General features: G+C 70.1%; 57 protein-coding genes (2 of these 57 only partly in view). 23 read left to right on the top strand and 34 right to left on the bottom strand.

The genetic code is table 11. The features are described 5' to 3' along the window. Positions 1–428 carry the start of a tetratricopeptide repeat protein gene (locus ACZ48X_RS11515; protein ID WP_379761938.1) on the bottom strand. Its footprint begins 442 nt before the window's first position, so only the first 428 of its 870 coding nucleotides appear in the window; it begins with the start codon at positions 426–428; its stop codon lies beyond the left edge, outside the window. A 234-nt stretch (positions 429–662) separates the two neighbouring features. Beyond that, positions 663–1,679, bottom strand: coding sequence for a DUF5784 family protein (locus ACZ48X_RS11510; protein ID WP_336349582.1), 1,017 nt, complete (start codon positions 1,677–1,679; stop codon positions 663–665). 209 nt (positions 1,680–1,888) lie between these two features. Between ACZ48X_RS11510 and ACZ48X_RS11505 the strand changes: the two genes are divergently transcribed. Then, positions 1,889–2,062 (top strand): DUF5786 family protein, encoded by a 174-nt coding sequence (locus ACZ48X_RS11505; RefSeq protein ID WP_336349583.1) that lies wholly within the window; start codon positions 1,889–1,891, stop codon positions 2,060–2,062. Between the two features lie 90 nt (positions 2,063–2,152). On the opposite strand, the gene ACZ48X_RS11500 is transcribed toward ACZ48X_RS11505, so the two are convergent. From ACZ48X_RS11500 to ACZ48X_RS11485, 4 genes are all read right to left on the bottom strand, one after another. Beyond that, entirely contained in the window at positions 2,153–2,962 is an 810-nt protein-coding gene (locus ACZ48X_RS11500; RefSeq protein WP_418934293.1) for a DUF7530 family protein, read from the bottom strand. Then, positions 2,959–3,891 (bottom strand): NAD(P)H-binding protein, encoded by a 933-nt coding sequence (locus ACZ48X_RS11495; protein WP_336349584.1) that lies wholly within the window; start codon positions 3,889–3,891, stop codon positions 2,959–2,961. Before ACZ48X_RS11495 ends, ACZ48X_RS11500 begins: the two co-directional genes overlap by 4 nt. Before the next feature lie 75 nt (positions 3,892–3,966). After that, complete coding sequence (locus ACZ48X_RS11490; protein WP_336349585.1) at positions 3,967–4,908, bottom strand: YkgJ family cysteine cluster protein; 942 nt, start codon at positions 4,906–4,908, stop codon at positions 3,967–3,969. Between the two features lie 83 nt (positions 4,909–4,991). Beyond that, on the bottom strand, positions 4,992–5,591 hold the full coding sequence (locus ACZ48X_RS11485; RefSeq protein WP_336349586.1) for a DUF5789 family protein: 600 nt from the start codon (positions 5,589–5,591) through the stop codon (positions 4,992–4,994). Between the two features lie 119 nt (positions 5,592–5,710). On the opposite strand from ACZ48X_RS11485, the gene ACZ48X_RS11480 reads away from it, so the two are divergent. Both ACZ48X_RS11480 and ACZ48X_RS11475 read left to right on the top strand, forming a co-directional pair. Next, positions 5,711–6,640 carry an NAD-dependent epimerase/dehydratase family protein gene (locus ACZ48X_RS11480; protein ID WP_379761943.1) on the top strand — a complete coding sequence of 310 codons (930 nt, stop codon included), beginning with the start codon at positions 5,711–5,713 and terminating at the stop codon, positions 6,638–6,640. Positions 6,641–6,709: 69 nt separating this feature from the next. Further along, positions 6,710–6,904, top strand: coding sequence for a DUF7561 family protein (locus ACZ48X_RS11475; protein WP_336349587.1), 195 nt, complete (start codon positions 6,710–6,712; stop codon positions 6,902–6,904). Between the two features lie 18 nt (positions 6,905–6,922). Here the strand turns inward: ACZ48X_RS11475 and ACZ48X_RS11470 are convergent, their stop codons facing one another. Then, positions 6,923–7,291: a hypothetical protein gene (locus ACZ48X_RS11470; RefSeq protein ID WP_336349588.1), complete on the bottom strand. Its 369-nt coding sequence runs from the start codon at positions 7,289–7,291 to the stop codon at positions 6,923–6,925. Between the two features lie 45 nt (positions 7,292–7,336). Continuing rightward, positions 7,337–8,089 (bottom strand): hypothetical protein, encoded by a 753-nt coding sequence (locus tag ACZ48X_RS11465; protein ID WP_336349589.1) that lies wholly within the window; start codon positions 8,087–8,089, stop codon positions 7,337–7,339. A gap of 379 nt (positions 8,090–8,468) precedes the next feature. Here ACZ48X_RS11465 and ACZ48X_RS11460 point away from each other — a divergent pair, with 379 nt between their 5' ends. The 4 genes from ACZ48X_RS11460 (at position 8,469) to ACZ48X_RS11445 (ending at position 12,480) form a co-directional block, all read left to right on the top strand. Next, the gene (locus ACZ48X_RS11460) at positions 8,469–9,443 is read left to right on the top strand and encodes an ABC transporter ATP-binding protein (RefSeq protein ID WP_336349590.1); all 975 of its coding nucleotides are present in this window, start codon (positions 8,469–8,471) and stop codon (positions 9,441–9,443) included. Then, complete coding sequence (locus tag ACZ48X_RS11455; protein WP_336349591.1) at positions 9,440–10,225, top strand: ABC transporter permease subunit; 786 nt, start codon at positions 9,440–9,442, stop codon at positions 10,223–10,225. The genes ACZ48X_RS11460 and ACZ48X_RS11455 overlap by 4 nt, the downstream gene beginning before the upstream one ends. Positions 10,226–10,279: 54 nt before the next feature. Continuing rightward, positions 10,280–10,585: a hypothetical protein gene (locus tag ACZ48X_RS11450; protein WP_336349592.1), complete on the top strand. Its 306-nt coding sequence runs from the start codon at positions 10,280–10,282 to the stop codon at positions 10,583–10,585. 92 nt (positions 10,586–10,677) lie between these two features. Continuing rightward, positions 10,678–12,480 (top strand): ATP-dependent DNA helicase, encoded by a 1,803-nt coding sequence (locus ACZ48X_RS11445; RefSeq protein ID WP_336349593.1) that lies wholly within the window; start codon positions 10,678–10,680, stop codon positions 12,478–12,480. 235 nt (positions 12,481–12,715) lie between these two features. On the opposite strand, the gene ACZ48X_RS11440 is transcribed toward ACZ48X_RS11445, so the two are convergent. From ACZ48X_RS11440 to ACZ48X_RS11425, 4 genes are all read right to left on the bottom strand, one after another. Then, positions 12,716–13,012 (bottom strand): hypothetical protein, encoded by a 297-nt coding sequence (locus ACZ48X_RS11440; RefSeq protein WP_336349594.1) that lies wholly within the window; start codon positions 13,010–13,012, stop codon positions 12,716–12,718. Positions 13,013–13,192: 180 nt separating this feature from the next. Next, on the bottom strand, positions 13,193–14,353 hold the full coding sequence (locus tag ACZ48X_RS11435) for a class I SAM-dependent methyltransferase (protein ID WP_336349595.1): 1,161 nt from the start codon (positions 14,351–14,353) through the stop codon (positions 13,193–13,195). Further along, positions 14,350–15,567: a 60S ribosomal export protein NMD3 gene (locus ACZ48X_RS11430; protein WP_336349596.1), complete on the bottom strand. Its 1,218-nt coding sequence runs from the start codon at positions 15,565–15,567 to the stop codon at positions 14,350–14,352. Before ACZ48X_RS11430 ends, ACZ48X_RS11435 begins: the two co-directional genes overlap by 4 nt. A gap of 102 nt (positions 15,568–15,669) precedes the next feature. After that, positions 15,670–15,885 (bottom strand): hypothetical protein, encoded by a 216-nt coding sequence (locus ACZ48X_RS11425; protein WP_336349597.1) that lies wholly within the window; start codon positions 15,883–15,885, stop codon positions 15,670–15,672. A 311-nt stretch (positions 15,886–16,196) separates the two neighbouring features. On the opposite strand from ACZ48X_RS11425, the gene ACZ48X_RS11420 reads away from it, so the two are divergent. Continuing rightward, complete coding sequence (locus ACZ48X_RS11420; protein WP_379762024.1) at positions 16,197–18,521, top strand: ATP-dependent DNA helicase; 2,325 nt, start codon at positions 16,197–16,199, stop codon at positions 18,519–18,521. Positions 18,522–18,548: 27 nt separating this feature from the next. On the opposite strand, the gene ACZ48X_RS11415 is transcribed toward ACZ48X_RS11420, so the two are convergent. The 4 genes from ACZ48X_RS11415 to ACZ48X_RS11400 all read right to left on the bottom strand — a co-directional run bounded on the left by ACZ48X_RS11415 (position 18,549) and on the right by ACZ48X_RS11400 (position 23,975). Next, the gene (locus ACZ48X_RS11415; RefSeq protein WP_336349599.1) at positions 18,549–19,637 is read right to left on the bottom strand and encodes an ABC transporter ATP-binding protein; all 1,089 of its coding nucleotides are present in this window, start codon (positions 19,635–19,637) and stop codon (positions 18,549–18,551) included. A gap of 67 nt (positions 19,638–19,704) precedes the next feature. Beyond that, the gene (locus tag ACZ48X_RS11410) at positions 19,705–21,582 is read right to left on the bottom strand and encodes an ABC transporter permease (protein WP_336349600.1); all 1,878 of its coding nucleotides are present in this window, start codon (positions 21,580–21,582) and stop codon (positions 19,705–19,707) included. A gap of 118 nt (positions 21,583–21,700) precedes the next feature. Then, positions 21,701–22,876, bottom strand: coding sequence for a thiamine ABC transporter substrate-binding protein (locus tag ACZ48X_RS11405; RefSeq protein ID WP_336349601.1), 1,176 nt, complete (start codon positions 22,874–22,876; stop codon positions 21,701–21,703). A gap of 175 nt (positions 22,877–23,051) precedes the next feature. Continuing rightward, a complete protein-coding gene (locus ACZ48X_RS11400; RefSeq protein WP_379761951.1) occupies positions 23,052–23,975 on the bottom strand; it encodes a sulfurtransferase in 924 nt (307 codons plus the stop codon). Positions 23,976–24,266: 291 nt separating this feature from the next. On the opposite strand from ACZ48X_RS11400, the gene ACZ48X_RS11395 reads away from it, so the two are divergent. Next, positions 24,267–25,127, top strand: coding sequence for a sulfurtransferase (locus ACZ48X_RS11395; protein ID WP_336349602.1), 861 nt, complete (start codon positions 24,267–24,269; stop codon positions 25,125–25,127). Positions 25,128–25,232: 105 nt separating this feature from the next. On the opposite strand, the gene ACZ48X_RS11390 is transcribed toward ACZ48X_RS11395, so the two are convergent. Then, a complete protein-coding gene (locus ACZ48X_RS11390) occupies positions 25,233–25,946 on the bottom strand; it encodes a hypothetical protein (RefSeq protein WP_336349603.1) in 714 nt (237 codons plus the stop codon). Between the two features lie 273 nt (positions 25,947–26,219). Here ACZ48X_RS11390 and ACZ48X_RS11385 point away from each other — a divergent pair, with 273 nt between their 5' ends. After that, entirely contained in the window at positions 26,220–27,671 is a 1,452-nt protein-coding gene (locus tag ACZ48X_RS11385; RefSeq protein ID WP_336349604.1) for an aldehyde dehydrogenase family protein, read from the top strand. Between the two features lie 45 nt (positions 27,672–27,716). On the opposite strand, the gene ACZ48X_RS11380 is transcribed toward ACZ48X_RS11385, so the two are convergent. Further along, positions 27,717–28,199, bottom strand: coding sequence for a hypothetical protein (locus ACZ48X_RS11380; protein ID WP_336349605.1), 483 nt, complete (start codon positions 28,197–28,199; stop codon positions 27,717–27,719). 139 nt (positions 28,200–28,338) lie between these two features. On the opposite strand from ACZ48X_RS11380, the gene ACZ48X_RS11375 reads away from it, so the two are divergent. The 5 genes from ACZ48X_RS11375 (at position 28,339) to ACZ48X_RS11355 (ending at position 33,913) form a co-directional block, all read left to right on the top strand. After that, entirely contained in the window at positions 28,339–29,775 is a 1,437-nt protein-coding gene (locus tag ACZ48X_RS11375; protein ID WP_336349606.1) for an O-acetylhomoserine aminocarboxypropyltransferase/cysteine synthase family protein, read from the top strand. Continuing rightward, complete coding sequence (gene metX / locus ACZ48X_RS11370; protein WP_336349607.1) at positions 29,772–31,079, top strand: homoserine O-acetyltransferase MetX; 1,308 nt, start codon at positions 29,772–29,774, stop codon at positions 31,077–31,079. Before ACZ48X_RS11375 ends, metX begins: the two co-directional genes overlap by 4 nt. Positions 31,080–31,238: 159 nt before the next feature. Continuing rightward, the gene (locus tag ACZ48X_RS11365; RefSeq protein ID WP_336349608.1) at positions 31,239–32,276 is read left to right on the top strand and encodes a calcium/sodium antiporter; all 1,038 of its coding nucleotides are present in this window, start codon (positions 31,239–31,241) and stop codon (positions 32,274–32,276) included. Positions 32,277–32,350: 74 nt separating this feature from the next. Then, positions 32,351–32,758 carry a hypothetical protein gene (locus ACZ48X_RS11360; RefSeq protein ID WP_336349609.1) on the top strand — a complete coding sequence of 136 codons (408 nt, stop codon included), beginning with the start codon at positions 32,351–32,353 and terminating at the stop codon, positions 32,756–32,758. A gap of 87 nt (positions 32,759–32,845) precedes the next feature. After that, on the top strand, positions 32,846–33,913 hold the full coding sequence (locus ACZ48X_RS11355; protein ID WP_336349610.1) for a WD40/YVTN/BNR-like repeat-containing protein: 1,068 nt from the start codon (positions 32,846–32,848) through the stop codon (positions 33,911–33,913). A gap of 30 nt (positions 33,914–33,943) precedes the next feature. Here ACZ48X_RS11355 and serB read toward each other — a convergent pair whose 3' ends face one another. Beyond that, a complete protein-coding gene (serB, locus tag ACZ48X_RS11350) occupies positions 33,944–34,579 on the bottom strand; it encodes a phosphoserine phosphatase SerB (RefSeq protein ID WP_336349611.1) in 636 nt (211 codons plus the stop codon). A gap of 134 nt (positions 34,580–34,713) precedes the next feature. On the opposite strand from serB, the gene ACZ48X_RS11345 reads away from it, so the two are divergent. Together ACZ48X_RS11345 and ACZ48X_RS11340 are read left to right on the top strand one after the other, a co-directional pair. After that, complete coding sequence (locus tag ACZ48X_RS11345) at positions 34,714–35,115, top strand: DUF7522 family protein (protein WP_336349612.1); 402 nt, start codon at positions 34,714–34,716, stop codon at positions 35,113–35,115. A gap of 94 nt (positions 35,116–35,209) precedes the next feature. Beyond that, positions 35,210–35,422: a YgaP family membrane protein gene (locus ACZ48X_RS11340; RefSeq protein ID WP_336349613.1), complete on the top strand. Its 213-nt coding sequence runs from the start codon at positions 35,210–35,212 to the stop codon at positions 35,420–35,422. A 3-nt stretch (positions 35,423–35,425) separates the two neighbouring features. Here the strand turns inward: ACZ48X_RS11340 and ACZ48X_RS11335 are convergent, their stop codons facing one another. Together ACZ48X_RS11335 and ACZ48X_RS11330 are read right to left on the bottom strand one after the other, a co-directional pair. Next, complete coding sequence (locus ACZ48X_RS11335) at positions 35,426–36,079, bottom strand: DUF7504 family protein (RefSeq protein ID WP_336349614.1); 654 nt, start codon at positions 36,077–36,079, stop codon at positions 35,426–35,428. A 24-nt stretch (positions 36,080–36,103) separates the two neighbouring features. Further along, complete coding sequence (locus ACZ48X_RS11330) at positions 36,104–36,556, bottom strand: hypothetical protein (protein ID WP_336349615.1); 453 nt, start codon at positions 36,554–36,556, stop codon at positions 36,104–36,106. Between the two features lie 156 nt (positions 36,557–36,712). Here ACZ48X_RS11330 and serA point away from each other — a divergent pair, with 156 nt between their 5' ends. Then, positions 36,713–38,302: a phosphoglycerate dehydrogenase gene (serA, locus tag ACZ48X_RS11325; protein WP_336349616.1), complete on the top strand. Its 1,590-nt coding sequence runs from the start codon at positions 36,713–36,715 to the stop codon at positions 38,300–38,302. A gap of 66 nt (positions 38,303–38,368) precedes the next feature. Here serA and ACZ48X_RS11320 read toward each other — a convergent pair whose 3' ends face one another. Then, positions 38,369–38,740 (bottom strand): hypothetical protein, encoded by a 372-nt coding sequence (locus ACZ48X_RS11320; RefSeq protein WP_336349617.1) that lies wholly within the window; start codon positions 38,738–38,740, stop codon positions 38,369–38,371. A 568-nt stretch (positions 38,741–39,308) separates the two neighbouring features. Beyond that, positions 39,309–40,571 (bottom strand): threonine synthase, encoded by a 1,263-nt coding sequence (gene thrC, locus ACZ48X_RS11315; RefSeq protein WP_336349618.1) that lies wholly within the window; start codon positions 40,569–40,571, stop codon positions 39,309–39,311. 166 nt (positions 40,572–40,737) lie between these two features. Between thrC and ACZ48X_RS11310 the strand changes: the two genes are divergently transcribed. Beyond that, the gene (locus ACZ48X_RS11310) at positions 40,738–41,976 is read left to right on the top strand and encodes an outer membrane protein assembly factor BamB family protein (protein ID WP_336349619.1); all 1,239 of its coding nucleotides are present in this window, start codon (positions 40,738–40,740) and stop codon (positions 41,974–41,976) included. A 167-nt stretch (positions 41,977–42,143) separates the two neighbouring features. On the opposite strand, the gene ACZ48X_RS11305 is transcribed toward ACZ48X_RS11310, so the two are convergent. Both ACZ48X_RS11305 and ACZ48X_RS11300 read right to left on the bottom strand, forming a co-directional pair. After that, positions 42,144–42,518, bottom strand: a complete 375-nt coding sequence (locus ACZ48X_RS11305) for a helix-turn-helix domain-containing protein (protein WP_336349620.1) — start codon at positions 42,516–42,518, stop codon at positions 42,144–42,146. A 134-nt stretch (positions 42,519–42,652) separates the two neighbouring features. Continuing rightward, the gene (locus ACZ48X_RS11300) at positions 42,653–42,907 is read right to left on the bottom strand and encodes a hypothetical protein (protein ID WP_336349621.1); all 255 of its coding nucleotides are present in this window, start codon (positions 42,905–42,907) and stop codon (positions 42,653–42,655) included. Between the two features lie 157 nt (positions 42,908–43,064). Between ACZ48X_RS11300 and ACZ48X_RS11295 the strand changes: the two genes are divergently transcribed. The 3 genes from ACZ48X_RS11295 (at position 43,065) to ACZ48X_RS11285 (ending at position 44,289) form a co-directional block, all read left to right on the top strand. Continuing rightward, positions 43,065–43,529, top strand: coding sequence for a histidine kinase (locus tag ACZ48X_RS11295; RefSeq protein WP_336349622.1), 465 nt, complete (start codon positions 43,065–43,067; stop codon positions 43,527–43,529). Between the two features lie 87 nt (positions 43,530–43,616). Next, complete coding sequence (locus ACZ48X_RS11290) at positions 43,617–44,087, top strand: hypothetical protein (protein ID WP_336349623.1); 471 nt, start codon at positions 43,617–43,619, stop codon at positions 44,085–44,087. Between the two features lie 46 nt (positions 44,088–44,133). Beyond that, the gene (locus ACZ48X_RS11285; RefSeq protein WP_336349624.1) at positions 44,134–44,289 is read left to right on the top strand and encodes a hypothetical protein; all 156 of its coding nucleotides are present in this window, start codon (positions 44,134–44,136) and stop codon (positions 44,287–44,289) included. Positions 44,290–44,506: 217 nt separating this feature from the next. Here ACZ48X_RS11285 and ACZ48X_RS11280 read toward each other — a convergent pair whose 3' ends face one another. The 9 genes from ACZ48X_RS11280 to ACZ48X_RS11240 form a co-directional block, all read right to left on the bottom strand. Continuing rightward, a complete protein-coding gene (locus ACZ48X_RS11280) occupies positions 44,507–45,688 on the bottom strand; it encodes a Gfo/Idh/MocA family protein (RefSeq protein WP_336349625.1) in 1,182 nt (393 codons plus the stop codon). 2 nt (positions 45,689–45,690) lie between these two features. Then, the gene (locus tag ACZ48X_RS11275) at positions 45,691–46,665 is read right to left on the bottom strand and encodes a sugar phosphate isomerase/epimerase family protein (RefSeq protein WP_336349626.1); all 975 of its coding nucleotides are present in this window, start codon (positions 46,663–46,665) and stop codon (positions 45,691–45,693) included. Between the two features lie 64 nt (positions 46,666–46,729). Next, positions 46,730–47,833, bottom strand: coding sequence for a Gfo/Idh/MocA family protein (locus tag ACZ48X_RS11270; RefSeq protein ID WP_336349627.1), 1,104 nt, complete (start codon positions 47,831–47,833; stop codon positions 46,730–46,732). A 170-nt stretch (positions 47,834–48,003) separates the two neighbouring features. Beyond that, the gene (locus tag ACZ48X_RS11265; RefSeq protein WP_336349628.1) at positions 48,004–48,204 is read right to left on the bottom strand and encodes a hypothetical protein; all 201 of its coding nucleotides are present in this window, start codon (positions 48,202–48,204) and stop codon (positions 48,004–48,006) included. A gap of 2 nt (positions 48,205–48,206) precedes the next feature. Next, entirely contained in the window at positions 48,207–49,385 is a 1,179-nt protein-coding gene (locus tag ACZ48X_RS11260) for an ABC transporter ATP-binding protein (RefSeq protein WP_336349629.1), read from the bottom strand. Between the two features lie 2 nt (positions 49,386–49,387). After that, a complete protein-coding gene (locus ACZ48X_RS11255) occupies positions 49,388–50,401 on the bottom strand; it encodes a carbohydrate ABC transporter permease (protein ID WP_336349630.1) in 1,014 nt (337 codons plus the stop codon). Further along, a complete protein-coding gene (locus ACZ48X_RS11250; protein WP_379762025.1) occupies positions 50,398–51,330 on the bottom strand; it encodes a carbohydrate ABC transporter permease in 933 nt (310 codons plus the stop codon). The genes ACZ48X_RS11255 and ACZ48X_RS11250 overlap by 4 nt, the downstream gene beginning before the upstream one ends. Before the next feature lie 91 nt (positions 51,331–51,421). Further along, entirely contained in the window at positions 51,422–52,870 is a 1,449-nt protein-coding gene (locus ACZ48X_RS11245) for an extracellular solute-binding protein (protein WP_379762027.1), read from the bottom strand. A 266-nt stretch (positions 52,871–53,136) separates the two neighbouring features. Beyond that, positions 53,137–54,213 carry a TrmB family transcriptional regulator gene (locus tag ACZ48X_RS11240; RefSeq protein ID WP_336349633.1) on the bottom strand — a complete coding sequence of 359 codons (1,077 nt, stop codon included), beginning with the start codon at positions 54,211–54,213 and terminating at the stop codon, positions 53,137–53,139. A 131-nt stretch (positions 54,214–54,344) separates the two neighbouring features. Here ACZ48X_RS11240 and ACZ48X_RS11235 point away from each other — a divergent pair, with 131 nt between their 5' ends. Beyond that, positions 54,345–54,915 carry the 5' portion of a DUF8054 domain-containing protein gene (locus tag ACZ48X_RS11235; protein WP_336349634.1) on the top strand. The gene runs 296 nt beyond the window's last position, so the window shows 571 of its 867 coding nt (coding positions 1–571); its start codon is at positions 54,345–54,347; its stop codon lies beyond the right edge, outside the window.

Raw genomic sequence — 54,915 nt, 5'->3', positions numbered from 1 at the left:
AGGTTCGTCTCCGCGCTCGCCGCGTGCTCTGATTCGTCGTCGATACTGAGCGCCTCCCGGTACGCGCCGATGGCCTTGTCCCACTCCTCGAGTTCGGCGTGGGCCGCGCCCTTGTTCACCCAGCCCTCCTGCGCGAGCGCGTCGTCGTCCGTGAACTGTGCGACGCGCTGGAAGGTGTCGACGGCCTGCTCGTAGCGGTTGATGGCGACGTAGTTCAGGCCGACGTCGAGCAGTTCCTCGGCGTCGACCGCGTCCGCGTTCGTGTTCGCCCGGTCGAGGAGGTCGGTGACGACGCGGCTGTCGACGGGGTCGACCTTCGACGGGTCGACGTCGAGCTCCGGCGGGTCGATGTCGAACTCGGCGTAGGGGTCGTCGAACCCCTGGCCGGAGGAGTACTCGTGCTTGCGGTCGGGGTTCTCCTCGGTCATGGAAGTGGTTTTGGCGACGAGCGCGGGTAAGCCCTTCGCTCGCGCCGTCAACGTCGAACGCGACGCCCTCGTGCGTATCTCCAGTCGAAACGAAGGGGGTTAGGAACCGGTTACCACGCCACGAGGGACCGGGCGTCGTCGACGGCCAGTCGGCTGTCGGTCGCGTGCGATGGCGTCGCCGACGGGCGTGGCCGGTCAGTCCCGTGCGATGGCGTCGCCGACGGGCGTGGCCGGTCAGTCCCGTGCGATGACGTCGACGACACCGTCGAGGTCGAGCGGGACCGAGCCCTTCGTGTAGCCCTCGACGCTCCCGTCGGGGCGGACGCGGTAGACGAGCGCGGGCTTGTGGTGGACGTCCGGGCGTTCCCCGCGGACCGCCGCCCACTGGTCGTCGTGGTAGCTCGAGCAGTCGACGAACAGCGTCACGCCGCCACCGTGCGCTTCGAGCTGGCCGGTGGTCTTCGTCTGCGCGGTCTCGCGGATGGCCGCGACGGGACTGTTCTGCGAGCGGTCCTGGGGCGGGAGCGGCCGGGTCACCTCGACGAGGTTGCTCGTGCCGTCCGGCGATATCGCGCGGTAGTCGAGACTGTAGCCGCCCGCGACGTCGATCTCGGGGACGACGTCGTAGCCGGCTTCGGTGAGGACCCACGCGGCGACGTACTCCGCGACCGCCGAGGCCATCCGCGTCAGGTCGAGGTACTCGCTCGTCCCGAGCTTGCCCGCCATGACGTGGCGGTCGTCGTCGAGGACGCCCGTGTCGAGGACGCGTTCGAGGAACGCGAGCGCGTCGTCCGCGTCGGCGTCCGGGAACCCGCAGGCGTGCTCCGAGAGGAATTTGCGCGTCGTGTGTCGGCCGTCCTTGCTCATGAGGACGGGGAGGAAGAACCACGCGACGTGCGGGTAGTCCGCGGTCCAGGGCGCCTCGACTTCGAGGTCCGCGAGGAGTTCGCGCTGGGCCCAGCGGTGGATCGGGTACGGGACGTCGTCCCAGTCGCGCTTGTCGGTCCGCCAGAGCGCGCTCGGCGTCTCGGTGTTCCCGAGCCAGTACGCTTCGCTGTCGTCGTACAGGAACAGCGCCATGTCGTCGTTGTCCATCTCGAACCGCACGCCAGTCCAGCCGTTCGGTGGCTGGTAGTGGGGCGTGGTCTTCGTCGCACCGAGGTTGTCGTCGAGGTCGGAGAACAACTGCTCGTGGACCTGCTGGTCGGTCCAGCGGCCCTGCGAGTACCGGAATCGAAGGGGGCGTGCCACGTCCCCCGGTACGCCCCCCTGGCACATGAGAGCCACGGCATGCGCGCGCCCCGTGACCGCCGACGGGGCCGGGTCGATGTGGCCTCCCGAGGGTGGTCGAGTCGCCGCGGCCGGCGATCCCGACCCGATACCCTGACGAATCATGGTATGCTGGTACGTACCACCGACAGCTTCAAATGAAGACACCCCTTAGCACGGTGATGGTTACCATGTCGATGGGTGCTTACGACGAGGACGAATACGAACGCCGCGAGGAGAAGTCGACGCACGTCGACGCCGACTTCGACGACGAGCGGACGGTCTACCACGGCGAGGTCGAGTACGACTCGGGCGAATCCACCGAGGAACTCCTCGACCAGTTCAAGGAACTCCAGGAGGAGTAGCCGCGACGCCCAGGGGACGTCGCGGGGGGCGACTCGACGCTGTCACGAGCGATAGCGCTCGCGCTCGGGTCGCACGAGCGACGTGTCGACTCAGGCCGAGACCGTGGCGTCGCGGGCGTCGGCGAGCGTCAGACCGACCGAGAGCGCGGTCGCCGCCGCCACCGCGAGCACGTGCCCGAGCAGCACCACGAGCAGGACCGGTCGGTCGAGGACGAACGGCACGAACACCAGTTGGACGGCGGCGAACGCGAGGTTCAGACCGTCGGCGCGAGCGAACGCGCGACTCCGAGCCGGGTCGAACTCGAACGTGTACGCGCGCCAGACCGCCGCGACCGCCGCCCACCAGCTCGTCCCGATGCGGTAGACGACGTCCCAGAGCACGAGCAGCGTCAGGTACGTCGCGAGCACGGGCGGTTCGTCGCCCAGCAACGCGGTGACGAGCGGGTCGGTCGCGACGCGCGGGTCGTACACGAACAGGTGCGTGACGACCGCGACGAACGCGAGCACGCCCAGGACGACCTCGACGTTCGACCCGAACAGCAAGCGGCGGTAGGACTCCGGCGCGTCGAGCTCGCGGATGCGTCTCGCGTACGTCAACATGAGTGCGCTCCCGATGGCGGCGACCGCGACCGCGGCCGTGCCGACGACGACGCCAGCCCAGAGGCCGTACAGCGCCGCGACGACGAGCACGCCCGCCTCGAACGCGAGCACCTGGATGCCGATGGCGGTCGACGAGTCGATGTCGACGCCAGGGAGCGCCCCGACGATGCTCTCGTACACCCACGCGTCGCCGTACTGCGCGTCGTCGCCGGCGAGCGCGCTCGTCGAGTCGTCGGCGACCGCGGCGTCGTCCTCCGTCGCCTGAAACGAGTCGTCGGCGTCCTCTGCGCGGCGGGTCACTGCAGGCCGGGGCTCCCGCCCTGGAGTGGACTGCCGCCGCTCCCGTTCGCCGACCGGGAGAGCGCGCGGCGGACCGCCGAGTCGAACGGCGTCAGTGCGACGTCGATCTCGTCGGCGAGCCGGTCGTCCTCGACCACGACCGGGTTCTTCAACCCCTCGATGAGGGGATGGGCGACCGATTTCGGGACGTCGCTCACGAGGTCGACCCAGTACGCCGACAGCCGCGGCGTCAAGACCGGCACGGGGATGACGTACAGTCGCTTCCCCATCGCTTCGGCGGTGCGTTCGAGCATCTCGCGGTACGTCAGGACGTCCGGGCCGCCTATCTCGTAGGTCTCACCGGCGGTATGCGGGCGACTGAGGACGCCCGTGAGGTACCCGACGACGTCGCTCACCGCGATGGGCTGACACGGCGTGTTCACCCACCGGGGCGTTATCATCACGGGCAGCCGCCCGACGAGCTGTGTTATCATCTCGAAGCTCACGGAGCCGGCGCCGACGATGATGGCGGCGCGCAGCGTCGTCAGCTCGAACTCGCCCTCGCGGAGCACGCCTTCGACGCTCCGACGGGACGCGAGGTGCTCGCTCAAGTCCTCGCCTTCCTCGCCGAGCCCGCCGAGGTAGATGACGCGGTCGACGCCCGCGGCGTCCGCGGCGTCGACGAAGTTCCGCGCCGCGCGCTCGTCGCGCTCGGCGAAGTCCTCGCCGGAGCGCATCGAGTGCACGAGGTAGTACGCGACGTCGACGTCGTCGAACACACCGTCGAGACTCTCGGGCTCTAAGAGGTCGCCCTCGTGGACCTCGACCTCGTTCCCGGGGTAGTCCTCGCGGTTCCGGACCAGCGCGACGACGTCGTGGTCGCCCGCGATGAGCGCGGGAATCAACTCGCCGCCGACGAACCCCGTCGCACCGGTCACCAGCACGCGCATACTACGAGGTCCGGGCGCCGCCGTCTTAAGAATGCCTCCAACGCGGTCGAAACGAACGGGTTCCGGGGTCGTGATTCACTCCCAGCCGGGCGTCTCGGGCGCGTCCCGGTCTTCCTCGACGCGTTCGCCGAGGCCGGGGTCGGCGTTCGCGGTGGGGTCGTCGCCGGCCGCGTCGCTCCCGGCCGTCGCGTTCGCGGCGCGGGCCTCCCAGTCGTCGATGGCGGCGCCGACCCACGAGTCGGCGTCGAGTGCGCGGTCGCGGTAGCGCTCGTAGGCGTCGTCGTTCCGCGCGAGCATCCCGGGGCTGGCGGCGGCCGCGGTCCCGACGAACTCCGCGCGGTCGTCGGCGGTCGCCTCGCCCGCTGCGATGCGGTAGACGCGGTCCGCGAGCGCGTCCGGGTCGGGGTGCGCGAAGACCTTCCCGCCGAGCGCCTGCGGGCCGAACAGCGGCTCGGCGTCCTCCGGGACCGAGTCCTCGACGAGGCGGTCGCCGGGCGCGCCGAACTCGCGCTCGACGCGCTCGCAGACCGACTCCACCGCCATGAGGAGGTTCCGCCCCGGGTAGGTCGCGCACTCGTCGGGGTAGAGGTCGTCGTCGTGGATGCGACACTGGAGGGTCTCGGGGTCGAGGAACGCGCACGTCGGCAGCCACGACGCTTCGTCCGCGCCGACGGGCGCCACCGGCTTCGGCGGCTTCCGGAGGCCGACGAAGAACGCGGGGCGGCCCGCGATGGCGGCGACGTCGAACCCGTCCACCTCGACGGAACGTCCGGACGCGCCGTCGTCGCCCGCGCCCTCGCCGTCACTCTCTGGGTCGCGCTCCCAGAGCCGCGGCGTGAGCGCGTCCCCGAACCCGGCGTTCACGAAGTCGCGGACCTCGTCGCGAGTGAGCGGCACGAGGTTGTAGACGTCGTCGAGCGGGCGCTCCGGGCCGACGCGCTCGTGGTCGTCCGGCGTCGCCGACAGCGCACGCCAGTCCACGCAGCAGCCCGCGCAGCCTTCGCAGTTCACGCGCATGCCTCCGGGTTCGACCGCCACCGACGAAAGTCTAGCCCGGTGGACACCTGTCGACCCCCGACGGCGTTCCGCGCACCGTCGGCCTACACGCCGAGCCACTCGTCGTCTCGGACGGCATACCCACGCTTCCGGCAGTGTTTGGCCGCCTCTCGACGCACGTCGCGGCTCCCGGGGAGCGCCGCCTTCTCGTGAACCCGGTCGACGATCCAGTCGGCGATGAGGCGGATGCCTTCGTCGTCGTCGTCGGCGTCGATGTCCTCGAGCGCGAGGAACGTCCGCAGGTAGCCCTCGCGTTTGGACTCGGGGAACTCGGGGTCGTCGAGCGTCGCGGCGGCCTCGACGACGCGCTTCATCGCGCCGGCGACCGTCGGTCGCTGCACGCGCTCGCGGACGGCTGTCGGCGAGTCGAACGTCTCCACGTCCGTCTCGGGGACGAGCTGCTTGACGGTGTACGTGTCGTCGGCCGCGCGTACCTCACGGTCGCCGACGGCGGCGACGACGTCCCGCCCGGTCGCGGGGAACGCGACGCCCTCGAGCTCCGTTTCGAGCTCGGCGAGGTCGCGCTCGTCGACCGGTGGCTCGGGTTCGTCCCCGCGCTCCATGGCGGTCTCGACGTCGCGCTCGCGCTGTTGCCTGTCGGCATCGTCCGCCTGTTTCTCGCGCCCTCGCTTGTTGTCTGCCATCCCTTACCATACGTTCGCTCCGGTGATAACGCTGTGCCATAGCGGTCACTTCGACGTCACGTCGTCAGGTCGCGGACCGGCCTCCAAGTTTCATGTACCGGCGCTCGCTTGACGGGGCCATGGGAACGATGCCAGACGCAGTCGCGGTGACGGGTGCACTCGGCGGTGCGGGCCGCTGGGTCGTCGACAGGCTCGCGGCGACGGGCGCGGACGTCCTCGCCATCGACCAGCGACTCCCGGAGGCCGACGGCCCCGAGGACGTGGACTTCCGCGCGGCGGACCTGACAGCTCGGGGCGAGACGTTCGATCTCCTCGACGCGGCGAACCCGGACGCGGTCGTGCACCTGGCCGCGATACCGGACCCGCTGAATCACGCCGGGGGTCGCGTCTTCGAGAACAACGTCCTCAGCACGTACAACGTCCTCGACGTCGCGGGGCGCGTCGGCGCGGACGTCGCGTGGACCTCCAGCGAATCCGCGTACGGCTTCCCGTTCGCCACGGAGATACTCCCTCCGGAGTACCTCCCAATCGACGAGTCCCACCCGATGCGGCCCGAGGACCCCTACGGGACGTCGAAGGTCCACGGGGAGACCATCGCGGACATGGTCGTGCGACGCGACGGCATCTCGGTCACGTCCATCCGCCCATCGTGGATCCAGTATCCCGGCGAGTACGTCGCCCGCGACGTCGCCGACGCGTTCGACCTCGCGGCGCTCGCGGCCGACCCCGTCGGCGCGGTCGGCGGTGGCACCGGGAACTTCTGGTCGTACGTCGACGTCCGCGACGTCGCCGACATGGTCGTCCACGTTCTCGAGACCGACCGCGACGGCCACGAGGCGTACAACTGCCACGCAGAAGACAACTTCCTCGGCGTCCCGACCCGCGACCTCTTCGAGGCGCTGCTGGGCGACGTCCCCGAACCGTGCGATATCGAGGGCGAGCAATCGGCGTTCTCGATGACGAAAGCCGAAGCCGAACTGGACTGGTCGCCGTCGCACACGTGGCGGAGCGCAGCCGACGAATCAGTCGACGGCCCCACCTTCGGCTGACGCGTCCGGCCGAACCGAAGCGGTCTCGTCGGAGAAAGACACTTGCGACGCCAGGCCCGACGTAGAAGCGTGACGACGGACCCCTGCGACGGCTGCGGGAAGCGCGTTCGCGTCGCCGGCGGCATCGGCGACATGTGGACCGCGACCGGGCCCTCCGGCGGGATGACCCTCGAGTTCGACGACGGCAGCGAGGAGTTCCTCTGCTTCGACTGCATCGAAGCGCTCCCCGACGACCCGACGACGAGCGACGTCCCCGGCGATTGAGGCCGGATTCGGGTCGCCTCAGGTGAGGGACGCAACGGCGAGCAGCACGCTCGTGGCGAGACACCCGATGGCCAACCCGACGACGAGCCCGACCTGTACGGGGGTGGACGTCCACGTCGGGACGACGAACACGGCGAAGACGGCGGCCGCGACCAGCACCCACCGGAGTCGGTCGAGCGCTGCTCGTAATCGGTCACTCAGCTGTGTGATACCGATGGTCAACATGAGAATGACGCCGACGGCGACGGGCGGGATGGCGACGTCGCTGACGGCGACGGCCGTTCGATTCAGGCCGAGGACGGTGAGCGCCGCGAGGACGACGGCGGCGACGAGCGTCATGCCAGCGGTTCGTCTCGTCGCTCCGGTCGCGTCGGTCGACTTCGACATCGTGTTCGTCATGGGTTGTGGGTTCGGAAGGTAGTTTCGACCGCGTTAGATGTGGTCGCGGCCGGGGTGGCCGGGGCTGCCACCCTGCGGGACGAGGTCGTCCCAGTCGACGTGCCAGCCGGTGCCGACCTTGGACATGTTGAGCGTCTGCGTCCAGCCGAACGCGCTCTTGTCGAACTCGGTCGCGCCGACGGTGATGGTGTCGACGTCGACGACCCAGGAGATCGCCCACGCGCCTGCAGCGATGACGCCGGCGAGAACGCCGATGACGACGCCACTGGAGAGCGTCGCGCCGACGTACCCGATGAGGGCCGCGGAGACGGCCTGGATGCCGAGGTCGGAGATGTCTCGCGTGAACTCGGCGGTCACGCAGCCCCAGCGGTGCGTGTAGTCGTACGCGCCGCAGTCGCCGTTCGTGCCGCCCCAGGCGTCGGCGCGCTCGATGATCTCCTCCCAGTCGTCGCCGGTGGCGCCGACGGTGCTCTGGACGTCGGCGTGGGTCGTGGTGCCGACGTCGGCGGTGAGCGTGCGGTACTGGGACTCGCTCACTTCGGCCTTCTTCACTGTCCCGCTGTCGCCGACGTGGACGACGTCGGTGAACTGCTTGCCCTTCTTGGAGAGGGCGACGCCGACGTACGTCTCGCCGTCGCGTTCGGAGATGACGGTGATGTCGTCGAGATTGTAGCCGGCGTCGTCGTCCGCGTCCGTTCCTTTTGCGGAACTGACAGTCGGGACGAGGGCTGCGCCGGTTGCTGCGGCACCGTACTTGAGCATCTTCCGTCGACTTTTGTCGACCATGCAGATAGGACGACTTCCGAACAGGTAATATATCTTTATCATTCTATTTGTTTTGGTAATCTCCAACAGGATTTAAAATTACGAATCTGGATGGCTGCACACGTCTTTGCACAGAAACGGGTTTAATCAAGCTAGAGTCCTTTTGCGGATGTCTGGTCTAGTCCTAGAGCTTAGGGATAGCTGTCGAGTGGCTCCTGTCGACGAAGACCACCCGCACCGATTCCTTGCATTCCAAGGGAAACCAATCCAGATATGATAGACTCGAAATAGTGAAGTTCGATAGGTAGTACTGGTATATTGATTGGTCTCGTGGTCGCGGAAGCCGACCGCCGAGACGAAACCGATTTGGGTGCCGTGCGTAATGACTCGATACTGAGAGATGCCCGCCCCTGCTCTCCACGTCGACGGCCTGACGAAGCGATACGGGAACGGCCCGGACGCGACCACTGCCGTCGACGACCTGTCGTTCACGGTCGAACGCGGCGAGGTGTTCGGCCTCCTCGGCCCCAACGGCGCCGGGAAGTCGACCACGCTGGACGTCCTCGTGGGCTACCAGCGACCGACGGACGGACACGTCGACGTGCTCGGACTGGACCCGACGACCGAGCCCGCCGCCGTCCGCGAACGCACCGGCGTCCTCCCGGACGGGTACGGCGTCTATCCCGAACGAAGCGGGCGAGCGCACGTCGAGTACGTCGCGACCGCTCGCGGCGTGGACCTCGATCCGACGACCTGGCTCGAACGCGTGGACCTCGGCGACGCAGCCAGCCGCCCGGCAGGCGAGTACTCCAAGGGCATGCGCCAGCGGCTCGCGTTCGCGATGGCGCTCGTGGGCGACCCGGACCTCCTCGTCCTCGACGAACCGTCGACGGGCCTGGACCCCGAGGGCGTCGCCACGGTCCGCGAACGGATCGAGGCGGCGAGCGACCGCGGGACGACGGTCGTCCTCTCCAGTCACCGGCTCGCACAGGTCGAACGCGTCTGCGACCGCCTCGCGGTCGTCCACGACGGCTCGCTGCTCGCCGTCGACGACCTCGCGTCGCTCCGGAACGCGTACGGACTCGACGCCGACCGGGTGCGTGCCGGCGTCGACACCCGACCAGACGGCGTCCGCGAGCGCGTCAGTGCGGTCGACGGCGTCACCGCCGTCAGCGTCGACGACGACGTCGTCCGCGTCGAGTGCACGGAACGCGCGAAGAAACCGGCGCTCGACGCCATCGAGACGACCGGTGCCACCGTCGTCGACGTCGACGTCGACCGACCCTCGCTCGAGGAACTGTTCCTCCGGATCGCCGACGACGACGCCACTGCGACGGGACACGACGTCGTGGCGCGCACGGGTGAGTCGCGATGACCAGCGTCCTCCGTGGCGCCGTTCACGTCGCCCGCATCGAGGTTCTCGACCGAACGAGCGGCGTGCTCGCTGGACTCGGCGCGGTCGTCCTCTGCGCGTTCCTGGCGCTGCAGACGGTGACGTTGTTCGTCGCACGCGGCGACGTCCTCTTGCCGGCGACGTTCGTCGTTCGACTGGAGACGACGTTCGCGTTCCTGGTACCGCTCGCCGCGACGGTGCTCTCGGCGGCGACGGTCGTCGCGGAACGGGAGACGGGGACGGTCCGACTCCTCCTCTCGGTGCCCTACGAGCGGCGGGCGGTGCTCGCCGGGAAGCTCGCCGGACGAGCCGCGGTCGCGGTCGGCGTCGCCGTCGTCGGCGTCGCCATCGCACTCGCCGGTGCGACCGCCTTCGGCCCGCTTTCGGTCCCAACGGTGGTCGTCTTCGCCGCGCTCACCGTCTGGCTCGCGCTGGCGTTCGTCGCGGTGTCGGTCGCGACGTCCGTGGTCGCGGACTCGACGCGGAGCGCGCTCGGGAACGCACTGGCGTTCGTCGCCGTGTCGACGGTCCTCGGGCCGCTGTGCGTGAACTACCTCGTGTTCCTCGGGGCGACCGAACGGGTCCGACGGTCGATACAGATGCTCTTCCCGACGAGCGCGTACGGAGAACTGCTCTCCGTGACGCTCGCGCCATCCGCGAACGCGGACCCGATGGTGACCGCCGTCGCGTGTGCGTCGGTCGGCTTCTGGCTGGTCGTCCCCGTCGCGTACGCCGTCTCGCGGTTCGACCGAACGGCCATCTGAGGTGACGCTCCACGACCCGTAACGCACTCGACGCTGGCGACCGAACCTGTCGGTATGGTCGCGTCCCGCCGACGGCTCGTGCTCGCGCTCGTGCTCGCAGTCGTCGGCTCGGTCGTCCTCGGCGGCGTCCTCGTGACGGTCTTGGAGCGGTCGGCGGGCGGCCTCGGCGCAGCCGGTGACCCGCTCGTGCTCGCGGCCGTGGTCGGCGTGCTGGGCATCGTCCTCGGGGCGGCGGTCGCGAACGCGCTCGCGGGCCCCGGCGGCCCGACCGGCCCGGACGAGCCGACGGCCGCGGACCAGCGACGCGAGGCGAACGAGTGGAACGACCCGCCGGGCGTCGACGTCGACGACGAGGAGTGAGTCAGGGGCGTGCAGGCGGCGACGACGCGGTCGCCGCGCGTCGCCGGCCAGGGAAGAAGGGCTTTTGCGCGCGGCGTGCTCGATGTACGATAGTGGAGACGGACCGGATCTTCGAGGAGTTCCCCGCGCCGTCGTATCGGGGCGCCCAGGAGCAGGCGCTCCGGGACATCAAGGCGGCGTTCGACGACGGGAACGACGTCGTGCTCGTTCGCGCACCTACGGGGAGCGGGAAGAGCCTGCTCGCCAGAGCCATCGCGGGCTGTGCCGAGAAGGTCGACGAGGTCGCGCCGAGCGAGGCCGCGAGCGCGTACTACACGACGCCGCAGGTGAGTCAACTCGACGACGTCGAGGGCGACGACCTCCTCCAGGACCTCTCGATCATCCGCGGGAAGAACAACTACAACTGCATCCTCCCCGGGGAGACGGAGACGCCCGTCGACCAGGCGCCGTGCGTGCGCGAATCCGGCTACGATTGCTCGATACAGCACCGCTGTCCGTACTTCTCCGATAGGGCTATCGCCTCCAATCGTTCCATCGCGGCGATGACGCTCGCGTACTTCATGCAGACCGCGGGCTCGGAGGTGTTCCGCAAGCGCGACGTGGTCGTCGTCGACGAGGCGCACGGGCTCGCGGAGTGGGCGGAGATGTACGCGACCGTCGAGCTGTCGCCGGAGACCGTCCCGATGTGGGACGACCTGAAGGTGCCCGACGTGGACGGGGACGTCGAGCGCGCGGCGCGGTTCGCGGACAGCCTCCAGGGGACCGCGACCCGGCGGAAGGACGACCTCCTCGTCGAGACGGAACTCACCGCGGAGCAGGCGAAGGAACGCGACCGCCTCCAGGAGCTCATCTCCGAACTCGGGTGGTTCGTGAAGGACTACCGGGACCGCGACTCGGCGACGGAGTGGGTGGTCGACCAGCCCGACGGGGAGGGCTCGCCTGCCAACGTCAAGCCGATGAACCCCGAGAAGTACCTCTCGCACACGGTGTGGGAGCGCGGGAACAAGTTCGCGCTCCTGTCGGCGACGATGCTCGACAAGGACGCGTTCTGTCGCGGCGTCGGCCTCGACCCGTCGCGGGTGACGCTCGTGGACGTCCCGCACACGTTCCCCGTGGAGAACCGGCCGCTGTACGACTTGACGCAGGGGAAGATGACGTTCGAGCACCGCGACGAGACCATCCCGAAGCTCGCGCGCACCATCGTCCAGCTCATGCAGCGCCATCCCGACGAGAAGGGCCTCGTGCACTGCCACAGTTACGCGATACAGGACCGCTTGCGCGAGCACCTCCGGGACCTCGGCGTCGGCGACCGCCTCCGCACGCACGGGAAGGACGACCGCGACGCCGAACTCGACGTCTGGAAGGCCCGTAGCGACCCCGAACTATTCCTGTCCGTGAAGATGGAGGAGGCGCTCGACCTCGAAGGCGACCTCTGTCGCTGGCAGGTCTTGTGCAAGGCCCCGTACCTGAACACGGGCGACTCGCGGGTCGCCCATCGGCTCGAACAGGGCCAGTGGGCGTGGTACTACCGCGCCGCCCTCAGGACGGTCATCCAGGCCTGCGGGCGCGTCGTCCGATCGCCCGACGACAAGGGCCACACGTACGTCGCCGACTCCAGCCTCCTCGACCTCTTCGAGCGCGCCAGGACCGACATGCCGGACTGGTTCGCCGCCCAGGTCGACCGCATGAGCGAGCCGACGCTCCCCGAGCTATCGGCGCGCGAGGCGCTCGCCGGCATGAACGGCGCTCGCGCGAACCCCTCGTCGTCGTTCTCGTCGCAGTCCGGCGGCGGCGACGACGACGGCGACGACGGCGACGACGGCGGCTACTCGCGTGGGCGCCGTCGCTCGCGCAAGCAGGGTTCGGAGATGGCGGACGTCTGGAATCACGACTAACCGCCGGCCGGTCGCGGCGGACGACGACGGCGCGTGCGGTGGTCGCGCCGACCGCTCAGATGAAACTGATGGCGTACGCGACGCCGGAGAGAACCATCATGCCGACCATGAGGACGGCGAACAGCTGTTGTCGGTCCATACGGGCGTGTTCCGCCCGCAGGGATTTGAAGGGTTCGGACGGGTCAGCGCTCGATACGCCTCGTGCGCCCCGTCGACGGGATGGGCGGGACGGCGGTCAGGCGTCGGCGCCGTACCGGTTCGACTGCTCCTCGGGGTCGGGCGTCGTCTGCCGGTAGCGCGTGACGCGGAGGTAGATGTACGCGGCGGCGACGACGATGCCCGCCCACGTCAGGGACGCGGCGAACGCGCTCGTCACCGTCGCGGCGACCTCGCTTGGGGTTCCGCCGAGCGGGTCGACGAACCAGCCGAGGACAACCGCGGCGAGTTCGCCGGCGAGTCGGAAGCCGAAGAGCAGTGCGACGACCGTGGCGGCCTCGCCGAGGACGGCGGACCGATCTCGTTCTGGACGCATCGTACCCTTGGTTTCCCGCTGGCCGATAAAAGGGAGTCGTGGTCGTTCGCGCCGTTCACGACGGTTCAGGCGAGCGTTCGAGAGGCCGTGAGAACGGTTCTAGTCGGCTCACGAGCGGTTTTGAACGACCGAAATGCGGTTCGGTAGCACGTCTAAAGGAAGGGGCCGGCGAGGGCGGGGTCAGTCGACGGTGGCGTCGACGACGACGTGCGCGACGCCCGCGCTATGGGATTTGACGGTCCGGACGTCGTCGATGGTGGCGTCGCGGCCGGCCGCGGCGACGGCGTCGCGGAGCCTGTCGGCGGGGCCGTCCGGGAGTTCAGATTCGTGGACCGCGGCGTGGAGGTGGAGGACGCCGCCGGGTTCGAGCGCGTCGAGCGCGGCGTCGAGGTAGTCGAACGCCTCCTGGTTGCGATCGGCGTCGGTGGAGGCTTCGCCCTGATCAGATTCGTCGTCGCGTTCGCTGACGCCGTAGTACCCCATGACGACGCGGTCGGCGGTCGCGTCGACGTCCCGGCAGTCGCCGAGGATGGCCTGCAGGTTCGCGGTGACGTCGTTGAGTTGCGCGTTCTCGACGAGGTACCGGTACGCTTCGGGGTTGAGCTCGACGGCGGTGACGTCCGCGTCGGCGCGGGCCATCGGGAGCGCGAAGTATCCGATGCCGGCGAACATGTCGAGCACGCGCTCGTCCTCGCTTACGACGTCGCCCATGTGGACGCGTTCGGCCTGGTTCCCCGGGGAGAACATGACCTTCGCGCAGTCGAGCGCGTACCGCGTGCCGTGCTCGACGTGCACGGTCTCGGTGTCGCCCGAGCCCGCGATAACGCGGAGGTCCGGGGTCCGGTGGACGCCCGTGACGCCGCTGCGGACGCAGACCGTGTCGGCGTCGCCGTGGAGTTCGAGGAGGGCGTCGCCGAGTTCCGCGTCGTCGTGGTAGTCGCCGTCGTCGACGAGGACCACCGAGCCGACGACCGCCCACGACCCCGGCGCGGCCGCGACGTCGTCCTCGCTCCAGCCGCGGTCGCGGAGGTAGTCCGCGAGGTCCCGCGAGCGATATTCGGGGTCGGGCTGGCGGACGACGCGCCGCACCTGGGTCTCCTGGGGCGCCTCGGTGACGGGGAGCGCGACGGTGTCGGCGTCGAACGCCCGGACCGCGCGGTCGTCGTCGTAGACGCCTTCGGCGCGCAAGCCGGCGGTCGCGACCTCCGCGCGCGGCTTCACGACGACCGCCGCGAGCGGCGCGTCCCCGTCGGCGCTGGCCGCGTCGAGGGCGCGCGTGGAGTCGTCCCGCTCGCGGTCGTCGCCGTCGGCGTCCCGGTCGCCACTCTCGTCCCCGGTCATTCCTCCGGGAGGACGTGCAGGCCGTTCCGGTGGCGGAGCACGGGGACCTCGGTACCCGCGTCGGCGTCGAGGTAGTCCGGGCGCGGAATCGTCGTGGACTGGTACGTCTCCGGGTCCAGGACTTGCACGGCGTGCTCGTCCTCGTACGCGACGAGCGTCGTCGGCACCCCGTCGTCGATGGTGCCGAGTTTGCGGGCGTCGGGGGCGTCCCCGACCTCGTAGCTGGCCTCGAAGCGCTCGCCGGTCGCGAGCCGAATGCCTTTGAGGTTCCCCTGCACGGAGCGGACGAGGATGGGGCCGTCGTCGTCCTCCGGGTCGATGACGTCCCCCGGCCGGAACTCGGGGAGGCGGACCGCGTACGTGACGCGGTACACCTCGTTCCCGTCCTCGTCCTCCGTGACGAGCGTCTCGTGGTCCTCCCAGTCACCGCCGAACTCCTCGGTGATCTTGCTCGCGACCTTCTTCCCGAGGTTCGTCGTCGAGAGCTTGACGTTCAGGCCGTCGCCGTCGTCCGCCATCTCGGAGACGAACGCGTCCCGCGACCCCGTCGCTTCCATGTCCGCGACGAGTTCGGTCGCGATGGCTTTCGCGCGCTCGACCTCGTCGGTGTCGGGGAGGCGGTCGACGGCGCGGACCTGGACGACGCTCGCGTAGTAGTCGCCCGCGATGCGCCCGCAGCGCTGGCACGTCTGCCGCGCGATGCTCACGGGCACCGTCACGTGCGCTTCGCGGAACTGGCCGCGGACGACGCCGGAGAACGAGCAGTGCATCTTGACGTTGTTCTGGTCGACCTGCTCGGGGTCGACCTGCCACGTGATGTCGTGCGCGTCGACGTGGATGGCGAGCGAGTCGGCGACCTCGTCGATGGCGACGTCCGTGTAGTCCTGCGCGCCGACGTCCACCCAGCGGTTCCCGCGGTGGACGGCGCCGCAGCGCGCGCACACCTCGACGCGGAGGCGGTCGGGCGCGTCGACGAGCTCGAACTGGTCGAAGTAGCAGTCGTCGCACACGCCGACCTCGGACTTCCCGAGCGGGTCGCGCGCCGCGTGCTCGCTCAGTGGTTCGCCGCAGCGCGGGCAGAGCACGGTCGACTCGCTCGAGGCCGCGTCGTCGTGGCCGAGGAGCTCGTCGGCGGGGCCTACGTGGCTGTCGGCGTCGTCGTCCGTGTCGGGTGGGCTGCTGGGGTCGTCGGCGTCGGCGTCCGCGTCGGTCATTACCCGATTCGTACGGCGTTGGGGCCGAAAAGGCTCGCGGTCCGCGCGCGGCGAGCGCGCCGAGGACGCGGTCGGTCGACGCGAGGCGCACCGCGCCGGGCGTCAGAAGTCGGCGAGGCGGATCCACGCGATGACGGCGTGCACGAACCACGCCATCCACGCGCAGAACGCGACGAGGCTCGCGGCGAAGTACGCGGTCGGCGAGCCGACGGCGGCGGCGACGGCGAACGCGGCGACGACGACCGCGAGCGCGAGGACGTTCCGCTCGCGGTGGCGGAGCGCACGCCAGACGGCGTCGGTCGCGGGACGCTCGGTCACGCCAGCGACGACGACGCGACGGCACATAGTTCTGGTCGCTCGCGGGGCGGACTCGCTCGCCCCGACGGTGCCCGCGCCGACCGCGGGTTCAAGTGCGATGCCGGGGCGACGTTCGACAGGCCTTTGCGCCCACGAACCCCATGCCTCTTCCAGTGACAGCGGACGCCGGCGACGACGGAGACGCGACCGAGAACGACGCCGCGAGCGACGCGTCAACCGCGTCGGACGGCGACGACTCCGGAGCCGAGGACGCGCCCGCGTGGGCGGACGTCTTCGGCCATCCGGAACCGTATCCCGAGCAGGAGGACGGCATCGACGCCGCGGTCGACACCGCCCAAGAGGGCGGGTTCACGGTGCTCGAGGGCGCGTGCGGGACGGGGAAGACGATGCTCGCCCTGACGGCGGGCCTGCACCTCGTGCGCGACCCGGATTCGGACTTCGAGCGCGTGATGGTCCTCACGAGCGTCAAGCAACAGCTCCGGCAGTTCGAGGAAGACCTGGAGACGATCAACGCGAACCTCCCGAGCGGGTACGACCCGGTGAGTGCGATGACGCTCGTCGGGAAGGCCGACGTCTGTCCGTACGAGCGCGAGGGCGCGGCCGGGTTCGGCCAGGGGTCGGTGTACGAGCGCTGCGAGACGCTGCGCGAGAAGACCCGCGACCTCACCGGGGAGGGCGGGGAGACGTCGGCGGACTCGCTCGCGGGGCAGGCCCGCAGCCAGCAGGTCGACCTCGCGTCCGGGCCGTCGGCGTCGGCGGGCGCGACCTACCTCGAAAGTGCGGGCACGCCGTCGCCGTACCCGCGCGACATCCCCGAGTACGGCACGGACCGGACGACGGTGGAGTACTGTCCGTTCTACGCGCAGTACCTCGCGGACCTCCCCGAGGACGGCGACGCCGCCGAGGGCATTCCCTTCGACGTGACCGACGCCGGCCTCATGCGGCCCGACGACCTCGTCTCCGCGGGGATGGAGTACGGGACGTGCCCGCACTCGCTGATGGGCGTGCTCCTCAACGAGGTCGAGGTCGTCGTCGGGAACTACTATCACGCGTTCGACCCGACTACGGTCGAGGCGTTCACGGGCGCGCTGCTGGACGAGTCGACGTTCGTCGTCTGCGACGAGGCGCACATGCTCGAACCGCGAGTGCGGGACCTCGTGAGCGACGGCGTCGCCGACCGCACGCTCCGCGATGCGGAAGCCGAACTGACGCGCGTCATCCAGCCGGTCGCGTTCGACGAGGACGGTGCGGGGGACGCCACCCAGCACACGAAGGCGGACGCGGAACTCGTCCGCGGGGAACTCGCGGAGACCGACCTCGACGTCGACGACCTGCGGGCTGTCCGGGACTTCGTTCGGGACCTCCGCGAGGAGCTGTCGCGACGCGTCGAGGCGCATCTCGACCGCGAACACCGCGGGTGGCGTGCGGACCTCGCGGACCTCCCGGACGCCGAGATTCCGCTGCGTGACCCCGAGGTCCCACAGGAGGACGAACTGACGGAGTGGGCGGAGCGCGCCGGGTACGGGCCGAACTTCTGGACGACCGCGGAGTCGGTGGGTGCGACCGCCCAGCGCATCCTGAACGAGCAGGCGGACGAGGAGAAGCAGCGCGCGTGCGCCACCGCCGGGCGCGTCCTGTCGGCGTGGCAGACCCGCGACCACACGCGGTACTTCCGCGAGATAGACCTGGAGCGGACGTGGGACGACGCGGAACCACCCGAGACCTGGCGGCGGGCGTACAACGCGCGCCTCAGCATCCAGAACTGCGTGCCGTCGGACGTGCTCGCCGAGCACCTCGCGGAGTTCGGCGGTGGCGTCCTCATGAGTGCGACGCTCGAACCGCTGGACGTGTTCGCGGAGGTCACGGGCTTGGACGCGCTCGAACGCGAGGGCCGTCCGGTCGAAACCCGGACGTACGGCCTGCACTTCCCCGCGGAGAACCGCGAGAGCTTCGCGGTCGCTGCCCCGAAGTTCACGTACCAGAACCGCGGGCCGACGCCGGAACCGGGTCGCATCGAGCCCGCTGACGGTGGGAACGAGACGCGACGGATGTACGTCGACGCCGTGAGCGAGGTCGCGGGTATCGACGGGAACGCGCTCGTGGGGATGCCGAACTACGCGGAGGCCGCGTGGATGGCGAGCGCCCTCGAGCAAGTCCTCGACAAACCCGTGCTCCTGGACGAGTCGAGTGCGGACGACGCCACGGAGCGCCTGAAGGACGACTTCTTCGCTGGCGAGGGGAAGGTCCTCGTCACGTCCCTGCGCGGCACGTTGACGGAGGGCGTTGACTACGAGGGCGACCGCCTGCAGGCCGCCGTGGTCTGTGGCGTCCCGCTCGTGAACACCGCGAGCCCGCGGACGAAGGCGGTCCAGCGCGCGTACGACGACGCGTTCGGGAACGGGTTCGAGTACGCGCTCACCGTCCCGGCGGTCCGGAAAGCGAGGCAGGCGGTCGGGCGGGTCATCCGCGGCGTCGACGAGGTCGGCGTGCGCGTGCTCGTCGACGAACGCTACGCGCGGGACTCCTGGAACTCGGTCCGCGGGTTCATCCCCGAGGTCGAGCGCGAGGAGTTCCAGCCGGTGAGCCCGGACATGCTCGACCTCGCGATGGACCGCTTCCGGTCGAAACTCGACTGAGTCGTCGACCGGCGCTGGAACGGCTCGTCAGTCGTCGACGGCGACGATGCGGGCGTCCTCGGGGCTGAACCCGAGTTGGACGCTGTCGGTGGTGGGGCGGTCGTCGAGGTGCGCGACGATGCGGGTGCCGTGCCAGTCGGCGTCGACGCGGACGCGTTCGCCGAGGAACGCGGTGTCGGTGACGGCGAGGTCGATGCGGTTCGAGCGCTCGCTGGGGTCGAGTGCGGCGGGGCGGACGGAGACGGTGACGTGGTCGCCGACCGCGAGCGCGCCCGTCGCGCCTACCTCCCCGTCCTCGCCGTCGCCGGCGATGCCACCGGCGACCGCGAACTCGGTGTCGTTCGCGCGGACGCGGACGGTGCCGTCGGCGTCGACGCCGGCGACGGTGCCGTCGAGGAGGTTGTTCTCGCCGACGAACCCCGCGACGAACCGCGTCTCGGGCTCGCGGTACACTTGCTCGGGGGTGCCGACCTGCTCGATGCGGCCGTCGTTGACGACCGCGAGGCGGTCTGAGACGGCGAGCGCTTCCTCCTGGTCGTGCGTGACGTAGACGGTGGTGATGTCGAGTTCGCGCTGCACGCGCTTGACCTGCCGGCGGAGGTGCTCGCGGAGGCGGGCGTCGAGTGCGCTCATCGGTTCGTCGAGCAGGAGGACCTCGGGGCCGGGCGCGAGCGCCCTGGCGAGCGCGACGCGTTGCTGTTGGCCGCCCGAGAGCGACTCGGGGTCGCGGTCCGCGAACCCCGCCATGTCGACGAGTTCGAGGAGTTCCTCGACGCGGTCGCGGTCGGAGCCGCCGCCGGGTGGGTCGGCGAAGTTGAGGCCGTACGCGACGTTCTCGCCGACGGTCATGTGCGGGAACAGCGCGTAGTTCTGGAAGACGACGCCGACGTCGCGGTCCTCCGGCGGGAGGCCGGTGACGTCCCGGTCGGCGAAGCGAACGCTGCCCGCGCTCGGCCGCTCGAACCCGGCGATGGTGCGGAGCGTCGTCGTCTTCCCACAGCCGGAGGGGCCGACGAGCGTGAAGAACTCGCCGTCCGCTATCGAGAGCGAGACGGAATCGAGCGCGGTCGTATCGCCGTACGTCACCGAGACGTCGTCGAGGGTGAGGTCGGTCATCGTTGGCTGCCTCCGGGCGTCGTGGTCCGTGCGGTGGGTCGCGGTCGCGTCGCGCGAGTGCTGTCGGTCATCGGTCGAACCCTCCGAGGTAGCCGCCGAGTCGGTCGACCGCGACGAAGCTCGCCGCGGTGACGACGAGCAGTACGGAGCCCATCGCCATCGCGGGACCGAGGGTGCGGCCGAGGTAGCGTTCGACCGCGACCGGCATCGTCGCGGTGCTGGATTGGGTGGCGAGGATGACGGTGGAGTCGAACTCGCCCATGCTGATGGCGAACGCGAACGCGCCGCCCGCCAGTACCCCGGGCCAGACGAGCGGGAGCTGGACGTCGAGGAGTGCGCGGACGCGGGTCGCGCCGAGCGCTCTGGCGGACTCGACGAGCGCGCGGTCGACCGCCGACAGCTGCGGTTTCACGTTCCGGACGACGAACGGGTAGGCGGCGACGGCGTGTGCGGCGACGACCGCGACGACGCCCGTCACCTGGAGCGTGTACGGCCCGGGGAGGTCGATGCCGAACACGAGCCCGGTGAGGAGGCCGACGCCGAACACGATGCCGGAGACGGCGACGGGGAGCATCGTGAGGGCGTCGACGACGGTCCGCGTGCGCCCGCGGCCGCTGGAGACGACGGCGACGACGACGCCCATCGGGACGGCGACGAGGAGGGTCGCGGTCGCGAACAGGAGCGAGTTCGCGATGGCGTCGAGCGGTTTCGTCTGGAACGCCGCGCCGGTCGCCTGCCGCTGGACGAGGAACGCGTAGTTGTCGAGCGTGAACCCGGCGCCGTCCGTGAACGACTCCGCGAGGAGCGCGACGAGCGGCGCGAGGAAGAGGACGGCGGCGAACGCGCCGTACGCGAGCACGGCGACGCGCTTCGCGTCGAGCGCTCCGAGGTCGGGGAGGAAGCGCTCGCGGTCGACGTCGACGCCCGCGCTCCCGAGGCCGCTCCGGCCGGCCTCGTACCGGAGGTACGCGTACGTGAGCGCGAGCGAGATCGCGGTCTCCATGACGGCGAGGGTCGCGGCCGTCGGCACGTCGAGGTTCTGGGCGGCGTTGTACACCCAGACCTCGACGGTGGCGAGCTGGAGGCCGCCGAGCGCGAGCACGATGGGGAACGTCATGAACGTGAAGACGTACGTGAGGAGCGCGCCAGCCATCACGGCGGGCAGGAGTTGGGGGACGACGACGTCCCGGAACGCGCGTCGACGCGGCGCCCCGAGGCTTCTGGCCGTTTCGACCATCCTGGCGTCGACTGATTCCCACGCGCCGGTGGTGACGCGAGCGACGAGCGGTGCGTTGTAGAACGCGTGCGCCAGGACGACGACGAACAGCGGGTTCGTCTCGAGCAGCGACTGATGGAGGCCGACGACGCCGAGCACGTCGTTCAGGAGGCCGGATTCGCCGAACGCGGCGAAGAATCCGGCGGCGACGAGGATGCCCGGGAGGACGAACGGGAGGATGGTGATCGAGCGCAACGTCTTGCGGCCGCGGAACTCGAACGTCGCGAGGACGTACGCCGCGGGGAGCCCGATGAGGACGCTCGCGACCGTCGAGAGGAACGCTTGCCACGCGGTGAACCCGAACAGGCCGGTTTCGACCGACGGGAGGACGGGCACGGGATACGGAATCGGCCCGAGGGTCGCGACGCGCACGCCGAACCCGCCGAGGAACCCCGCGACTGCGGCGGCATGCTCGCGGAACGCGAACGGCGAGTCGAGGACGCCCGCGAGGTCCCCGACGTAGAAGTCGTCCGTGAACACCTCGCCGAACCGCGCGAGCGATGGCGCACCGTCGACGCCGAACGCCTCCGAGAACACCACGCCCACGGGCACGTACAGGACGAGCAGGAGGACGACCGCGGTTCCGCCGACGCCGACCGCGAGCGCGTGGTCGTCCACGAGCCGGCGGCCGCGAGCGCGGAGCGTGACGTCGGTCGAGGACTGTGACACGGATGCGGAGTGCGGGTGCAGTGATGTTAGGTTCGGCGGTTCGCGCGACCTGGGGCGTGGTCGAGGAACCGACCGCGGAACGCGGCGCCACGTCGACGTGGCGCCGCGAGGGTGTCAGTCAGTTGCTCGCGACGAGTCGCGACCAGTCCTCCACCCACCCGGAGAGGTTCCCCTTCAGTTCGTCGTACCCGAGCGAGACCGGGTTCTCGGGGCGGTACGCGTAGTCGCTGAACTCCGTGGGCAGGTCGACGTGCTCGTCCTCGACCGCGGGGAACTGGACGTTCGAGAGCGCGATCGTCTGCTGGACGTCGCCGCGGAGCACGAAGTCCATGAACGCGTACGCCAGGTCGACCTCGTCGCTCCCCTGGACGACGCCCATCCCCTCGGGGTTCGCGTACCCCTGGTCGTTCGGGAACCCGACCTGGTGCTTGGCCATGTTCTGGCCGTCGCGGTTCGCGTACACCTGGTCCGTGGAGTACGAGACGACCATCGGTCGCTGGTCGTCGAGGTACGCCTTGTAGGAGTCCCACCACGACCCGAGGACCTTCACGTCGTTCTCGAGGAGGTCCTCCCAGTAGTCGAGGTAGCCGTCCGCGCCCTTCTCCGCGATCGTCCAGAGGAGGAACGCCTGCCCGGTGTCCGTCCCTTGGGCGGTCTGTGCGAGGAGCTTCGACTTGTACGGGCTCGTCGTGAGGTCGTCGAGCGTCTCGGGGGCGTCGACGTCGCGTTCGTCGTAGACGAGACTGATGTAGCCCGTGTCGTACGCGAGCGCTCGCCCCTTCGGGTCGCCGAACCCGAGTTCCTCGCGGACGTGACTCGCGCGCTCCATGCGGTCGAGGTCGAGGGTCTGGAAGAGTCGCTTGCTCCCGAGGTTCTCGTCGATGCGGACGAGGTCGTCGACGTTCAGGCCGACGTAGACGTCGGCGTCGACGCTCGCGCCCTGCTTTCGGCGCTGGATGTACTCGTTCAGGCCGTTGCTCGGGACGGTGTACTCGACGGTCGCGTCCGGGTACTCCTCCTCGAAGCGCTCCTTGACGAACTTCCCGGGCGCGTCGTAGCTCTCGCTGGGCGCGTTCAGGAACGACTCGTAGGTCGCGACGCGCACCGTCCCGGAGCGGTCCGGGCTCGCTTCGGTCGTCGTCTCGCTCGTGGTGCTGGTCGCGCCGTCGCCGCTCGTGGTGGCGTCGTCGGTGGGCGGCGTCGTGCTCGTGCTCCCCTCGTCCTGGACGAGGCAGCCGGCGAGCCCGAGCGCGCTCGCGCCACCGGCGGCCTGCAGGAAACGACGTCGTCTCATAACTCGGTGGTTGCACCCTGTGGTCTTAAGGAGCGTGATGTCCGGTCGGAACTGGTATGGAATCGCAATCGCGAGGGCTGCCCGGTTGCGGGGTCACCGAGCAAACGTGCGTCTCTCGTTCGTCCTCCCGAAACCGACGGCCGGTCGGGTGAAGACCGAGAACGGCGTTTCGATCTCAGGAACCGGTCTCGAGCGCGCCGTCGCGCTCGCGCCACTCGGTGAGCGACCCTTCGAAGAAGTCGACGTCCTCGTAGCCGAGTGCGCGGAGGACGACGTACGTGTGACTGATGCGGCGCGCGGTGTTGCAGTAGAGGACGACGCGTTTCTCGGGCGTGATGCCGTTGGATTCCAGGACGTCGCGGAGGGCGGGTTCGGGGAGGAGGCCGCGGGTCTCGTCGTCGACGAGCGCCTTCCAGTCGAGGTTCACGGCGCCGGGGAGGTGGCCGTCCTCGTACTCGTGGTCGTCGCGCGTGTCGACGAAGACGACGCCGTCGGTGCCGTCGGCGCTCGCGTCCGCGTCGCCGGAACCGTTCGCGTTGCGGGCGGCGTCGAGGAGCGCTTGGACGGCGTCGGCGTCGATGAGCGGGCGGTCGTCGGGAACCGTCGCCGCGTAGTCGCTGGCGTCGACGCTGGGTGCGTCGGTCGTCGTCTCGTGGCGCTGGTTGTACGCGGCGTAGTCGCCGTCCAGCAGTGCGACGTCGCGGTGGCCGTACATGAGTGCGGTGACGAGGAAGCGCGCGGCGAACACGCCGTGGGTGTCGTCGTACGCGACGAGGACGTCGTCGCGGGCGACGCCGGCGTCGCGCATCACTCGCGCCCAGGCGTCGGCGCCGGGGAGCATCCCGGCGTCGGCGTCGCCGTCGCTCCGGAACGAGTCGAAGGGGACGTTCACGGCGCCGGGGACGTGCCCGATGCCGTCGTACTCCCAGGCGTCGCGGACGTCGACGACGGTGACGTCCGCGTCGTCGGCGTGTGCGGCGAGCCAGTCCGCGTCGACGGTCCACGGGATGCGGCGGTCGGCACCGGCGTCGTCGACGCCGCCGTCCGCGACCGTCGCCGGGTCGCGCTCGCGGGCGATGTCGGGTGCGTGCTCGGTCATGTCCTCGACGTTGTCGCGGCCGCGGGTTAGCCCCTCTGGTCCCGACGGTTTCGCGTGGAACTCGGAGATACCAGCAACTGTTGCTGGTTGTGTCGCTATCGTTCGCGGACCCCCTCACTGGCCGTCGACGCTTGCCGAGCGGTCGCTGCCGTCGACGTCGGACGACTGAGCCTCGACGCTGACGCTCACCATCCACGCGAAAGCCGGCAACACCGTCCGCTACGCTCCACGACAGGATACGACTGCCGGGGGACGACTGGATATATGCCAGGCGACCTATGTAGGACTTGCATGACCGATTACGCTAACGACGTCCTCGTCACCGCCGACTGGGTCGAGGACAACCTCGACGCGTTCCAATCCGACGACTCCGACCACCGACTCGTGGAGGTCGACGTCGACACCGAAGCCTACGACGAGGGCCACGCCCCCGGCGCCATCGGGTTCAACTGGGAGACACAGCTCCAGGACCAGACCACGCGCGACATCCTGAGCAAGGACGACTTCGAGTCCCTGCTCGGCAGTCACGGCATCAGCGAGGACGACACCGTCGTCCTCTACGGCGACAACTCGAACTGGTTCGCCGCGTACGCCTACTGGCAGTTCAAGTACTACGGCCACGACGACGTCCGCCTCCTCGACGGCGGCCGCGACTACTGGCTCGAGAACGACTACCCGCTCACCGACGAAGCACCCGACTTCTCGGAGACGACGTACACCGCGAGCGGCCCGCGCGAATCCATCCGCGCGTACCGCGAGGACGTCGAGAACGCCATCGAACGCGAGATTCCGCTCGTCGACGTGCGCTCGCCCGAGGAGTTCAGCGGCGAGATCCTCGCGCCCCCGGGCCTCCAGGAGACCGCGCAGCGCGGCGGCCACATCCCCGGCGCGCGCAACATCTCGTGGGCCGCGGTCACGAACGACGACGGCACGTTCAAGAGCTACGACGAGATCGAGGCGCTCTACGCCGAGGAGGGCATCGACGGCGACTCGACGACCGTCGCGTACTGCCGCATCGGCGAGCGCTCGTCGGTCGCGTGGTTCGCGCTCCACGAACTCCTCGGGTACGACGACGCCATCAACTACGACGGCTCGTGGACCGAGTGGGGGAACCTCGTCGGCGCGCCCGTCGAAACGGGTAGCGGCGAGTAACCCGATAGCCGTCGTTCGAACCGAGCAGCGACCGATTCGACGCGCGCAGCGAGCACGCATCCGTCCCCTTCTTCGGCAGTCGACGACCGCGAGCACCCGCTGTGCTCAGTCCGGTTGGAGCCACCAGCCGACGAGGAAGACGGGGACGGCGAAGACCCCGCCGCCGAAGCCGAAGACGAGGGAGACCACGAGTCGGGTGAGGAGGGGTTCGCCCTGGCCGACGAGGAGGAAGAACGCGATGGGGACGACGACGAGGCTGACGGCGGTGACGTAGAGCGCGTCGGCGAGCGCGTCGATACCGGAGTCCTGGCGGACGACGACGACGATCCCGACGAGGACGCCGAACAGGCCGACGAGGCCGACGGGCAGCCAGAGCGCGGGCGTCTCGCCGAACGCGACGACGAGGACGAACGTGGCGACGAGGCCGACGACGACGGTGAGTGCGACGGCGGCGACCCGGAAGAGGAGGCCGACGAGCGTCGACTCGTCGGCGTCGCCGGCGGCACTCCCCGTGCCGGTGCTCGCGTCGGCAGTCCCGCTCGCGGTCGCGTCGGCGCCGTCGGCGCGCCCGGTACTCCCGTAGTCGTCGTCGGGTTCGCCGGTGGTGCCGTAGTCCGCGACGCTATCGGGCGTGACGCTTCCGTCCGGGACCGATGGGTCCTCGCGCGCGTCGCCGGGGTCGTCGCTCCCGAGGCCGTCGTCGGCCGCCGAGTCGTCGCCGACGTTCGCGGGCGAGTCGAACTCGGCGTCGCAGTGCATGCAGTACGTGCTCGTCAACCCGACGGGTTCGCCGCACTCCGGGCACCGCGGGTCGCTCACGGACGACACCTCGCATCGGTCATGGCCCGAGACGCGTCCGGCGCGAGCAAAGGCGTTACGGCGACCAGACTCTGCGAACGACCGGCGACTCCGGGAAGGGCGGCGACGCCGCACGCCCTCGGGGTTTACACGAGACGTAAACCTCGTGGGCGGGGGCGGTACGCGGCTGCGGTCGTCCCCGGCACCGACTGCGGAGATCGGTACTCGAAACCGAGTACCGGCTCGACGACCGGGACCAGTACGCATATCTCGCGTCCGCGACAACGTCCGGACATGAGCTACGAAGGCCCGACCCAGCTGTACGTCGACGGCGAGTGGACCGACGCCGCGAGCGGCGAGACCAGCGAGACAGTCGACCCGGCGACCGAGGAGGTCTACGCGACCGTCGCCTCCGCGGGGCCCGAGGACGTCGACGCGGCCGTCGCGGCCGCCGACGCGGCGGCCGCTCGCGACAGCGAGTGGCGCCGCATGGGGCCGAGCGAGCGGGGGGAGAAGCTCCGCGCGTTCGCGGACGCTCTGGAGGAGATGAAGGACGAGATCACGCTCGTCGAGTCCCACGACAACGGGAAGACGCCGTTCGAGGCGGGTATCGACGTGGGGATGGTCATCGACACGTTCCGGTACTACGCCGGCTGGACCGACAAGATAACCGGGAGCACCATCCCGGTCGACGGCCCGCGCCTGAACTACACGCGCCGGGAGCCGCTCGGCGTGACGGCGCACATCAGTCCGTGGAACTACCCGTTCCAGCTCGCCGGGCGCTCGCTCGCCCCGGCGCTGGCGGCGGGGAACACGGTCGTCCTGAAGCCCAGTAGCGTCACGCCGCTGTCGGCGCTGTACTACGGGAAGGCCGCCGAGGAAGCCGGGTTCCCGGACGGCGTCCTGAACGTCATCCCCGGGCCGGGCAGTAGCGCGGGCGGGCACCTCGCGAGTCACGGCGACGTCGAGCACGTCGCGTTCACGGGGTCGACGGAGATCGGGAAGAAGGTCATGGAGGAGGCCAGCGACACCGTCACGGGCGTGACGCTCGAACTCGGCGGGAAGGGCCCGCACCTCGTGTTCCCCGACGCCGACCTCGAAGCCACGGCGAAGGGCGTCCGGAACGGCATCTTCATGAACTGCGGGCAGATGTGCTGGGCGGGCTCGCGCCTCGTCGTCCACGAGGACGTCCACGACGAACTCGTCGACGCGCTCGTCTCGATGGTCGAGGACTACCCGCTCGGCTCCGGCATCGACGACGACGGCCGCATGGGGCCCGCGGTCTCCGCGAGCCACCAGCAGGACGTCCTCGACTACATCGAGCAGGGCAAGCAGGAGGGTGCGACCGTCGCGGTCGGCGGTGGCGAACCCGACGACAAGGACGTCGGGTACTTCATCGAACCGACGATCTTCACGGGCGTCACGAACGACATGACGATCGCTCGCGAGGAGATCTTCGGGCCGGTGCTCTCGGTCATCGAGGTCGAGGACGAGCAGGAGGCCCTCGAGGTCGCGAACGACTCGCCGTACGGGCTGATGTCCGGCATCTGGACGAACGACATCAAGCGCGGGCACCGCGTCGCCGAGAACCTCGAGTACGGGATGGTCTCCATCAACGAGTACCCCGTGACGTTCCCGCAGACGCCCTTCGGCGGGTACAAGGAGTCCGGGTACGGCCGCGAGCAGGGCGAGCAGGCCATCGAGGAGTACACGCAGGTCAAGAACGTCAACGTCAACCTCTACTGACGCCGGCGGCCGTCGCGGCCGCGCTTCTGTTCCGCTCTCGACCGGTCAGCGACGGCTCCGGCGGTCGGGGTCGGTGGTCGATGGGGTGGGGGAGAGGGCGGCGCCGCAGATGGCGCCGACGATGGCGGCGGGGGTGACGACGCCGGCGAGGTACGTGGTGTCGCCGAGGAGGACGCTCCCTGGGGGTGCGAGGCGGTCGAGGAGCGCGAGGAGGACGAGCCAGCGCGCGAGCAGCGGGAGGATGGCGTAGGCGTACGTGGCGGGGTGCCCGAGGGCGTCGACTGCTCGCCCGTCGCCGACGCCGTAGCCGACGGCGACCCCGCCGAGGAGGGGTGCGAGGCCTGCGGCGAGCATCGCGGCGATCGCGGGGGAGTGACCGAGGGCGTCGCCGAGGACGCTCCCGAGTGCGGCGAGGCCGGGGACGGCCGCGGCTTCGATGGCGACGCCGGCGAGGAGGGCGGCGTACGTCGGGCTGCCGGGGGTGCCGGTGACGAAGTCGCGGACGGCGCGGGCGACGAGGCGCGTCACAGCCGGGGCTACGTCGCGCAGGGTCCTGTGCGTTCGGGAGGACCGGGTGCGCCCGGTGTCACGTGCCGTGGTAGCACGCGATAGCGAAACTTGCCGTAACTGCTGGTTATAGATTCGTAGAGATATATTACTTCTAAACATGACAGAGGACGCCGACGCCGACGACGCCACGGGCACGGACGCGGCCGGCACACGCCCCGGCGGTGACCCCCGCGATGGCACGCGATTCGGGACGCGCGCCGTCCACGCCGACGGCCCCGCAGACCCCGCGACCGGCGCGCGCGCACCGGCACTCCACCAGACCACGAGCTACGAGTTCCCCGACGCCGACACCGCCGCCGACCGCTACGCGCTCGAGGACCGCGGCCACATCTACTCGCGCATCTCCAACCCCACCACCGAGCGCCTCGAGGACGCCATCGCCAGCCTCCACGACGCCCCTGCCGCGGTCGCGACCGCGTCCGGGATGGCCGCGCTCGACGCCCTCACCCTCGTCCTCGCCGAAGCCGGCGACACCGTCGTCTGCTCGAACGACACCTACGGCGGCACCACCACGTACCTCCGAGATACCGCCTCGCGCCGCGGCATCGACGTCGAGTTCGTCGACACCCTCGACGTCGACGCCTACCGCGACGCCGTCGACGACGACACCGCGTTCGTGCACGTCGAGACCGTCGGCAACCCCTCGCTGGTGACGCCCGACTTCGACGCCATCAGCGCGGTCGCCCACGAGCACGGCGTCCCGCTCGTCGCCGACAACACGTTCGCCACGCCCGCGCTCTGCAACCCTGGTGATCATGGGGTCGACGTCGTCTGGGAGTCCACGACGAAGTGGCTCCACGGGTCGGGCACCACCGTCGGCGGCGTCGTCGTCGACACCGGGAACTTCGACTGGCGAGCGCACGACTACCCCGAGGTCGCGGGCCCGAACCCCGCCTATCCGGACACGGACTTCAGCGAGTACGCGCCCGACGCGCCGCTCGCCGCCGCCGTCCGCTACCGCTCGCTGCGGTCGCTCGGCGACCAGCAGTCGCCGTTCGACGCCTGGCAGACCCTCCAGGGCCTCCAGACGCTCGAACTCCGCATGAACAAGCACTGCGAGAACGCCCGCATCGTCGCCGACTACCTCCAGGAGCACGACGACGTCGCGTGGGTCACCCACCCCGGCCTCGACTCCCACCCGACGCACGACAACGCGAGCGAGTACCTCGACGGCGGCTACGGCGGCATGATCGCGTTCGGTCTCGCGGGGAGCGAGGAGACGCCCGGCCCCGCGGGCTACGCCGCGGGCAAGCGCTTCTGCGAGGCCGTCGACCTCGCGTCGTTCCTCGCGAACATCGGGGACGCGAAGACGCTCGTCATCCACCCCGCGAGCACGACGCACGCCCAGCTCTCGCCCGCGGAGCAGGCTGACGCGGGCGTCACGCCCGACCTCGTCCGACTGTCCGTGGGTATCGAGGACCCCGCGGACCTGCTCGCGGACCTCGACGCGGCCATCGCGAGCGCGACGACCGACGACGCCGCGACCGCGACCCCCGCAACCGACGGCGGAACGCGCGGAGGTGACGGCGCGTGACGACCGAGACCGTCACGCTCGACGAGTTCGAGTTCCAGTGCGGCGAGACCGTCCCCGAACTGACGCTCGCGTACGAGACGTACGGCGAGTTCACCGGCGGGAACGCGGTCCTCGTGACGCACGCGCTCACGGGGAGCGCGCACGTCGCCCGACGGCGAAGCGGCCGGGACAGCTGGCAGCGCGGCGGGAGCGACGACGGCGACGAGTCGAGCGGTGACGACACCGCCGACGAGAGCGCGAGCGCGCCGAACACGTCGGGCCAGGCGCGCGCCTGGTGGGGGGACGTCGTCGGCCCCGGGAAGGCCATCGACACGAAGCAGTACTTCGTCGTGTGCGTGAACGTCCCCGGGTCGTGTTACGGGAGCGAAGGCCCGGCGAGCGAGAAGCCCGAGGCCGCGAAGGCCGAGGGTGCCCGAGAGAGCGAACGCTGGGGGACCGAGTTCCCGCCGGTGACGGTCGGGGACTGGACGCGCACGCAACGCCGCGTCCTGGACGCACTCGGCGTCGGTCGCCTGCACGCGGTCGTCGGCGGGAGCGTCGGCGGCATGAACGCGCTCGACTGGGCGAAACGCTACCCGGACGACGTCGACCGCGTCGGCGCGGTCGCCACCGCGCCCCGGCTCGACGCGCAGGGGCTCGCGGTCGAGGCGGTCGCCCGCAGAGCGATCACGACCGACCCGGCGTGGAACGGCGGCGACTACTACCACGCCGACGAGAAACCCGACGACGGCCTCGCCTTGGCGCGCCAGCTCGGGCACCTCCAGTACCTCTCGAAGGACTCGATGGACGACCGCTTCGGTCGCCGGGCGGCGGGCCGGAACGACGCGCGCGACCGGTTCCCGAGCGACCCCGCCGGCGACTTCTTCCCGTACCGCGAGGTCGAGTCCTACCTCGACTACAACGCGGACTCGTTCACGTCGCGCTTCGACGCGAACAGCTACCTCTACCTCACGCGAGCGATGGACGACTACGACCTCGCCGCGGGCTACGAGGGCGACACCGCCGCGCTCGCCGCGTTCCAGGGCGAACTGCTCGCGATGTCGTTCACGGGCGACTGGCACTTCACCGTCGAGCAAGCCGAGGGGCTCGCGGCGAGCGCGCGCGACGCGGACGTCCCGGTCGCGCACCACGTCGTCGACTCCGACCACGGCCACGACGCGTTCCTCGTCGAACCCGAGCACGTCGGCCCACCACTGCGTGACTTCCTGAGCGACGGCGTCGACGGCCGCGCCGTCTCCGACACCGAGAACGGCGACGGCGGCGACGACCGGCACGCACCCGTCCACACGAGCCTGTTCTCCTGACGAGCTGTCGTCCACCAGCCTGTTCTCCTGACGAGGCCCGTTCTCCGAACGACGCTCGCCGGCCTCCCGACTGCGCACCGGAGCACGGTCGGGCGGGGCGACGCTCGCCGATTGCGGACTGCCCAAGGCCTTTGCGTCGAGGACGAGAACGCCCGGTCGGTGGTCTCCCTCGTCGTCCAGGTCGCCGTGTTCGCAGCCAGCGTCCTCGGGCTCGCTCTCGGTGCGCGCGGGCTCGTGGACGCGACCGTCTCGCTCGCGCGCCGCCTCGGCGTGTCGAACGTCGTCGTCGGCCTCACCGTCGTCGCCGCGGGCACGTCGATGCCCGAGATCGTCGTCACGGCGGACGCGGCGGTCGTCGGCCTCGGCGACGTCGCGGTCGGGAACGTCGCCGGGTCGAGCATCTTCAACCTCGCCATCGTCCTCGGCGTCCTCGCGACGATACGCGCGGTCCCCGTCCGCCGGGCGTTCGTCCGCCGGGACGGCGTCGTGCTCCTCGCCGCGACCGGACTGTTCGCGGCGGTCGTCCTCGACCGCGTCGTCACGCGCGTCGAGGGCGCGATCCTCCTCGTGGCGTTCGTCGCGTACACCACGTACCTCCTCAGGGGCGCCCGTGCCGGCACCGCAGCCGCGTCGACCGAGAGCCGGCCGGCAGCGGCCGAGGGCCGTTCAGCATCGACCGACGGGTCGTCGACGTCGACCGCGGACGACCCGCCGGTCCCGGTCCGGGTGGCCGACCCCGTCGGGTTCGGCGTGCGCGACGCCGCACTCCTCGTCGGCGCGCTCGCGGTCGTCCTCGTGAGCGGCCACTTCCTCGTCGAGTCCGCGGTCGCCATCGCGGGCGTCTACGGGCTCTCGGACGCGCTCGTCGGCGGCACCATCGTCGCCGCGGGCACGTCGGCGCCCGAGTTCGCGGTGTCGCTCGTCGCGCTCGCCCGCGGTCGAACGGGCGTGTCCGTCGGGAACGTCGTCGGGAGCAACGTCTTCAACGTCCTCGCGGTCGCGGGCGTCGGCGCACTCGCCCGACCGATGACGGTGACGCCGGCGGTCGTGGAGACCGTCACGTGGCTCGTCGCACTCGTCGCGGTCGTCGTCGCGCTCATGTGGTCCGGCCGCCAGGTCTCGCGCGGCGAAGGCGTGCTGTTCTCGCTCTCCGAAGGCGTCCGGTGGGTGCTCGGCATCCTCGGCGTCGTCGGCTGACGCTACGCCGCGCGGCACTCGACGAGCGCTCCCGACCCGCCGCCCTCTTGTCGGTCGCCCGCGAAGGCTGTCGTATGCCAGAGAGCGACCTCGTCGTCGACTTCCAGCGCGTCGCGGACGGCGACCCGGACGCACCCCCCGTCGACGACCTGCTCGCGGCCCTCCAGGCGGCGACCGAACGCGGCGTCGAAGCCGTCGAAGCGGTCCACGACCACGCCGCCGACGACGCGGCGACGCTCGACCCCGCGGCCGACCCGGACGCGTACGTCGACGTCGTCGAGACCGTCGAGGACGTCGGGTACCTCGTCGACCGCGTGAACGACCAGGTCGCGCTCGTCGGCGACCTCGTCGCCGCACGACCCGACACGTCGCCCGGGGTGCTCGCCGAGCGCGTCGTCGACTTCGTCGAGGAATCCGACGGGATGCTCCTCCCGAGCGAGCGCGCGGAACGCTACCGGGACGCCGTCGTCGACGACACCTGACCGGCGTGACCCGACCGCGACTGACAGCGCGACTACAAAAACTCGTTCTCGGGAACGCTGAAGGCCCCGCCGGCCGAGGGTTCGCGTATGCTCTACGTCGGGAGCGACGGCGGCGTGTACCGATTCGGCGACGCGCTCGAACGCGAGCAGCCAGCGACGGCGAGTCGCGTTCTCGACGCGGACAGCGCGATGCGCGTCCGGTCGTTCGACGACTCCGAGCGACCCGACGGCGTGTTCGCGGCGACCGCGAGCGGGCTCTATCACGCGCCGGGCGGCGACGACTGGGTCGACCTGGGCGTCCCCGCGGACGCGGTGTACGCGGTCGGTGCGAGCAGCGACGGCGAGACGCTGTACGCCGGGACGCGTCCCGCCGCGACGTACGCCGCGGACGTCCCCGCAGCCGTCGTCGACGGCGAGGACGCGCTCGACCCGACGGCGCTGGACTGGCGCGAACGCGAGGGCTTCCAGGCGCTCCCCTCGCGCGAGCACTGGCGGCTCCCGCGCCACGAGGACCTGGCGCACGTCCGCGACGCGAAGGGCCTCCCCGGCGACCCGGAGGGCGTCGTCGCGGCCGTCGAGGTCGGCGGCGTGCACGCGAGCGCCGACCGCGGCGACACGTGGACCGAACGCCGCGGCCCCATCACGGACCCGCGACCCGAGGACGCGACCGACGGCGTGGACTGGAGCAAGCGACCGGGAGACGTCCACGACGACGTCCACGAACTCGCGGTCGTCGACGCCGACACGTGGCTCGCCGCGACCGGGTTCGGGCTGTTCGAGACGACCGACGCCGGCGCGTCGTGGACGCGCCTCGACGACGACGTCGAGCAGGGGTACTTCCGAACCGTCTTCCACCACGACGGCCGGACGTACGCCGCCGGCGCGCTCTCGAGTTCGGGGAATTGGGACGACCCCGACGAGGACCCCGGATTCTTCGCCTACACCCCCGAGGCCGGCCTCCGCGAACTCGACGTTGACACGCCAGACGAGGTCGTCACGGGCGTCACCGCGGTCGACGGAGACACGCTCTTCGCCGGCACGCACCGGGGGTCACTCCTCCGGGAGACCGCAGGCGGTGAGTGGACCACGGTCGGGTCGTTCCCGACCGACGAGTCGAGCGGCACGTACACGCCGCTCGCGTGGCTCGCCGAGTGAAGACACCGCGATAGCGAAGGAACAGTCGATTCAGAGGACGCCTTCGGCTTCGAGGACGTCCCGGAGTTCCGTCATCGACGAGACGGTGACGTCGCACGCCGGTTCGACGTTCGGTTTCGGCTCGAACCCGACCGCGAGCCCCGCCACCTCGAGCATCGGGAGGTCGTTCGCGCCGTCGCCGACGGCGACGGTGTCCGCGAGGTCGACGTCGTGCTCGCTCGCGTACTCGCGGAGCGCGTCGTCCTTCGTCCCCTCGATGAGGCTCCCTTCGACGCCGCCAGTGAGCGCGCCGTCCTCGACGGGCAGACGGTTCGCGACGATGGCGTCCACGTCGACGCCCTCGCGTTCGAGCGCCGCCGCGACGCCCTTCTCGAACCCGCCCGTGAAGATGGCGACCGTCACGCCGGCGTCGCGGAGCGCCGCGATGACCTCCGCGGCGCCCTCGCGGAGGCGGACGTTCCCCCACGCGCGCTCCGCCGCTTCCTCGCTCAACCCGTCGAGGAGGCCGGCGCGCTGCCGGAGGCTCTCCGCGTACCCGAGCTCGTCGTTCATCGCGCGATGCGTGATGTCCGCCATCTTGTCCGCCACCCCGTACTCGTCGCCGAGCAGGACGGTCATCTCCGAATCGGACAGAGTGCCGTCGAAGTCGAACGCGACCAGCGTCATACCCACGACTCTGCGAGGCGGCGTCTTGTAGCCTCCGGGTCCCGGTCGAACTCGCCGCGCGGACGGTCTTCGATAGCCCCTCGACGCTCGAACCCGCACACACCATTAAGCCACCGTGGTTCGAACCGGCGGGCATGGACGAAGCGGACGAGGCCATCGAGGCCGTCGAGGACGCGAACCTGCGCGGGCTCGTCGAGGAACTCCACGAGAACGTCGACGCCTCCCTCCGGCTGGCGTTCCGGTACGAGGGCGAGGCGTACGACGTCGTGCACGTCAGCGACACCGTGGACGCCCAGTTCACCGACGCGGAACTCGAGGAGCGCGTGAAGACGCTCCTGATGAAGGCGCTCGGTGACCCGCCCCAGGAGCAGTCGCTGTACGACTTCGGGGAACTGAACTCGACGGTACGGTTCTTCGACGAGGTCATCGTCGCCGTGTTCCCCGACGAGGAATGGAGCGGCGTCGTCGTCGTCTTCGACCGCGAGGAGTCACCGCTCGTCGACACGACCCTGCACTACCTCGACGTCGACGACTGACTCGCTCGCCCCAGCAGGCGGCGGCCCAGGCGGGCGTTCTCACGCGCTCGGAATCGACCCACCGCTCTTGTGACCAGATACCATACTGTCGCGCATGGAGCAGAACGTCGGTCGGTCGGACGGCATCGGTCGCGTCGCCCTCGGAGGGGTTCTCGGCGTCGTCTCGCTCGCCATCCTCGGCGACGCCATCGCCGGCGCACCCGTCGCGCTCTCACCCGTGCTGGGCGCGCTCTCGCTGATACTGCTCATCACGGGCGCGACGAACACGTGCGGCCTGTACTCGCTGCTGGGCGTCGACACCACGTAGCGTTCAGAATTCGGTCCACGCTCGCGGCCCGGCGTCGCTCGGGAGGCCGCGGACGCGGTACTCGCGCGCTCCGGTGTCCTCGACCTCGCGGACCTCGACGAGGCCGTCGAACGGCTGTTTGATGATGCCCAGCGAGTCCTGTGGGACGGGCGTGTCGAGGACGAACCCGCCGAGGAACCCCGAGCTCTCTACGCGGCCCGTGAGGACGTGCAGGAACTGGTAGACGCGGCGGACGTCCGCGTACATCAACAGCGTCGAGAGCGTGTGCATCCCGACGCTCGCCCCCGCGAGGGCGTCGTCCTCGTGGAACCGCCGCATGAAGTCCGTGAGGCCGATACCGATACCGGTGAGGTCGCCAGCGCTCGACACGAGCCGGCGGTTCGGGGACTCCTCGTTCCGCCCGAACCCGCGCTGGCGCGTGACGCAGTCGACGACGGCGAGCGTCGCGACGTCGGGGTGGACGTCGCGGTACTCGCGCTCGACGGTCTCGGCGGCCTTCCGCGTCGTCACGAACGCGGTCGCCCGGTCGCTCCCGCGGTCGGCCGCCAGCACCTCGTACAGCAGCTCGCGCTTGCCCGTCATCGGCGGGCCGACGACGAGCACGTTCGACCCGTCGCGGACCGCGCCCGTGTCGAGGGCCGGCGCCAAGTCCGTCATTGCACGCGGCTTGGAGCGCGCCCGTCAAGAAAGCGCGGTTCCGGCGGGCTCGCGGACCGCTCGCTCGACGCGCGCGACGGCGATGCCGACGACGAAGCCGACGCCGACGCTCGCGCGCTGGACCGTGGCTGGGTCGACGACGAGGACGTAGTACGCGACGGCGACGATACCAGCAAGCGTGCCCGCGAGCACCGCGACCTGTCGGCGGACGTCGCCGGGGTCGTGTAGCGGTGGCCAGCGCCACGCGAGCGCGGCGGCGACCGCCGTTGCGACGGCCGCAGCCGCGAACGCCGGCCAGTCGACGCGGCCGACGAACGCGAGCTCGACGCCGTAGATTCCCCCGCCGAACGCGAGCAGGGCGAGGTCGCGCGCGACCGGCCACCGTCGCTCGCTCTCGCGCCGCGACAGCGTCTCCGCGGCGCTCACGGGCGTCTCGTTCGGCGTCCCGCGGTGCGAGTCCGGCCGCCCCTCGTTCATATATGAAATCGAACCACTACCGTTCGTAAAAATACTGGGGTCTCGGTGCCGACGGTGGTGCACCCCCTACTGGCCGTGCGAACGGCTACCACGGCAATTTTCGCCACCCTCCATGGTAAAGGAAGCGTTATGGGCCGTGGGATGATGGACTCGCGTATGAAGGTCCTGGTGACGGACCCCATCGCCGACGCGGGTATCGAACGCCTCACAGAGGCGGGCCACGAAGTCGAGACCGCCTACGACGTCGAAGGAGACGCGCTCCTGTCCGCGGTCTCCGACGCGAACGGACTCATCGTGCGCTCGGGAACCGAGGTGACCGAGGCGGTGTTCGAGGCCGCGTCGGAACTCGTCATCGTCGGCCGCGCCGGCATCGGCGTGGACAACATCGACATCGACGCGGCGACCGAGCACGGCGTCGTCGTCGCGAACGCCCCCGAAGGGAACGTTCGCGCCGCCAGCGAGCACACGGTCGCGATGGCGTTCGCGACCGCGCGCTCGATCCCGCAAGCCCACACCCGACTTCGCGACGGAGAATGGGCGAAAGGCGACTTCCTCGGCACCGAAGTGAATGGAAAGACGCTCGGCGTCGTCGGCCTCGGTCGCGTCGGCCAGGAGGTCGCGAAGAAGTGCCACTCGCTCGGGATGGACCTCGTCGCGTTCGACCCGTACATCAGCGAGGAGCGCGCCGAGCAACTCGGCGCGGAGCTCGTCGACCTCGACGACTGCCTGGACCGCGCGGACTTCCTCACCGTCCACGTGCCGCTCACGGACGAGACCGAGGACATGATCAGCGACGAGGAGCTCGCGCAGTTGGAGGGCGGGTACGTCGTGAACTGCGCTCGCGGCGGCGTCGTCGACGAGGACGCGCTCGCCGAAGCCGTCGAGGACGGCGTGCTCGCGGGCGCCGCGGTGGACGTCTTCGCCGAGGAACCCGTCTCGCCGGACAACCCGCTGCTCGACGTGGAGGACGTCGTCGTGACGCCCCATCTCGGCGCGAGCACGGAGGCCGCTCAGGAGAACGTCGCGGTGTCGACTGCTGATCAAGTAGTCGCGGCGTTCGCGGGCGAGCCCGTGATGAACGCGCTGAACGCGCCGTCGATGGACGAGGCGGCGTTCCCGCGCGTCGAACCGTACATCGACCTCGGCGAGACGTCCGGGAAGGTCGCCGCGCAGCTGTTCGGGAAGCGCATCGAGTCCGTCGAGGTCAGCTACGAGGGCGACATCGCCGAGGAGGAGGTCGACCTCGTCACCGCGAGCGTCCTGAAGGGCGTGTTCGAACCGCTCGAATGGCAGGTGAACTCGGTGAACGCGCCGCGTATCGCTGAGGAGCGCGGCGTCGAGGTTACGGAATCGAAGAGCCGGAGCAGCGAGGACTTCCAGAGTCTCATCACGGTCACGGTCGGCGACGGCGACGACGAACTCTCCGTCTGTGGAACGCTCTTCCACGGCGACGACCCGCGCATCGTCCGCATCGACGGGTTCCGCGTCGACGCCATCCCTCACGGGAAGATGGTCGTCGCACGGAACGCCGACGAACCGGGCGTCATCGGCCTCATCGGCTCCGTCATGGGGAAGTACGACGTGAACATCGCCGGGATGTTCAACGCTCGCCAGACCATCGGCGGCGAGGCACTGACGGTGTACAACGTCGACGGCGAGATATCGGACGCAGCGCGCGAGGAACTCGTCGCCGACGACCGCATCACGGACGTCACCGTCATCCGACTCAACGGCGCCGACGAGTAACCGCACCCGCGTTCACTGACCGTTTCTCTCGATACGCCGCCCCACGTACACGACCGACGGGTCGACTCAGAGCGCGTCCCGGACGCGCCGAACGAGCGACTCCAGGAGCGACTCCCGCTCGCGCAGGTCCCTGATGGTCGCGTTCCGCTCCGCCAGCATCGTCTCGTAGCGGTCACGGACGGCCTCGACCCGTCGCTCCGCGGCGTCGCGGTCCGAACGCAGATGATCGACGCGCGCGGCCAGCACCGGCGACGGCGGCAGGTTCGCCGGGTCACGGCCACTCAATCGCTCGCCGTCCGGGTCGGTCGTGGCCGTGATGGTGGCAGCATCGGAGTCGCTACTCGGGGGTCGCGGGCGCGCAGTCGGCGCACCGCCACCCCACTCGTCGTCCTCGGTCGGCACCGTCCACTCGACGGTGAACGCGGGGTCGGATGACATGGACTAGCATACTTCTCGCAAGGACACGTCAAACCCCGTCAGACCAACGGAACACGAGCGTCAGACAACCACCCACGGAACCAACACCCGACGCAACCCATCCCGTCAGAAACAGCACCCTGGGGGTCGGCGTACGCTCGGTCAGTCCGCGTCCGCGAACACACCGCAGGAAACGCCGACCTGGGGGTCGGCGTATGCTCGGTCAGTCCGCGTCCGCGAACACACTGCAGGAAACGCCGACCTGGGGGTCGGCGTATGCTCGGTCAGTCCGCGTCCGCGAACACACCGCAGGAAACGCCGACCTGGGGGTCGGCGTATGCTCGGCCAGTCCGCGTCCGCGAACACACCGCAGGAAACGGCCGCCTGGAGGCGGCCGTACGCTCGGTCAGTCCGCGTCCGCGAACACACCGCAGGAAACGGCCGCCTGGAGGCGGCCGTACGCTCGGTCAGTCCGCGTCCGCGAACACACCGCAGGAAACGGCCGCCTGGAGGCGGCCGTACGCTCGGTCAGTCCGCGTCCGCGAACACACCGCAGGAAACGGCCGCCTGGAGGCGGCCGTACGCTCGGTCAGTCCGCGAGATGCTCTCGAACACCCTCGGTCGTCCCCGGCACCGACTCGGGCTCAGCACCCGCGGCCGCGGCCGCGTCGGGGTCCTTCAGGAGGTGCCCGGTCGTCAGGAGCGCGACGCGCTCGCCGGCCTCGATGACGCCCTCGTCGCGGAGCTTGCGCGCCCCCGCGAGCGACGCGGCGCTCGCCGGCTCGACGCCGACGCCCTCGCCGGCGAGGTCGCGCTGCGCTCGCGTGATCTCGTCGTCGCTCACGGCGACCGCCGTCCCGCCCGTCTCGCGGATACCCGGGAGTGCCTTCGGCGCGTTCACCGGATTCCCGATACGGATGGCGGTCGCGCGCGTCTCCACGTCGTCCCAGCGCCGCACCTCGTCGTTCCCCTCCTGGACGGCTTCGACCATCGGCGCCGCACCTTCCGCTTGCACGCCCGTCAGCGTCGGCACGTCGTCCTTCGCGAGCGCGCCCGACTGCACGAGTTCGCGGAAGCACTTGTACAACGCCGCCGTGTTCCCCGCGTTCCCAACGGGCAGGACGATCCGGTCCGGGAACGCCCCGTAGTCGTCCACGAACCGCTCCAGTATCTCCAGTCCAATCGTCTTCTGGCCCTCGAGCCTGAACGGGTTCAGCGAGTTCAGGAGGTACGCGTCGCCGCTCTCCGCGAGGTCCTGGACGATGTCCAGGCACGTGTCGAAGTTCCCGTCCACCTCGAGGATGCGCGCGCCGTGGAGGCTCGCCTGCGCGACCTTCCCCGCCGCGACCTTCCCCGCCGGCAGCAGGACGAGCGTCTCCATGTTCGCGCGAGCGCCGTACGCCGACAGCGCCGCGCTCGTGTTCCCCGTGCTCGCGCACGCCAGCCGGCCGACGCCGAGCTCCTGGGCGACGCGAACCCCGACCGTCATCCCGCGGTCCTTGAACGCGCCCGTCGGGTTCATCCCCTCGTGTTTGACGCGCAACGCCTCCACGCCGAGTTCGTCCTCGAGGTCCGGGACGCGATGCAGCGGCGTGTCGCCCTCCGGGAGCGTCACGCCCACATCGAACGGGAGCGCCGCCGAGTACCGCCACACGCCGCGGCCCTCGAAGTCCTCGAACGTCGGCAAGTCGGCGTACCTTGCTTCGAGCAAGCACCCGCAGTCGCACGTGTACCGCACCTCGTCGAACGGCGCGTACGCGTCACCGCACTCGATGCACGCGAGCCACACGCCGTTGTCGTTCGCGACCGCTGGCGCCTCCGGCGCTGGCGCGTCCAGTGAAAGGGAATCCATTGTCGAGGTGAAAGCCCCGCGCGTCCAAAAGTCCGCGGGGTACACCCAGACGTTGCCGCGCCCACTCGCCGTCGAACGACCGCGCCGCGAACCGCTCGCAGCGGACCCGACGACCACCTGAGCCCGTCGCACAAGATACTTGCCGACGATGGCCCGACCGACGCCCATGCAGCCCTCCACTGCCCGTAGCGAGCGCGACGACCGAGGTCGCTCGCGTCGCGCCGTCCTCGCCGCCGCCGGAACAGGGCTCGCCGCCTCGCTCGCCGGCTGTAGCGTCCTCGAATCCGACGGCGACACCGAGTCGTTCCACGCCGGCGACTGGCACTCGCTCGGGAACGCGCCCGGGAACCAGAACCGCGTCGCGGGCGGCGCTCCGGAACCCACCGACCACGAGGTGCTCGCGTCCGCGGACTTCCCGTACGTATCACCGGTCGTGCACGACGAGCAAGCGTACTTCGCGACCGAGGGCCGCGTCGTCGCCGTCGGCGTGAACGGCGTCGTCGGCTGGCGACGGTCGCTCCCCGACCGCCACGCCGTCTCCGGCGCGCCCGCGATCGACCCCGACAGCCGCCGCCTCTACGTCCCGTTCCGCGAGGTCCCGCGGAGCGACGGCCCGGACCCGGCGCCCGCGTACGTCGGTGCGTACGACCTCGGTACGGGCTTCGAGCAGTGGCGCGCTCGCGTCGGCGACGACCGCGCGTACGGCGTCACCGTCCACGACGACGACGCCTACGTCCGGAGCGCCACCGCGTGCGTCAAACTCGCGCCCGACGGCAGCGAACGCTGGCGGACGCCGCTCGACCCGCTTGCGTACGACGAGTACAACCTCTCGGGCACGTTCGCCACGCAGGTCGCACCGGCCGTCGAGCACACCGGCGTGTACGTTCCCGACCGGCACGGACTCGTCAAACTCGAACCCGGGACGGGCAGCATCCGCTGGCGCGTCCGCGCGAACGCCCCCTACGCCGCCCCCGTCCTCGACGACGGCGGCGTCGTCCAGACCGGCTGGCAGGGCGTCGTCGCCGTCGACCGCTTCGGCGACGTCCGCTGGCGACGCGACCTCCAGTCGCTCGCCGCCGCCGCCACCGACGACACCGACGTCTACGTCGCCACGACCGACCTCCACGAACTCGACGGCACCACCGGCGAGACCAACTGGTCGACGCGCCTCTCCAGCGAGACCGCGACCGCTGCACCACTCGTCACCGACGACTCGGTCGTCGTCGACGACGACCACCCGATCGCGCTCCGCCGCGACGCCAGCGGCCTCCTCGCACCCGACCGCGAACGCTGGTCGTACACCCAACCACACACCTCGACGTACGCCTCACCCGTCATCGCCGCCGACCGCCTCCTCGCCGTCGGCCCCGCCGGCCTCCACGCCTTCGAACCAGCCGCCGAGTGACCGAACCGTCACCTCGCGCGGCGAAAGCGCAGGAGAAACAGCCGCCTGGGGGCGAGCGTATGCTGGGTGAGGGAGTAGTGGAAACGGCCGCCTGGGGGCGAGCGTATGCTGGGTGAGGAGGTAGGAGAAACGGCGACCTGGCGGTCGCCGTATGCTGGGTGAGGCAGTCAGTTCCCGTCGAAGTCGTCGATCACGCCGTGGACGGTCTCGGTCCACTCGTCGAGCGCGTCGTGGAGGAGCTGTTTCGCTTCGGGGAGGTCGGTCGCGGTGTACTGGTAGACGTAGCCGCCGGCGTCGAGCAGCCGCCGGTTGCGGTCCGCGAGCCCGTTCTCCAGCAGCGTCGAGAGCGACCGGTTGACGTTCGAGCGGTCGCGCTCCATCTCGCCGGCGAGTTCCTCGACGGTGCTCCCGGGGTTGTGGAGGAGCGCGACGTACGTCCGGACCTCGTGGTCCTGGATGCCGAACACGCAACTCAGGACGTTCTGGAACGACGGGTCCGGTTGCTCCAGGAGGTCGCCGAGGTCCGGTGACTGGTCTGTCATACCACGTATTCCGTCGCCGTCGGTCAAAAACGTACCTCCGGCGTGCGCCGACGCCGGGCGAGGAGTCGCGCCCTCGCCAGCGCCCGGCGTCGACGAAGGGGTTCCGCGACGCGCGCCGCCAATCCTCGACGTCGTCAGTCCTCGGCGTCGGCGGCGGCGTCGCGCGCGTACCCCTGGTTGTCGATGCACTCGCGCATCTCGTCCTCGGTCCCGTGCTTGTGGAGCGTCGTCGGGGTGTCGCAGTAGAACGTCGTGCCGTCGTGGCGGAGCGTCACCTCGTGCTCGCTCCCGAGGAGCTCGGTGACGATGACGACGCGGCGCCCGTCCGCGAGCGCACGCAGTATCTCGTCGGCGTCGAGTTCACCGGCGTTCGCGCGGAGGGGGTCCATCGTCTACGTGTGCGTGCGCCCCCCGTATCGGCGTTTCGGAAGCGTACCGGCGGTCGACCACCGCCCTCGGCGTTCACTTAGCTCTTGCGTGGCGGTGCAGCGCGCGCACAGCGCCGAGATAGCGTCTTTCCGTCCGCCATCGTCGCTCCGAGTGCACATGGCAGAGACTGTCACGTCGACGGATTCGAGTACAGGCTTCGACCTCGCGGACTGGCAGGCGGGGACGCTCGCCGGCGTCGTCGCCGGCGTCGTCATGGGCGTCATGCTTTCGACGCAGATGACACCCGTCATCGAGGCGGCGATACCGGCGATGTACGGCCTCTCCGGCGGGCTCGCCGGCTGGGTGGTGCACGTCTCCCACGGCGCCGTCCTCGGGGTCGCGTTCGCGGCGGTCCTCGACGCCGCCGGTGCGACGACGTGGTCGACGGCGAGGACGGCCGCCGCGGGCGTCGCGTTCGGCGTCGTCCTCTGGGTCGTCCTCGCGGTCCTCGTGATGCCCGTGTGGCTCCAGACCGTCGGGTTCGCGGGCGCGCCCGCCGTCCCGAACGTCTCCCCGAAGAGCCTCGTCGGGCACGTCGTCTACGGCGTCGTGCTCGGCGGTGCGTTCGGCGTCCTCGACTGACGGCGTCCGCGGGGCCGACGCGAGGTGGCGCCTGCTGGTCGCACCGGCGTGCAAACGCCTTTCTGCGTTCACGTCACACGTCACTCTATGGGAGAGACTGTCTCGCAGGCCCGGGCGCGCACCGATCGCGAACTGGCGACCTGGCAGGCCGGCGTCGTGGCCGGCGTCCTCGGCGGCGTGGTGATGGCCGTCCTCTACTCGGTGTTCCAGCCGTCGTTCCTCACGGCGTCGGTCCCCGGCATCTACGGGCTCGACGGCGCCAGCGGGCTCGTCGGCTGGACGCTCCACGTGTCGCACGCGGCGGTGCTCGGCGTCGCGTTCGTCGCCGGGTTCGAGGGGCTCGCCGACGAGGAGTGGGCGACGGTGACGACGACGGTCGCGAGCGTCGCCTTCGCCATCCTCGTCTGGGGGTCCGTCGTCCTCCTCCTCGACCCGCTCTGGGGCGGCGCGGCGGACGGGGGGACGGGGTCGTCGCTGCTGGACGTCTCGCTCGTGGGCGCGGCCGCGCACCTCGCGTACGGCGTCGTCGTCGGCCCGGTCGTCGTCGCGCTGCGCTGACGCCGCGGTCGCCAGCGTCGCCGTCTACGCCGCCGGCCTCTGGCCCGTGAACATCGGCTTCGTCTGGCCGGTCTGGCTGAACAACGTCGGTCTCACCGCAGACATCCCGCTCCCGAACGTCGCCGTGATGCCGCTCGTCGGCTACCTCATCTGGGGCGCGCTCCTCGGCGGCGTCTTCTACGCGGTCGTGCGCGCTCGCTGACCGCTCGCGCTCGGTGGAGAGCGGTGCGATCAGTTAGACGACAAGAGAGCGGTGCGGTCACCGAGGTGACGTCGGTGACCGCGTTCACAGAGACCGCGTGCGTGCCGCCCCGGGTGGCAGTCGGGGTCGGTGGCAGGTGGCGTGACAGGCATCCCTCGTGGCCGTCCGGGTCACGCGTGGACGAACCAGTCATCGGGATGCCCGCCCGTCGCCGGAGCTACTCGCCGACGCGAACCCACTCGCCGCGCTCGTCGCTCGCCGCTATCGCGTCCAGCACGCGCTGGACGTCGTACGCGTCGGCGAACGACGGCGCGTCCGTCTCGACGCGTTCGCCGCGTTCGCTGGCGGCGACCTGCGAGAGGACGGCGGCGTTCTCGTGGACGAACGTGTGCTCCCAGCCGAGGACGTGCCCGGGCGGCCACCACGCGTCGCCGTACGGGTCGTCCTCGTCCGTGACGAGCACCGTCTCGTACCCGCGCGAATCGCCCGTGTGGACCTCGAGTTCGTTCAATCGCTCCAGGGAGAACCGGAGGCTCCCGTCGGTCCCGTGCACCGCGATGGCGTGGTCGTTCTTGTGGCCGGCCGTCATCCGCGACGCCTCGAACGTCCCCATCGCGCCCGACGCGTACTCGACCTGCGCGCTGTACGCGTCGTCCACCGTCACGGGCTTCGTCTCCTCGCCATCCGCGTCGTCGCCGCGGGCCTCGCCGTCGCCGTCAGCGTCCTCGACTGGCCGCTCGTCGACGAACGTCCGCAGGTGGCCGCTGACGCGCTCGACGTCGCCGACGCGGTCGCCGACGAGGAAGTTCGCGAGGTCGACGGTGTGCGCGCCGAGGTCGCCGAGCGCGCCGCTTCCGGCGAGCTCGGCGTCGTTCCGCCAGCTCCAGGGGGCGTCGTCGTCGACGAGCCAGTCTTGGAGGTACGACCCGCGAACCTGCCGTATCTCGCCGAGTTCGCCGTCGGCGATCAGGTCGCGGGCGTACTGGATGGCGGGCACGAACCGGTAGTTGAACGCACACGCCGCGACCGCGTCGCTTCCGGCGGCGGCGTCGCGCATCCGTTCCGCGCCGTCGAGCGTCGGCGCGAGCGGCTTCTCGCAGAGCACGTGCGTTCCGGCCTCGAGTGCCGCGACCGTGGGGTCGACGTGCAGGAAGTTCGGCCCGAGGTTGTAGAACACGTCGACGTCGTCGACGACGTCGCGCCAGTCCGTCGCGTACCGCTCGAAGCCGAGGCGTTCGGTGGCGTCCGCGAGCGCGTCCTCGTCGGTGCCGACGAGGACGTCGCGCTCGACCGCGGGGGCGTCCGGGAAGAACATCGGGAGCCGAGCGAGCGCGTTCGCGTGCGCCTTCCCCATGAACCGATACCCGAGGAAACCGACGCGGAGCGGGTCGTCGCTCATCGTCACTCACCGCCCGCCCAGTAGGCGTCGCCGGGTTCGGTCTCGAACACCGCGCGCCGGAGGACGTCCACGCCCTTCTCCAGGCCCTCGCGGCTGCTCGTCAGCGCGTCCTCGTGCTCGATGCTGAGCGCGCCCTCGTACCCCGCCATGCGGAGCGCGGAGACGACGTCCTTCCAGTGAGCCTCGTCGTGCCCGTACCCGATGGAGCGGAACAGCCACGACCGATCGCTCGTGTCCGCGTACGAGGTGGTGTCGAGCACGCCCTTCCGGCGTGCGTGCTCGTCGTACACCTTCGTGTCCTTCGCGTGGACGTGATGGATGGCGTCCTCGCGACCGAGGACGCGGATAGCGTGCGTGACGTCGATACCCTGCCAGTAGAGGTGGCTCGGGTCGAGGTTCGCGCCGATCCGGTCGTTCGTCGCCTCGCGGAGCCGAAGGAGGCCGTCGGGCTCGTAGACGAGCATGTTCGGATGCATCTCGATGGCGACGTCGACGCCGTGCTCGTCGGCGTGCGCCGCCAGGTCCCGCCAGTAGTCGACCGCGAGCTCCCACTGATAATCGAGCGCCTCGGCGTGCTCTTCGGGCCACGGCGCCGTGATCCAGTTCGGGACCGACCCGTCCGGACTCCCCGCCGGCAGCCCCGAGAAGCACGTCACCGTGCCGACGTCGAGCTGAGCGGCGAGCCGGACGGCCTCGCGGAGTTCGCGGTCAGCGCGGTCCGCGCGCTCGCCGTCGGGATGCAGCGGGTTGTTGTGCGTCGCGAGCGCGCTCGCACGGAGGTCGTGCGCGTCGAGCGCCTCCTGGAGCGCCGCCTGCGCGGCCTCGTCGTCGAGCACGGCCTCGCGGTCGAGGTGGTCCTGGCCGGGGAACCCCCCGCAGCCGAGTTCGACCGCGTCCACGCCGATGCCCGCGAGGTAGTCGAGCGCGTCGTCGAGTGATTCCTGTCCGAGCGGAACGGTGAGTACGCCGATGTCCATGTGTGTCTGTGAATCTCGTGTAGCTGCTTTCGTGTTCGGATGCCGGTGCGTCCCGTCGCTCTCGTCAGTCGTCGGCCTCGACCGCGAACTCGTCGGTCATGTCGACCGCGGCCCCCGAGTCAGCGGCCTCGTAGATCGCGGCCATGACGCGCTGGACCGCGAGCGCCTCGTCGACCGTGTTCGTGCCCGGCGGGTCGCCCGCGGCGACCGCCTCCACGAACCGCCGGCCTTCGGTGCGATGCGCGGGCTCGCCGTCCGTGCGGACGCTCGTGTCCGCGAACTGCGGGCCGCCGACGTCCTCGACCTCGTAGATCTCGAGGGACTCCGCCTTGCGGTCGAGTTCCGCGCCAGCGTCCGTCCCCTGGAGGACGTAACTCGTCTCCGGCGGGCGGTTCGCGGCCCACGACGTCTCCAGCGCTATCGTCTCTCCACCGGCGCATCGGATGAGCGCGTGCGCGGAGTCGTCGACGGTGAACTCGCCGTCGCCGTCCTCGCCCCACATCTCGAGGTACGTGTACTCCTCGCGGCCGCCGAACGTCGAGCGCGTCGTCCCCGCGACCTCCACGACCTCCGGGAAGTCCATGAGGTACAGCGCCAGGTCGATCGCGTGCGCGCCGATGTCGATGAGCGCGCCACCGCCGGCCGCGTCCGCGTCCGTGAACCACGACCCACGCCCCGGGACGCCCCGGCGCCGGATGTAGTTCGCGTCCACGTGATAGACGTCCCCGAACCGTCCCTCGTCGAGGTGGGCTTTCAGCGTCCGCACTTCGGGTGCGAACCGGTTGTGGAATCCGACCATGCAGAACCCGTCCGCGGCGCGCGCAGTGGCCGCGATCCGCTCCGCGCTCTCGACCGTGTGCGCGAGCGGCTTCTCGACGAGCACGTCCAGGCCCGCGTCGAGCGCGCTCACGACGTACTCCTCGTGGAAGCAGTTCGGGGTCGTCACCACGACCGCGTCCACGTGCTCGTAGAGCGCGTCCGCCTCCGCGAACGTCTGCACGCCGTAGGTCTCCCCGAACGACGCACGCGCCTCTGTCGCGATGTCCATGCCTCCCGCGAGCGCTACCGGGACGCCTTCGTCCCGAAGCGCCGCGAACTGGTCGGCGTGATGGCGAGCGATGCCACCCAGTCCTACGATTCCGATACGTACCGTTTCTCCTTCGTGCATCGTGTGTTGGTGTCTCCGTCGTGTACCGCGTGTCGTCTGCGTCGCGTACCGCGTGTCGTCTGCGTCGCGTACCGCGTGACGCGTCGTCGAACCGGTCGATTCCGCCGTCGAACCGGTCGATTCCGCCGTCCATCCGCCGGGTTCGTTCCGGGTGGCGGCGCCCGGCGTCGTTACAGCAGTTGCTCCTCGCGCTCCTCTCGCTCTCGCTCCCGTTCGGCGCGCTCGCGCTGCCGACGACGGCCTCGAACGTACCGCCGGATCCCCGGCACGAGCTTGTTCTTCACGTCCAGGACGAACGACGCGATGCCGTACGCCCAGAAGAAGAACAGGAGCGTGCCGAGCGCGAAGTACGTCTCGACGCTGAGCGGCATCGCTAGTCACCTCCCGCCGCGCCCGACTCCGGGCCGGTCGTCGTCGCCTGATACTGCCCGGAGAGCGAGTGCACGATGGCGTCACCGCTCGACGTCTCGAACAGGTGGAGTTTCTCCCGGTCGAGGACGACCGACTGCCGCTCGTCCTCCGCGATGGCCGCGTCCGGGTCGACGCTCATCAACAACTGGTTGCGCGGGTCGTCGTCCATCCCGCCCGACGTCGCCTCGAACTGGAGGTACGCGAATATCTCGTTCCCCATCGGCTCCAGGACGTCCGTGAACGTCTCGAACTGCCCGCTCGGGTCCGTCGCATCCGCCGCGTTCGCCGCCGGATACACGTCCTCCGGCCGCACGCCGAGCGTCACCTGGTCGCCCGGGGAGACGCCGACGGACGCCGGGTCGAACGAGACCGACAGGTGCTCGCCCCGGAACCCGCTCTCGGTGACCTCGCCCGCCACGAGGTTCATCGACGGCGACCCGATGAACCCCGCGACGAACAGGTTCGCCGGTTCGTTGTAACACACGAGCGGCGGGTCGATCTGCTGGAGCTGCCCGTCGTTGATGACCGCGATCCGGTCGCTCATCGTCATCGCCTCCGCCTGGTCGTGGGTCACGTAGATGATGGTGGTATCCAGTTCCTTGTGGAGGCGTTGCAGTTCCGTCCGCATGTGGACGCGGAGCTTCGCGTCCAGGTTCGCGAGCGGCTCGTCCATCAGGAACACCGCCGGATTCCGGACGATAGCGCGCGCGATAGCGACCCGCTGGCGCTGCCCGCCACTCATCTCGTCGGGCTGCCGGTCGAGCATCCCCTCCAGCTGGACGATCTCGGTCGCGCGCTCCACGCGCTCGCGGATCTCCTCGTCGTCGTAGTCCCGGAGCCGGAGCCCGAAGCTGATGTTGTCGTACACGTCCATGTGCGGGAACAGCGCGATGTTCTGGAACACCATCGCGACCCCGCGGTCCTTCGGCGGGAACCTCGTCACGTCCGTGTCCCCGATGGTGACCGTCCCCTCGCTCGGGGTGGTCAATCCCGCTATCATCTCCATCGTGGTCGACTTCCCGCAGCCGCTCGGGCCGACGAACGTGACGAACTCGCCGTCGCGGATGTCGAGGTTCATGTCGTCGACCGCCACGATGTCGCTGTACCGCTTCGTGATGCCGTCTAGTTGAACTCGTGCCATGGTTACTCCTTGAGTGCTCCCGCGGTGAGGCCGCTGACTATCTTCTCCTGGGCGATCACGACGAGTATCGTGACCGGCAGGACCGCGACGATGCTCGCCGCCGCCATCGCGTTGAACGTCGTCTGGAACTGGCCGGCGTTCCGGAACAGCAGGATGCCGTTCAGGACGGGCGCCCAGTCGCTCGGCCGCCCGCTCGTCATCAACGAGGAGAAGAAGAACTCGTTGTACACCGAGATGAACGTCAGGACGCCCGCGGTCGCGACGCCCGGCGCGGACAGCGGGATGATGACGCGGAACAGCGCGCCGAGGCGCGTCGTCCCCTCGATGCGCGCCGCGTCCTCCAAGCCGTCCGGTATCTGACTGTAGAACGTCGTCAGGATGAATATCGACAGCGGCATGAACAGCGCGCTGAACGGCAGCAGCATCGACCCGGGCGTGTTGTACAGCTGCGGGCTCGATATCGTGAACCCGAGCAGGTCGACGCCGACGTTCCCGTTGAACAGGTCCCATAGCGGTAGGAAGAACGCCGCCGGCGGGAAGTACGAGATGGCGAGCACGAGCAGCATCAGGGGTCGTCGACCCCTGAACTCGAGGCGGCCGAACACGTAGCCGGCGAGGCTCGCGAGCAGGAGGACGACCATCGTCGTCGCGGTCGCGAGCACGAGGCTGTTCAGCATGTACCGGAGGAAGTCCACCTGCTCGAAGATGATGACGAACGTCTCCGTGTTGAAGCCGTTCGGGAGCAGGCCGATCTCGGGGAGCGTCCCGCTCGGGCCGGTCGGCGTGAGCGCGAGGATCGCCAGCCAGTAGAACGGGAACAGCGTCGTCCCGACGAAGAAGATGGTGACGACGTAGAACAGCGCCCGGTAGGCGCGCTCGGGGTTCTTGATGGAGCGGTCCACCCACCGCTGGAACGGGCCGCGGTTCAGTTCGGCGTCCCCGTCGAACACGTCGTTCGGGTCGCGACCGGGGTCGCCGTCCGGGACGTCCGTCGGCGTGGGAGTGTCCTGAGTCATGCCATCTCCTCGCGTGCGTACCCGACGATGTACACGCTCACGAACACGCCGATGATGGCGGCGGTCACGAACGCGATGGTCGCCGAGGTCGCGAACAGGTTGTTGTCGAACGACCGGATGACGAGACACGACAGCGACGGCACGGTCTCGCAGCCGGAGACGGTCTCGATGACGCCGTACACGCGCATCGCTTGGATGGTGCGGAACAGCATCGCGACGAACACGGTCGGGAGCACCATCGGGAGCGTGATGTACTTGAACCGCTGCCAGGGCGACGCGCCCGAGACCCTCGCGACGTCGTAGAGGTTCCGGTCGATGCTCTGCAGGCCGGCGAGGATGAGCAGCGCCATGAACGCGGTCGTCTTCCAGATGTCGGCGACGATGATGATGATAGTCGAGTCGATGGTGCTCGAGAACGGCGCGAGCCCGAACGGCCCGAGCGTCTGCAGTATCGTCTGGTTGCCTTCGCCACCGATGAGGAACCCGGTGCCGGGCTGGAACATCAGGAAGAAGATCATCCCCTGGACGACGATGGGGACCGCCCACGGGATGATGATGGCGAGGCGCGCCCAGCGTCGCCCGAAGAAGTCCTGGTTGAGGACGAGCGCTTGCGCGAACCCGAAGATGGTCTCGAAGAACACGCTCGCGACCGTGAAGATGAGCGTCACCGTCAGCGCGCTGTTGAAGAACGCCTCGACGGTGAGCGCCGTCGGGACGAAGTCCGCTGGCAGGAGCGCGTTCTTCTGGCCGGTCAGGAGCGCGACGTAGTTCTCGACGCCGACGAACCCGCCGAGGCGCCCGGCGAGGTTGTCCGCGAACAGCGACATCCGGAACGTCGACAGGAGCGGCCAGAGCGCGATCGCGGCGAGCAACGCGAGCGCTGGCGTCAGCAGGAGGTACGCGAACTGCGCTTCGCTGAGGTTCTCCATCCAGCGAACCACGGCCGCGTACGGGCCGCTGCTCGTGCGTTCGGCGAGCGCGCCCGGTTGCGTCTCTTGGTCGGTAGCCATCGTCGGCTGGTCAGGCGGACTCCTCTATCTGTTCGAGCGAGGCCTTGAGGTCCTCCATTGCCTTCGACGGTGACTTGCTCTGCTGGAGCGTGGCGTTGACCTCCTTGGATATCTGCGTGGACTGCTGGCTCCAGACGCGCGTCACCGGGCGCGGGATGGCGTTCTCTCCGGCTAGCTTCAGGGTGTCGACGTAGCGGCCGATGACGTCGAGCTCTTGGGCCTTGCTGCTCGCGAGGCGGTCCGGGACGGGTGGAATCCAGCCGCCGATCTCGAACAGCGAGAGCTGCGCTTGTTCGGTCTGCAGGGTCTTGAGGACCTGGAGCGCGGCGCGCAGGCGGTCGTCGGCGGCGTTCGGGTTGAGCGCGAGGTGCCAGCCGCCGAGCGCGGCGACGGGCCCGCCGGTGCCGTCGTACTTCGCGTCGCTCGCGGGGACGCCCTCGGGGATGGGCATCACGCCGAGGTCCTCGCCGAACGCGTCCTCGGCACCGTTGATGACGATGGAGTACGGCCAGTTCCGATGCATGACGGCCTTCCCCTTCGTGAACGGTTCGCGGGACGGCTCTTCGGTCATCTGGAGGACCTGCTTGGGTGCGATGTTCCCGGTGATGCCGTCCATCGAGTGCTCGTCGTCGCTCCCGTAGATGAACGTCCGGAGCAGCTTCAGGGAGTCGATGACGGGCTGTTCCTCGACGGTGATGGGGCGGTCGCCGACGGGCCCGAAGAGGTTGTCGTGGTCGCCGAAGTACGCGCCGCCGTACGAGCTCATGAACTCGTTGAAGTCACAGCACGACAGGCCCTCGTAGGCCTTCGCCTGGAACGTGAACCCCATCTCGGCGTCGGTCGTCTCGAGCGCGTCCTTGGTGACCTTCGAGAACCGCTCCCAGTTCATCGCGTTGGTCGCCCAGTCCTCGCCGTCCGGGTCGTAGCCGGCTTCCTCGACGAGGTCCTTGCGGTACTGGATGGTCGGGAAGTCTGCGAACAGCGGCTGAGCGTAGAGGTCGCCGTTCATCGTCGCGGTGGAGACGCTCGCGTCGAAGAAGTCGTTCTTGACGGTGTCGACCATCGACCCCGGAAGGGCGTCGCTGAGGTTCATGATCTGGCCGCGGACGATGAACGGTATCGTCCAGCCGTTGTCCATCATGATGATGGTCGGCTTCTCCTGCCCGGCCGAGAGGACGTTCTTGTACTTCGCTTGCCGGTCGCCGGTGGTGAACGACCCGGTGAGTATCTCCACGGAGATGTTCTCGGGGAGTCCTGCGGCGTGGAGTGCGTCGTTGATGTCGCCCTCGGCTTTCTTGAAGTTGGAGTCGCCGGCCCACTGGACGGTGACGTCCTCGCTCGGTGCTTCGGTGGGTATCGGTTCGTCGGTTCGCCCGGCGGTGCTCTCCGCGCTACCGCCGCTCTGGGAGATGCAGCCGGCGAGCGAGATGCCGGCGCCGGTGGCTGAGGCGACCGTCACGAACGAGCGCCGGGAGACGCTACGCGAGTTACCGTCGGTATCGTGTGAGCCATTCGCAGGCATATCACGGTTTTTCATGTGGGGATTAGATATAGATAACGAGGATACAACAGCTGTTGTAGTAAGATTGTGATACAGATCGGTGGCGTTCGTGTCAAGCAAGTATTGCGACGTGCGTGCCGTCATCGGTCGCCCAGTCCGGAAACGACGAAGAACTCGTGTCTCGTTCGTCAGATAGTGGACACCGGCACTCGACGCGGCCGCAGTCAGTCGACCGCGGTGACCGTGATACGCGTCGCCTCCAGGTCCTCCAGCATCGCGCCCTCCCCGCCGACCGTGAACGACCCCTCGTCGGTCGCGACCGTGAACGACGCCCGACCCGCGAGCTCCACGAGGCCCGTCGTCCGCGCGTCCCCACTCTCGTCGCCCTCGTAGTACACGTCACTGACCACGCCCTCGACCGCTCGCGCCTCGCCACCCGACACCGCGTTCCCCTCGACGTGCACCGACACCACCGCGTCGGCCTCCACGAGCGGCTCGACGTCCCGGATGAACTCGCGGACGTCCACGTACTCGATCGGCGGGTCGTCGTTGCGCGCGCTGTAGATCTCCTCGCAGATCTCCCAGAGACAGCCGACGTAGTACCAGTGGAACACGTACTCGTGCGTGCGGTCGTCGACGAGCACGCCGTACTCGTTGCGCGCCGCCTCGTGCGGCGCGAAGCACGCCTTCTGCCGGTCGACGAGCGCGACGAACGGCGACGGAATCGGGCGATGACGTGCCTCCGTACACGTCGACGCGAGCACGTCCGACGCCGGCAGTGGCGTCCGGTCGTCGTCCTCCGTGTACAGCGACAACTGGACGTACACGCCGCGGTCGACCGCGGCCGCGAGCGCGTCCTCGAGCTCCGCGAACTGCTCGGGGCTCGCCGACAACTGGATCTGGTTCTCGGCGTCCTCGATGAACAGTCGCGCGCGGTCGACGACGGTCTCGAACCGCTGAACGATGCTCGCCGCGTGCGCGTCCAGCTCGGGCTGCTCCCAGCGCTCCTCTATCTCCGCGGCCGCCGACGACAGCCGGTCGGCACGCGACTCGAGGTCCGCGAGCACCTCCGTCGGGTCGTGCGCGCGCACCCGAAGGCGGTCCTGCTCGTACGTCTCGACGTACCCGCGGTCCTCGAGGTCCCGGACGACGTCGTAGATGCGCGGGTCCGGGACGTCGCTCGCCGCGGTCAGCTCGCGCGCCGACGCGGTCCCGAGCTCCAGTATCGCGACGTACGCCCGGGACTGGTACGGCGACAGCCCGGCGTCCTGCAGGGTCTCGCGCAACTCCTCGGAATCCATGCCGCTCACTCGCACGGGAACGCGCAAGAACCTTCGGCTGGCCGCGCTCCACGCTGCCCGAGCGCTGACGCGGAGGCGGGCGCCGTGGCCGGCGACAGCCCTTTGTCGCGAGCCGCCGGAGTGTGTCGCGAATGACCACGTTCGACGCCCTCCGCGACGCTCGGTACACGGGCGAGGCCCGCTGTTGGCCGTGCACGGCGGTGAACGTCGTGGTCGTCGCGGCCGTCGTCCTGGCGCTCGCGCTCGTCGACCGGGTCGCGCTCGCGGCCGCGGTCGCGGTCGTCGGCGCGCTCGCCGTCTGGCTACGCGGGTACGTGGTCCCGTTCACGCCGCGGTTCGCGCCGCGGCTCGTCGCGGCCGTTCCCGGCGGCGAGCGCCTGTTCGACCACGGGAACGCACCGGGTCGCGACCGCGAGACCGCGGACGATGCACCCGCTGGGACGGCCGGCGACGCGAACCTCGCGCCGCGGGACGTCGACGCCGAGGCGACCCTCGGCGCGCTCGTCGACGCCGGCGTCGTCGTGCCCGCGGGCGAGGACCTCCAGTTGGACGACGCGTTCCGCGAGGCGTGGACCGTCCGCATCCGCGACCGCCGGGACGACCCCGTGGAGGCGGTCGCGAGCGACGTCGCCGACGCCCTCGCGGACGCGACCGTCAGCGTCGAGGACGAGGACGTCGGGCGCGGTCCGTACGTCGTCGTCT

The organism is Halorubellus litoreus (assembly GCF_055378595.1).
This window is presented reverse-complemented; position numbering and strand designations above follow the sequence as displayed.

Bases quoted from the DNA above. Each gene is read 5' to 3' on its own strand.
- ACZ48X_RS11485 (WP_336349586.1), bottom strand. From the start codon at position 5,591: ATGGCAGACAACAAGCGAGGGCGCGAGAAACAGGCGGACGATGCCGAC.
- ACZ48X_RS11460 (WP_336349590.1), top strand. From the start codon at position 8,469: ATGCCCGCCCCTGCTCTCCACGTCGACGGCCTGACGAAGCGATACGGG.
- ACZ48X_RS11480 (WP_379761943.1), top strand. From the start codon at position 5,711: ATGGGAACGATGCCAGACGCAGTCGCGGTGACGGGTGCACTCGGCGGT.
- thrC (WP_336349618.1), bottom strand. From the start codon at position 40,571: ATGGATTCCCTTTCACTGGACGCGCCAGCGCCGGAGGCGCCAGCGGTC.
- ACZ48X_RS11440 (WP_336349594.1), bottom strand. From the start codon at position 13,012: ATGCGTCCAGAACGAGATCGGTCCGCCGTCCTCGGCGAGGCCGCCACG.
- ACZ48X_RS11255 (WP_336349630.1), bottom strand. From the start codon at position 50,401: ATGACTCAGGACACTCCCACGCCGACGGACGTCCCGGACGGCGACCCC.
- ACZ48X_RS11470 (WP_336349588.1), bottom strand. From the start codon at position 7,291: ATGTCGAAGTCGACCGACGCGACCGGAGCGACGAGACGAACCGCTGGC.
- ACZ48X_RS11320 (WP_336349617.1), bottom strand. From the start codon at position 38,740: ATGTCATCCGACCCCGCGTTCACCGTCGAGTGGACGGTGCCGACCGAG.
- serA (WP_336349616.1), top strand. From the start codon at position 36,713: ATGAAGGTCCTGGTGACGGACCCCATCGCCGACGCGGGTATCGAACGC.
- ACZ48X_RS11400 (WP_379761951.1), bottom strand. From the start codon at position 23,975: ATGACCGAGCACGCACCCGACATCGCCCGCGAGCGCGACCCGGCGACG.
- ACZ48X_RS11270 (WP_336349627.1), bottom strand. From the start codon at position 47,833: ATGCACGAAGGAGAAACGGTACGTATCGGAATCGTAGGACTGGGTGGC.
- ACZ48X_RS11360 (WP_336349609.1), top strand. From the start codon at position 32,351: ATGCCAGAGAGCGACCTCGTCGTCGACTTCCAGCGCGTCGCGGACGGC.
- ACZ48X_RS11290 (WP_336349623.1), top strand. From the start codon at position 43,617: ATGGGAGAGACTGTCTCGCAGGCCCGGGCGCGCACCGATCGCGAACTG.
- ACZ48X_RS11295 (WP_336349622.1), top strand. From the start codon at position 43,065: ATGGCAGAGACTGTCACGTCGACGGATTCGAGTACAGGCTTCGACCTC.
- ACZ48X_RS11305 (WP_336349620.1), bottom strand. From the start codon at position 42,518: ATGACAGACCAGTCACCGGACCTCGGCGACCTCCTGGAGCAACCGGAC.
- ACZ48X_RS11310 (WP_336349619.1), top strand. From the start codon at position 40,738: ATGCAGCCCTCCACTGCCCGTAGCGAGCGCGACGACCGAGGTCGCTCG.
- ACZ48X_RS11340 (WP_336349613.1), top strand. From the start codon at position 35,210: ATGGAGCAGAACGTCGGTCGGTCGGACGGCATCGGTCGCGTCGCCCTC.
- serB (WP_336349611.1), bottom strand. From the start codon at position 34,579: ATGACGCTGGTCGCGTTCGACTTCGACGGCACTCTGTCCGATTCGGAG.
- ACZ48X_RS11265 (WP_336349628.1), bottom strand. From the start codon at position 48,204: ATGCCGCTCAGCGTCGAGACGTACTTCGCGCTCGGCACGCTCCTGTTC.
- ACZ48X_RS11260 (WP_336349629.1), bottom strand. From the start codon at position 49,385: ATGGCACGAGTTCAACTAGACGGCATCACGAAGCGGTACAGCGACATC.
- ACZ48X_RS11355 (WP_336349610.1), top strand. From the start codon at position 32,846: ATGCTCTACGTCGGGAGCGACGGCGGCGTGTACCGATTCGGCGACGCG.
- ACZ48X_RS11275 (WP_336349626.1), bottom strand. From the start codon at position 46,665: ATGGACATCGGCGTACTCACCGTTCCGCTCGGACAGGAATCACTCGAC.
- ACZ48X_RS11505 (WP_336349583.1), top strand. From the start codon at position 1,889: ATGTCGATGGGTGCTTACGACGAGGACGAATACGAACGCCGCGAGGAG.
- ACZ48X_RS11345 (WP_336349612.1), top strand. From the start codon at position 34,714: ATGGACGAAGCGGACGAGGCCATCGAGGCCGTCGAGGACGCGAACCTG.
- ACZ48X_RS11490 (WP_336349585.1), bottom strand. From the start codon at position 4,908: ATGCGCGTGAACTGCGAAGGCTGCGCGGGCTGCTGCGTGGACTGGCGT.
- ACZ48X_RS11405 (WP_336349601.1), bottom strand. From the start codon at position 22,876: ATGAGACGACGTCGTTTCCTGCAGGCCGCCGGTGGCGCGAGCGCGCTC.
- ACZ48X_RS11300 (WP_336349621.1), bottom strand. From the start codon at position 42,907: ATGGACCCCCTCCGCGCGAACGCCGGTGAACTCGACGCCGACGAGATA.
- ACZ48X_RS11385 (WP_336349604.1), top strand. From the start codon at position 26,220: ATGAGCTACGAAGGCCCGACCCAGCTGTACGTCGACGGCGAGTGGACC.
- ACZ48X_RS11435 (WP_336349595.1), bottom strand. From the start codon at position 14,353: ATGACCGGGGACGAGAGTGGCGACCGGGACGCCGACGGCGACGACCGC.
- ACZ48X_RS11280 (WP_336349625.1), bottom strand. From the start codon at position 45,688: ATGAGCGACGACCCGCTCCGCGTCGGTTTCCTCGGGTATCGGTTCATG.
- ACZ48X_RS11450 (WP_336349592.1), top strand. From the start codon at position 10,280: ATGGTCGCGTCCCGCCGACGGCTCGTGCTCGCGCTCGTGCTCGCAGTC.
- ACZ48X_RS11250 (WP_379762025.1), bottom strand. From the start codon at position 51,330: ATGGAGAACCTCAGCGAAGCGCAGTTCGCGTACCTCCTGCTGACGCCA.
- ACZ48X_RS11240 (WP_336349633.1), bottom strand. From the start codon at position 54,213: ATGGATTCCGAGGAGTTGCGCGAGACCCTGCAGGACGCCGGGCTGTCG.
- ACZ48X_RS11430 (WP_336349596.1), bottom strand. From the start codon at position 15,567: ATGACCGACGCGGACGCCGACGCCGACGACCCCAGCAGCCCACCCGAC.
- ACZ48X_RS11495 (WP_336349584.1), bottom strand. From the start codon at position 3,891: ATGCGCGTGCTGGTGACCGGTGCGACGGGGTTCGTCGGCGGCGAGTTG.
- ACZ48X_RS11330 (WP_336349615.1), bottom strand. From the start codon at position 36,556: ATGAACGAGGGGCGGCCGGACTCGCACCGCGGGACGCCGAACGAGACG.
- ACZ48X_RS11395 (WP_336349602.1), top strand. From the start codon at position 24,267: ATGACCGATTACGCTAACGACGTCCTCGTCACCGCCGACTGGGTCGAG.
- ACZ48X_RS11455 (WP_336349591.1), top strand. From the start codon at position 9,440: ATGACCAGCGTCCTCCGTGGCGCCGTTCACGTCGCCCGCATCGAGGTT.
- ACZ48X_RS11375 (WP_336349606.1), top strand. From the start codon at position 28,339: ATGACAGAGGACGCCGACGCCGACGACGCCACGGGCACGGACGCGGCC.
- ACZ48X_RS11415 (WP_336349599.1), bottom strand. From the start codon at position 19,637: ATGACCGACCTCACCCTCGACGACGTCTCGGTGACGTACGGCGATACG.
- ACZ48X_RS11335 (WP_336349614.1), bottom strand. From the start codon at position 36,079: ATGACGGACTTGGCGCCGGCCCTCGACACGGGCGCGGTCCGCGACGGG.
- ACZ48X_RS11465 (WP_336349589.1), bottom strand. From the start codon at position 8,089: ATGGTCGACAAAAGTCGACGGAAGATGCTCAAGTACGGTGCCGCAGCA.